The organism is Streptomyces sp. NPDC090442 (genome assembly GCF_044769405.1).
GTDB lineage: Bacteria > Actinomycetota > Actinomycetes > Streptomycetales > Streptomycetaceae > Streptomyces.
This window is the reverse complement of sequence record NZ_JBIVXW010000035.1, coordinates 1-56,034: the sequence shown is the minus strand read 5'-3', so window position 1 is coordinate 56,034 and position 56,034 is coordinate 1. Positions and strand designations below refer to the sequence as shown.

Here is a 56,034-nt window from a genome sequence, read left to right as displayed (position 1 = left end):
TCACCGGTGCGGGCCGTTGTGGTGTTCGGCCCGTACCGGGTGCTCCCCGGTGCGGGCCGTCGCGTTCCCGGTGGCCGGGCCGCGGGCGCGGTGCCCCGAAGACCCCGGTCGACGCGGACCGGACCCTTCGGCCGTCTTGACGACAGCACCTGCCGCGGGTACTCACTGAGGCAGGGCGTGGGGCCGGGAGGTGGCGTGTGATGACGACCGCGGTACGGCACGAGACCAGGGCGCTGTTGCGGGCCCATCTGTCGGCGGCGCTGCGCTACGGCTACCGCCACCGGACCCGGCAGTGCCCCGTGTGCCATCAACTGCTGCGGCTCGCCATGGAGCCGCACGGCGCCCGTTCCGGGCCTCCGGCGCCCTCGACCGCCCCGGAGCCCTCCCCGGCCGCCTGTGAGCCGTCGACGGAGGACGAAAGTCCCGCCGCCCGGTGACCAAGGGCGGCTGCGCCACCGGTCGTGCGGTGGAAGGCTGTTGAGAAGGGAACGGTGGAAAGGCGCTATACCTCAGCGCCGTTCACCCTTCAAGAACTCCGGGATGTGACGGGAGTCACCGAACAAGTTTCGCGGGATGGGGAACTTACTACCCGTCTACAACGGGTCAATTTAATATGTGCAATTGCACTACCTCTTGAGCGCCCCGAAACAAGACCGCCAGGTCTGGTCTGATGGACCCCATCAGGACCCTTGGAGGGGGCGTCACGCGCCTTTGGGCGTCGGCCGGCGCCGGGGCGACCCAAGCGCCGCGAGCGGCCGGCGAACGGCCGCACACAAAAAGAGATCGCGCCGGACCCGGCGGAGTCCAGCGCGATCGATGACGTACCCAAGTGAAGTGGGTGTGGGCCTGTTGGGGCAGGCACCGCGTCGTATGGAGCTGTGGTGGAGCAGGTGGTACGAAAGGGCGCTTCCGGGTTGGGGGGCCCGAAAACAGCCTGGTTATGCGGTTATTCAGGACTCGCTGCGCTGCTGCGGGATACCCGCGAGCAGTGCGCGGACCTCAGCCTCGCGGTAACGCCGGTGCCCTCCGAGCGTGCGGATGGACGTGAGCTTGCCTGCCTTGGCCCAGCGGGTCACCGTCTTCGGGTCCACGCGGAACATCGTGGCGACCTCGGCGGGGGTAAGCAGCGGCTCGGCGTCAGGGGTGCGAGCGGTCATGAGCGGCCTCCTCGGGAGAACCGAACCATCACGGTTCTTTCCTCTAAATTCTGCACCTTGACCCACGTTGCCCGAAATGGCGGACGCGGGCCGAGTCGGTTATAGGACGAACGGCTTGTCCTCGGCACTACAACTACACCATCTGTCCAGCCACGTCGGCCAAACCGATGGAATTGCCCTCTCAGGTGTTCAACCTTGGCGGATGCCGATGGACCGTGCCATAGCGGACAGTCACACCCCCGTGACGATCAGTCACAACATGACCAGCCGCCATGAGACCCCTCAAGGAGCGCAATACCGATCTATCCGCCCTTAGTTGGACGGAAGGAGCCCAAGTCAGGCTCCTTGTCCTATTTTGACACGAGGGTGCACCTTGGGAGCAAGACCCGAAGTCAGTGCTTTAGGTCACGCTTGGGGCAATAGCCCGGATCAGGACCTACGTCCCGTACGTCCCGTCAGCTGCGGCGCCGCACCCGGCAACTGGGCGCCGGCCCACCGGCGTTCAGCTGGAGAACTGACGTTCGCGCACCGCACGCCACCGCTGCGAGAGCCTCTCGTACGCGGCACCGGCCCGCTCGCCGTCCCCCTCGCGCAGCGCCGCCAGTCCCTCCGCCACCTCCGCGACGGAACGGTCCTCGGCGAGCCGCCCCTCGGGCACCGCGTGCACCAGCCCTCCGTAGTCCAGCTCCACGAGCGAGCGCGGGTGGAACTCCTCAAGCCAGCGCCCCACATCTACCAGGCCGTCGATCAACGGTCCCTCTTCCAGGGCATCCCGAAGCGTACGCAGTCCGCGCGCGACCCGTCGGCGCGCCTGCACCATCGGCGTCCGGTAGCGCAGCGCGGGGACCGGCTCACCCTTCGCGTACTCCCGCTCGTCGTCGTCGAAGAGGACGAACCAGCGCACCGGGATGTGCCAGGTGGACGCCCGGATCCAGGGCCGGGCGTCCGGATTGCGCTCGCGCCACCGCTCGTAGTCGGTGGTCGCCTGCCGGCGCACCACCGGGGGCAGCGCGGCGTCCAGTACGGACGCCGGCAGCAGCTCCTCCAGGGAGGCCAGCGCCTGCCAGCCGCGCAGCCGGGTCCGCCAGGGGCAGACGCAGGTGACGTCGTCCACGACGGCGACGAACGCGTCCCCGCTCTCGTGGACCGGGACCGGCACCGGCGGGGTCGGCAACAGATCGGCCAGCGCCCGGCGCTGCTCGTCCACGGCCGTGGGGGTGGCGTCGCGCTTGGCGTAACGCGCCCAGTAGGAGCGCTCCGGCTCGGGGAACGCTGCCAGCGGTTCGTAGACCCGTAGATACGCCACATACGGGACCCGTACCGACGACGCCAAGGCCACGCCCGCTCCTCCAAAGGAAAGCCCGCCGGCCGGAGTTGCCGGCCTCCGCCCGGTCCGGATACGGCAGATCGTCCCACGCCCGTCCCCCGGGAGAGGGTGATCCTCCGTACCTGGCCGATCAACCCGCCCTCCAGGTCTTACGCTCGTCCCAACCGGCCCTCCCCACCCATAGGAGGGCGTCCTTCGTGACTATGGGAGTCACCACAGTGACCGACGTACGTCCTGCCGCCTCCCCCGAGTTCTCCGCCCCGTTCGAGCCGGGGACGCCTCCCCCCGCTGCCCCCGGTGGCGCGTTGCAGACCCTGTTCCGCACGGAGCAGGGCGGCCACGAGCAAGTCGTCCTCTGCCAGGACCGCGCCAGCGGCCTGAAGGCCGTGATCGCCGTCCACAACACCGCCCTGGGCCCCGCCCTCGGCGGCACCCGTTTCCACGCCTACGCCTCCGAAGAGGAGGCCCTGCTGGACGCGCTGAACCTCTCGCGCGGCATGTCGTACAAGAACGCCCTGGCCGGGCTCGACCACGGCGGCGGCAAGGCGGTGATCATCGGCGACCCCGAACTGGTCAAGACCGACGAACTGCTGCTCGCCTACGGCCGGTTCGTGGCGTCCCTCGGGGGCCGCTACGTGACCGCCTGCGATGTCGGCACCTACGTCGCCGACATGGACGTGGTCGCCCGGGCCAACAAGTGGACCACCGGCCGCTCGCCGGAGAACGGCGGCGCCGGCGACTCCTCGGTGCTGACCGCCTACGGCGTCTTCCAGGGCATGCGGGCCTCGGCGCAGCACCTGTGGGGCGACCCCACGCTGCGCGACCGGAAGGTCGGCATCGCCGGCGTCGGCAAGGTGGGACACCACCTCGTCGAGCACCTGCTCAAGGACGGCGCCGAGGTCGTGGTCACCGACGTCCGTGCCGGGGCGGTGGACCGGATCCTCGACCGCCACCCCCGGGTGACCGCCGTCGCCGACACCGCCGCGCTGATCCGCACCGAGGGCCTCGACATCTACGCCCCCTGCGCGCTCGGCGGTGCGCTCAGCGACGAGACGGTGCCCGTGCTCACCGCGAAGGTGGTCTGCGGCGCCGCCAACAACCAACTCGCCCACCCCGGCGTGGAGAAGGACCTCTCGGACCGAGACATCCTCTACGCCCCCGACTACGTCGTGAACGCCGGCGGGGTCATCCAGGTCGCCGACGAGCTCCACGGCTTCGACTTCGACCGGTGCAAGGCGAAGGCCGCGAAGATCTTCGACACCACGCTGTCGATATTCGCTCGTGCGAAGGCGGACGGCATCCCGCCGGCCGCGGCGGCCGACCGGATCGCCGAGGCGCGGATGGCGGAGGGACGTCGCACCTGACCCGACCGGGCCCAAGTGGCCAGAAACACACCCTTGTGCGGCCCGTCGCGGGGGTCGGGGGAGACATCTCTCACCACCCGTCGGCGGGTCGCCGTACAGGACAGGTTAAAATCGCAGTTGACCAGCATGGACGGGGCGCCGTGCCGGTCGTACCGAGCGGTGGGTGATGCGGGCGACGTACCGTATGGCCGCGGAAGCAGGTACCGTTAAAGCCCTACAGGCCGGTCTCTCTGTCGAGAGCCCGCTCTGAATCATGAACGCGTGTCAAGACTCTGGGGCCAATGAGCCCCGTCACTGAGGGGGTCGACCCATGGGGCGCGGCCGGGCCAAGGCCAAGCAGACAAAGGTCGCCCGCCAGCTGAAGTACAGCAGCGGTGGGACGGATCTCTCACGACTGGCCGACGAGCTTGCATCGCAGTCGGACCAGCAGCCTCCGAACCGAGAGCCGTTCGAGGACGAGGACGACGACCCGTACGCGCGGTACGCAGAACGGTACAACACCGAGGACGACGAGGAAGAGGGCCACTCCTCGAACCAGCGTCGTCGCGCCTGATCGCGCTGCTGACCGCCGGTCCAGCAGCACCCAGGCGCCTTTACGCGTCGTGCGCTCACGGGACTCATAACACCATCACGGACCCGGTCCGGGGAATCCCCCAGGCCGGGTTCTGTGCTGCGCGCGGGACCACCGGACCGGCGGTCCCGCGTGCCTGCGGTGTCAGCTCGCGTAGTCACCGGTGAGGGTCACAGCCTCTGCGTGAGCGCCACGCTCGACGATCTCACCGCTGACCCAGGCGTCCACGCCGCGGTCGGCGAGGGTCGTCAGGGCGACGTCCGCGGACTCCTGGGGGACCACGGCGATCATGCCGACACCCATGTTCAGGGTCTTCTCCAGCTCCAGGCGCTCGACCGCGCCGGCGGTGCCGACGAGGTCGAAGACGGCGCCCGGCGCCCAGGCGGCGCGGTCCACCGTGGCGTGCAGGCCGTCCGGAATCACCCGGGCCAGGTTGTTGGCGAGGCCGCCGCCGGTGATGTGCGAGAAGGCGTGCACCTCGGTGGTGCGGGTCAGGGCCAGGCAGTCCAGCGAGTAGATCTTGGTGGGCTCCAGCAGCTCCTCGCCGAGGGTGCGGCCGAGCTCCGGAACCTCCTGGTCCAGGGAGAGGCCGGCCCGGTCGAAGAGGACGTGGCGGACCAGGGAGTACCCGTTCGAGTGAAGTCCGGAGGACGCCATGGAGATCACCACGTCGCCCTTACGGATGCGCTCGGCGCCCAGGACCCGGTCGGCCTCGACCACGCCCGTGCCGGCGCCGGCGACGTCGAACTCGTCCGCGCCCAGCAGGCCCGGGTGCTCGGCGGTCTCGCCGCCCACCAGCGCGCAGCCGGCCAGCACGCAGCCCTCGGCGATGCCCTTGACGATCGCGGCCACCCGCTCCGGGTGAACCTTGCCGACGCAGATGTAGTCCGTCATGAACAGCGGCTCGGCGCCACAGACGACCAGGTCGTCGACGACCATGGCGACCAGGTCGTGGCCGATGGTGTCGTAGACGCCCATCTTGCGGGCGACGTCGACCTTGGTGCCGACGCCGTCGGTGGCCGAGGCCAGCAGCGGACGCTCGTAGCGCTTGAGCGCGGAGGCGTCGAAGAGGCCGGCGAAGCCGCCCAGCCCGCCGACGACCTCGGGGCGGGTGGCCTTGGCGACCCACTTCTTCATGAGGTCCACGGCACGGTCGCCGGCCTCGATGTCGACGCCCGCGCTCGCGTAGCTGGCACCGGTTGATTCAGCGGACATGGCTGAGAACTTTCGTTTGGGTGGGTACGAGCTCTACGGGCGACGCAGCGCGTCGGCGCCGCCGACCCCGGCAGTGAGCGTGCGGACACCGTCCACGTCGGACGAGCCCGGGGCCTTGGTCTCGGACTCCAGGAGGTGCTTGCCCAGCAGCTCCGGGTCCGGCAGCTCCATCGGGTACTCGCCGTCGAAACAGGCGTGGCACAGCTTCGACTTGTCGATCGCGGTCGCCTCGATCATGCCGTCGATGGAGATGTACGCCAGCGAATCGGCGCCCAGCGACTTGCCGATCTCCTCGACGCTCAGCCCGTTGGCGATCAGCTCCGCGCGGGTGGCGAAGTCGATGCCGAAGAAGCACGGCCACTTGATCGGCGGGGACGAGATCCGGATGTGGACCTCGGCGGCGCCGGCCTCGCGCAGCATCCGGACCAGGGCCCGCTGGGTGTTGCCGCGGACGATCGAGTCGTCGACGACCACCAGGCGCTTGCCGCGGATGACTTCCTTGAGCGGGTTGAGCTTGAGGCGGATGCCGAGCTGACGGATGGTCTGCGAGGGCTGGATGAAGGTCCGGCCGACGTAGGAGTTCTTGACCAGGCCGGAGCCGTAGGGGATGCCGCTGGCCTCGGCGTACCCGACGGCGGCCGGGGTGCCGGACTCCGGGGTCGCTATCACCAGGTCCGCGTCGGCGGGCGCCTCGGCGGCCAGCTTGCGGCCCATCTCCACCCGGGAGAGGTAGACGTTCCGCCCGGCGATGTCGGTGTCGGGGCGGGCGAGGTAGACGTACTCGAAGACGCAGCCCTTGGGGCGGGCCTCGGCGAAGCGCGAGCTGCGCAGGCCGTTCTCGTCGACGGCGATCATCTCGCCGGGCTCGATCTCGCGGATGAAGCTGGCACCGACGATGTCCAGGGCGGCCGTTTCGGAGGCCACCACCCAGCCGCGTTCGAGGCGGCCGAGCACCAGCGGGCGGATGCCCTGCGGGTCGCGGGCGGCGTAGAGCGTGTGCTCGTCCATGAAGCAGAGCGAGAAGGCGCCCTTGACGTGCGGGAGGACGCGCGGTGCGGCCTCCTCGACGGTCAGCGGCTTGCCGTCGTCGTCGACCTGGCCGGCCAGCAGGGCGGTCACCAGGTCGGTGTCGTTGGTGGCCGCGACCTGGGTCGCCCGGCCACCGTCGCGGGGCAGCGCGGCGACCATCTCGGCCAGCTCGACGGTGTTGACCAGATTGCCGTTGTGGCCGAGCGCGATCGATCCGTGCGCGGTGGCGCGGAACGTCGGCTGGGCGTTCTCCCACACCGAGGCACCGGTGGTGGAGTAGCGGGCGTGGCCCACGGCGATGTGGCCCTGGAGGGAACTGAGGGAAGTCTCGTCGAAGACCTGGGACACCAGGCCCATGTCCTTGAAGACGAGGATCTGGGAGCCGTTGCTCACCGCGATGCCCGCGGACTCCTGTCCACGGTGCTGCAGCGCGTACAGCCCGAAGTAGGTGAGTTTGGCGACCTCTTCACCCGGAGCCCAGACACCGAAGACGCCACAGGCGTCTTGCGGGCCCTTCTCCCCGGGGAGCAGGTCGTGGTTGAGTCGTCCGTCACCACGTGGCACGCCCCAGAGTCTAGGGCAGGTCGCGCATTCATCCGAACCGGGGATGGTCGGCGGCCTGGAGGGATGCATGAACGGGACGTTGCGGATGGTTGACGTGCTCACGGCCACACGGCCAGGATTCCTGCCCATGCAGACCCCGCAGCCCTTGGCGCGCCTGGTGCGTCACCGGGTGCCCCGCCGCGCGCCGCGCCTCGTCCGGCGCCGCCACGTCGACCTCGGTCGGGTGGCCAGCGCCGGCTGTCGCCGCGGCTGACGACGGTGGTCGCGCGCCGCTGCTGAGACCGCGCCACCGCTTCTGAGCTGCACTTTCGCGTTCCTCGCCGCTGCCGAGGCAGGGTCTTTTCTGGCTGTTTGCGGCAGTTTTCCCGTGTTGTCCGTGCGCCACGACGGTGTGAGATGCGCGACGTCCCGCTGACCGCCCGCCTCCCCGCCGTCCCCGGGGGAGCGCGGCGCGTGCCCGTACGGCCCCGACGACTCCCAGGAGAGCCGACCGATGTCCTCCGTCGATCCCGCCCTTCCGTCCCCTGCCGACCGCTCCCCCGACCACCCGGCGCCGGGTCTCTCCCGACGCGCCTTCGGCGGGCTGGCCGGCGTCGGCGCCGCGACCGCCGTGGGCGGACTGGGCGCGCTCGCGGGCGCGCCCGCCGCCGCTGCCGCGCCACCGCAGAACGGCGAACGACCGTTCCGGGCCGCCCCCGGCCGGCGCTCACGGCGCCCCAACGTCCTGTTCGTCCTGGGCGACGACCTGGGGTGGGCGGACCTCTCCTGCTACGGGGCGGCCGGCATCCGCACGCCCCACCTGGACCGGCTGGCCCGACAGGGCGTCCGCTTCACCCAGGGGTACGCGGGGTCCGCGACCTGCTCGCCCACCCGCTTCTCGCTCTACACCGGTCGCTACCCGGGCCGTACGAAGGGCGGCCTGGCCGAGCCGATCGCGGACCGCGGCGTGGGGCTGGACCCCGGTCACCCCACGCTCGCCTCGCTGCTGCGGGACGCCGGCTACACCACCGCGCTGATCGGCAAGTGGCACTGCGGCTATCTGCCGGACTACAGCCCCACCAGGTCCGGTTGGGACACCTTCTTCGGCAACTTCGGCGGCGCGCTGGAGTATTACTCGAAGCTGGGGCTGGCCGGGGAGTACGACCTGTACGAGGGCGACGCCACCTACCGGGACCTGCGCTACTACACCCGGATCCTCACCGAGCGGGCGGTGGACCACGTCACCACGGCCGGGCGGGGCGGCCGGCCCTGGCTGCTGAACCTCAACTACACGACGCCGCACTGGCCGTGGATCGCGGAGGGCGACACCGAGGGGAGCGCCGAGATCGTCCGCCGGATCAGGGCGGGCGACCGGAAGGCGCTGTTCCACGAGGACGGCGGTTCGCTCGCGACGTATCGCGCGATGGTCGAGGACCTGGACCGCTCGATCGGTCGGGTGCTGGCCGCGCTCCGGCGCTCGGGCCAGGAGGAGGACACCCTCGTCTTCTTCGCCAGCGACAACGGCGGGGAGCGCTGGTCGTACAACTGGCCGCTGTCCGGGGAGAAGGCGTCGCTCCAGGAGGGCGGCATCCGGGTGCCGACGCTGGTGCGCTGGCCGGCCCGGATCGACGGCGGACAGGTCAGCCACGAGCCGGTGTGCACGCCCGACTGGACAGCCACCCTGCTGGAGCTCGGGGGCGCCCGCCCGGACCGCGCCCATCCCCTGGACGGGACGAGCCTGGCGGGCTATCTGCTGCGCGGGGAACGCCTCGCCGAGCGGGACCTGTTCTGGCGGGTGCGCGGCGAACGGGCGCTGCGCCGCGGCGACTGGAAGTACTACCGCGGCACGGGCGGCCGGGACCAGCTCTTCCACGTCACCGCCGACCCCCGGGAGCAGGCCGACCGGGCCGGGCACGAACGGGAGTTGCTGGCCCGGCTGCGGGCGTCCTGGGAGGCGGTGGACCGGACCCTGCTGCCGTATCCGCCGCAGTGAGCCGCGGCGCCGGGACCGGCCCGCCCAACTCAGCTCATCACGGGCAACAGGCCGCTGATATCGGCCCGTTCGCCGCTGGCGCTGACCTTCGCCGCGTCCAGCGCCGCGGCCCAGTCGGCGCGGCCGGTGGCCAGCCGTATCCAGGTCAGCGGGTCGGTCTCGACGACGTTGGGCGGGGTGCCGCGGGTGTGCCGGGGGCCCTCGACGCACTGCACGACGGCGAACGGCGGCACCCGGACCTCGACCGAGCCGCCGGGCGCCTTGGCGGCCAGCCCGTCGGCCAACAGCCGGGTGGTGGCCGCCAGCGCCTGCCGGTCGAAGGGGATCTCCGTGCCGAGGGCGTCGGCCAGATCGTCGGTGTGGACGACGAGTTCGACGCAGCGGGTGACCAGAAAGTCGCCGAGCAGCATCGCGCCGGGGCGGCACGGGACGACCCGGTCGTCCGGCTCGCCGGGCACCACCTGGGCGAACTCCTCGGCGGTGCGCTCCAGCAGCTCCACCGGGTCGTGCCCGGCCGCGAGTTCGCGGACGTGCTCGTCGACGCCGGTGGCGTACTGCGCGGTCGCGGACGGCCAGGCCAGGACGGTCACCTCCGGCTCGGGCGGGGCCGGCAGCCGCAGGGCGCGCACCACGGCGCCGACCGCCACGGACACATGGGCGGCCAGCTCCCGCACCGTCCAGTCGCCGAGCCGGGTGGGCGCCGCGAGCTGCTCGGGCGTGAGCGCGCCCACCACCCGCCGGACCTCGGCGTATTGGGCGGTGACGGCGGCGCGGGTCCTGGCCGGGTCGTACCGGCGGGGGCGCGGGGTGCGGGCGGCGGGAGACATGCGGCCAGCCTAGGCGGCACCACCGACAACGGACCGGTTCGCCCGGCCGCCGTCGCGGTGCCGCCCGCCGCCTCAAAGGGGTTTCCTCCCCCGCCCGTTGGAGGGCCGTCAAGGAGGCCGGAGGCGGTCAGCCGCTGCTGAGGCGGCGGCCCTGCCACGCGACGGCGCCGACGGTCAGCGACAGGCCCCAGGTCGCGCCGGCGAAGCGGGAGAGCGCGTCCACGTAGATCGTGTCGTCGGCCAGGTAGAGCTGCACCGCGTAGGCGAGCACCGCGGCGCCCAGCACGGCGAACGCCGCGGCGGCGGACCAGAGCAAACGGCTGTCGTTCTCGGACAAGTGGGCCTCCCCTAGGTGGGCCGGGCGTCGGAGCGCCCGGCGGCAATGAGCATCACCAGCAGCGGGACGACCCGCTCGACCGGTACCTCGTACCGGCCGCGGGTGGTCGTGCGCAGCCAGCCGGCAGCGGTCAACTGCCGTAGGTGGTGGTAGATCTGGCCGGTCGTGCCGGTGCCGTCGAGCTCGGTGAGCTCGGCGGCGGTGCAGCGGCCGCGGAGCACCTCGCGCAGCAGCCGCAGGCGCACCGGCTGGCCGAGCGCCGCGAACGCCTCGGCGGACGCGGCCCAGTCGCCGTCCATGACGGTGTCGGTGGGCAGCCCGTACTGCCACTCGTAGCGCAGCCCGGCCGGGGTCCGCACGGCGCCGGTGAACATCACGCCCCCGTTGACGGCGCCCAGGCCGGCGAGTTGCTCCTTGAAGCCGTTCAGGGCCCACAGCGCGTCGCCCGGATCCCGCTTGGGCGTGGCCGGTGGCGCGGCGGGCTCGGCGTCGGTCGCCCCGACCGCCTCCTCCAGCGCGGCCAGGCGGCGCTCCAACTCGGCCACCCGCTGTTCCAGATCCACTCCCTCAGATTACGTAGTTACGTAATTACGGGCAAGCCTGAAAGCGCGGCGCCCGGTGACCTGCACAAGGCCCGCACACACGCGGAACGGCCCGCCAGGCACTCCTGGCGGGCCGTTCCGGCACGAAAGGTCAACGGGGCGCGCACACCGCCCCGTTGGGCGGGACCTAGGCGACGATCCCCGGGAGGGTCGCCTCGTGGGCCGACCGCAGCTCGGTCAGCGGGATGGCGAACTGCCCCTGGACCGCGAGCTCTTCACCGTCCACCACGCCGATCCGGGTGGCCGGCAGCCCCCGCGCGCCGCACATGTCGGTGAAGCGGAGCTCCTCGCTGCGCGGCACCGCGACGACCGCCCGGCCCGCCGACTCCGAGAAGAGGAAGACGAACGGGTCCAGGTCGTCCGGCACGACCAGCCGGGCGCCCCTGCCGCCGCGCAGGCACGACTCCGCCAGCGCCTGGACCAGGCCGCCGTCGGAGAGGTCGTGCGCGGCGTCGACCATGCCGTCGCGGGACGCGGAGATCAGGATCTCCGCCAGCAGTCGCTCGCGCTCCAGGTCGACCTGCGGCGGCAGCCCGCCGAGGTGCTCGTGGATCACCTGCGACCAGGCCGAACCACCCAACTCGGCGCGGGTGTCGCCGAGCAGGTAGACCAACTGGCCCTCCTCCGCGAAGCCGACCGGGGTGCGGCGGGTGACGTCGTCGATGACGCCGAGCACCGCGACCACCGGGGTCGGGTGGATCGCCACCTCGCCCGTCTGGTTGTAGAGCGAGACGTTGCCGCCCGTGACCGGGGTGCCCAGCACCTGGCAGGCGTCGGCGAGCCCGCGGGTGGCCTCGGCGAACTGCCACATCACCGCCGGGTCCTCGGGCGAGCCGAAGTTCAGGCAGTCGGAGACCGCGAGCGGCTTGGCGCCGGTGGCGGCGACGTTGCGGTACGCCTCGGCGAGCGCCAACTGCGCGCCCGCGTACGGGTCCAGCTTGGCGTAACGGCCGTTGCCGTCGGTGGCCAGCGCGACGCCGAGGTTGGTCTCCTCGTCGATCCGGACCATGCCGGAGTCCTCGGGCTGCGCCAGCACCGTGTTGCCCTGCACGAAGCGGTCGTACTGGTCGGTGATCCACGCCTTGGACGCCTGGTTGGGCGAGCCGACCAGCTTCAGCACCTGGGCGCGCAGCTCGTCGCCGCCCGCCGGGCGGGGCAGCTTCCCCGCGTCGTCGGCCTGGAGGGCGTCCTGCCACTTTGGGCGGGCGTACGGGCGGTGGTAGGTCGGACCCTCGTGGGCGACCGAGCGCGGCGGGACGTCGACGATCTGCTCGCCGTGCCAGAAGATCTCCAGCCGCTCGCCGTCCGTCACCTCACCGATGACGGTGGCGATGACGTCCCACTTCTCGCAGATCGCGAGGAAGCGCTCGACCTTGTCCGGCTCGACGATCGCGCACATCCGCTCCTGCGACTCGCTCATGAGGATCTCCTCGGGCGAGAGCGAGGAGTCGCGCAGCGGAACGGTGTCCAGCTCGACCCGCATACCGCCGGAACCGGCGCTGGCCAACTCGCTGGTGGCGCAGGACAGTCCGGCGCCGCCGAGGTCCTGGATGCCGGCGACCAGCTTCTCCCGGAAGATCTCCAGGGTGCACTCGATGAGCAGCTTCTCCTGGAACGGGTCGCCGACCTGGACCGAGGGGCGCTTGGCCGGCTTGCCCTCGGAGTCGAAGGTCTCCGACGCCAGCACCGAGACGCCGCCGATGCCGTCGCCACCGGTGCGGGCGCCGTAGAGGATGACCTTGTTGCCGGACCCGGACGCCTTCGCCAGGTGGATGTCCTCGTGCTTCATCACGCCGACGCAGAGCGCGTTGACCAGCGGGTTGCCCTGGTAGCAGGGGTCGAAGACGACCTCGCCGCCGATGTTGGGCAGCCCCAGGCAGTTGCCGTAGCCGCCGATGCCGGCGACGACGCCGGGGAGCACCCGCTTGGTGTCGGGATGGTCGGCGGCGCCGAACCGCAGCGGGTCCATGACGGCGACCGGGCGGGCGCCCATCGCGAGGATGTCGCGGACGATGCCGCCGACGCCGGTGGCCGCGCCCTGGTAGGGCTCGATGTACGAGGGGTGGTTGTGCGACTCGACCTTGAAGGTGACCGCGTAGCCCTGGCCGACGTCCACCACGCCGGCGTTCTCGCCGATGCCGACGAGCATCGCGTCGTTCTCGGGGGCCTTCTCGCCGAACTGCTTCAGGTGGACCTTGCTGCTCTTGTAGGAGCAGTGCTCGGACCACATCACCGAGTACATGGCCAGTTCGGCGCCGGTCGGCCGCCGGCCGAGGATCTCCCGGATCCGCGCGTACTCGTCTTCCTTGAGGCCGAGTTCGGCCCAGGGCTGGTCGGCGTCGGGGGTCGTCGCCGCGTGCTTGACGGTGTCGAGGCTCATGCGTTGACCAGCTTCTTCAGGATCGAGGTGAAGAACCCGAGGCCGTCGGTGCGGCCGGTGCCGATCAGCGGCTCGACGGCGTGTTCGGGGTGCGGCATCAGGCCGACGACGTTGCCCGCCTCATTGGTGATGCCGGCGATGTCGCGGAGCGATCCGTTGGGGTTTCCGTACCCGTCGGCGGCCGGGCCGTCGGTGAGGTAGCGGAAGGCCACCCGGCCCTCGGCCTCCAGCATGTCCAGCGTCCGCTCGTCGGCGACATAACGGCCGTCGATGTTCTTCAGCGGAATGCTGATCTCCTGGCCCCGGTCGTAGTCGGCGGTCCAGGCGGTACCGGCGTTCTCCACCCGCAGCTTCTGGTCGCGGCAGATGAAGTGCAGGTGGTTGTTGCGCAGCATCGCGCCGGGCAGCAAATGCGTCTCGGTGAGGACCTGGAAACCGTTGCAGATGCCCAACACCGGCATGCCGGCCCGGGCTTGTTCGATCACGGTCTCCATCACCGGCGAGAACCGGGAGATCGCCCCCGCCCGCAGGTAGTCCCCGTACGAGAAGCCGCCGGGCAGGACCACGGCGTCGACCTGGTGCAGGTCCTTGTCGCGGTGCCACAGCGGCACCGCCTCCGCCCCGGCCGCTCGGACCGCGCGCTGGGTGTCGCGGTCGTCGAGCGTGCCGGGAAAGGTGACGACTCCGACCCGAGCACTCATGACTCGGCCCGCGCGGCTTCGTCGACCCGGACGGTGAAGTCCTCGATGACGGTGTTGGCGAGGAAGGTCTCGGCCATCTCGTGGATACGGGCGAGGGCGGCCTCGTCGAGGGGGCCCTCCACCTCAAGTTCGAAACGCTTGCCCTGACGGACGTCGGCGATCCCCTCGAAACCCAGGCGTGGCAGTGCGCGCTGCACCGCCTGCCCCTGCGGGTCGAGGATCTCCGGCTTGAGCGTGACGTCGACTACGACGCGTGCCACTGGCACTCCCGGTGGTGTGGTGCGTAAGGCGGTGTCCTCACAGTACCGTGTTCGAAAATCTACGCGCATAGATATGCGGCGTGCCCGATCCCGGGTCGGTTACCGGGAGCGTGCCCGCCAGGAAAAATCTGCGAAAAGAACGGGGGGCCGGATTGCGGCAGGACACGCTGACGAAATTAAATGGGCTTCACAATGCAATGCCCATCGCTGTACAAATGAAAAAGCATTGATCCCAATCAGCCGGATCTGGAGCATCACCCCACGTCAACAAGGGGTCGCTCCATGAAAGGACCGATATCCGTGGCGCAGCGCGTAGTAGTGACGCTCTCCGATGACATCGACGGAGGAGAAGCCGCAGAGACGGTCATCTTCGGTTTGGACGGGAAGTCGTACGAGATCGACCTCAATCCCACCAATGCGAAGAAACTGCGCGGCGCACTCGCCCCGTTCGTGGAGGCCGGCCGCAAGCGGGCCAAGTCCGGCAAGACCTTCCACCGGACCGCGGTGACCGCCGACCCGGCGGCCGTCCGCGCCTGGGCCCGCTCCCACCAGATGGACGTCCCGCCGCGCGGCCGCATCCCCAAGAAGGTCTACGAAGCCTTCAACGCGGCCAACCACTAACCGACTTGCCGACGTCCGCGGGCGCGCACACCGCCGACTTGCACAGCACCCCTACTGATCAGCTAGAGTCTGGAGCACGCCGAGGGGCGAGGCCGAAAGGCCGGGCCCCGAGGAGTCACGCGGGTGTAGCTCAGTAGTAGAGCGCCCCCTTTCCAAGGGGGAGGCGCAGTGTGCAATCCCTGTCACCCGCTCTGACAGTTCAACCGGTCCAAACGATCAGGTAGAGTAGCTGTCGCGCCACCGGTGAAAGCCGAGTGGATGCCTGCGGACGTAGCTCAGTTGGTAGAGCGCAACCTTGCCAAGGTTGAGGTCGCGAGTTCGAGCCTCGTCGTCCGCTCAGAGAAAAGGCCCCGGTCACTTAGACCGGGGCCTTTGTCGTATTCCCGAGCCCCCTAGTCCCCGAGTCGCCAAGTCCCCCACTGCCCAAGTTCCCGAGTTCCCGGGCGAAAAGGCGGGGCGGCTCCGGGATCTTGGCCGGCGTGCGCGACAGGGGCGGCCGGGCAGAGCGCCGCGTGCCTTATCGCGGGAAATCGCGGCACCGGGCGCGGTGTGGCGGTGAACACAGTGCGGGGCGGGCGCCGGGATGGCGGGCGGAAGCCGGGCGGCGGGGCGAACCGGGCCTAATGGCGTGGTGGCGGACGGGAGTTGGGGGCGCGCCCAGGAGCGGGCGGGGGCCGCCTCTGGGGTGCGGGTGGGAGGCGTGCGCGGGGCGGCCGCGGACGGAGGCGGTTCCGGGGCGTGCGTCGGGGGCCCGGAAGTTGGCTATAGTGGGGCTCGCACCGCGCAGCGGCGAACGGAAACGGAAGCCGGCGCACGGAGCATGCGGACGTAGCTCAGTTGGTAGAGCGCAACCTTGCCAAGGTTGAGGTCGCGAGTTCGAGCCTCGTCGTCCGCTCAGAGAAAAGGCCCCGGTCACTTGGACCGGGGCCTTTGTCGTGCGGGGTGTCAGGACCAGGTGTGGCCGGTCAGGCGCTCGTACGCCTCCAGGTACTTGGCGCGGGTGCGGTCGACGACCTCCTGCGGGAGGGCCGGCGGGGGCAGTTCGCCGGTGCGGTCCCAGGCCGCGGCGGGCGAGGTCAGCCAGTCGCGGACGAACTGCTTGTCGAAGGACGGCTGGGCGCGGCCCGGCTGCCACTGGTCGGCCGGCCAGAAGCGCGAGGAGTCGGGCGTGAGGACCTCGTCGGCCAGGGTGAGGCGGCCCTCGTGGAAGCCGAACTCGAACTTGGTGTCGGCGAGGATCAGGCCGCGCTCGCGGGCGATGTCGCGGGCCCGGCCGTAGACCGCGAGGGTCGCCTGGCGGAGCTGGGCGGCGGTCTCGGCGCCGACCTGGCGGGCGACCTCCTCGTAGGAGACGTTCTCGTCGTGGTCGCCGACGGCGGCCTTGGTGGCCGGGGTGAAGATCGGCGCGGGGAGCTCGGAGCCGTCGGTCAGGCCCTCGGGGAGCGTCAGCCCGCAGACCGTGCGGGACTCCCGGTACTCGGCGAGGCCGGAGCCGGTGAGGTAGCCGCGGGCGACGCACTCCACCGGAACCATGGCCAGGGAGCGGCACACCAGGGTGCGGCCGGCCCAGTCGGCGGGGGCGCCCTCGGGGACCTCGGTGGACAGGACCTGGTGCGGGACCAGGTCCGCGAACCGGTCGAACCACCAGAGCGAGAGCCGGGTCAACACCCGGCCCTTGTCGGGGATTTCGGTGGGGAGGACCCAGTCGTAGGCGGAGATGCGGTCGCTGGCGACCATGACCAGGTCGCCGGCGGCGTTCTGGTAGAGGTCGCGCACCTTGCCGGTGTGCAGGTGGGTGAGACCCGGGACCTGCACGGGCTCGGGCTTTTCTACGAATCCGGACACGCTGCCTCCGCGTAGGTTGATCCAGGAGTCCCGGTGATTCTCCCGTATGCGGAGCGGGGGCTCCGCCGCAGGGTCGCCGTCGGGGGAGCGGCGGCCCCGCGGCGGGCGGTCAAGCGGAGGACCGGGCTCCGGGGCGGGCCACGGCGGCGAGGGTGAGCAGCGCCAGGGCGGCGACGGCGGTCAGGATCGTCGCCGTGGAGAACGCGCCGCCGAGCAGGGTGACCGCGTACGGGGTGCAGAAGCCCAGGTAGCAGACGGCCCAGAAGCGGGCGGTGACGCAGGCCAGGTGGTGCGGGGGCGCCAGGGCGCCGACCTCGGTCAGGCCGTAGGCCACGCACAGGCCGTAGCCGGCGCCGATCAGCGCGGCGGCGAGCAGGGCCACCGCGGGCTGGGCGTGTGCCACGGCCAGGGCGCCGGTCAGCAGGCCGCCGGCGGTGACGAGCAGGCCGGCGACGGCGGTGGCGAGGCGGTGCCGGGCGCTCAGCCGGCGGGCGAGCGGGGCGACGAGCAGGCCGGCCCCGGGGGTGACGGCGGTGACGATCCCGGCGTAGACGGTCCCCCAGCCGCGCAGGCCGGCGTCGACCTGCGCGGGCAGGACGGCGAAGGCGATCGCGGGGGCGGCGAACACCCAGGGGGCGACCGGGAGGACGAGGCGGCGGAACGGGGTGCGGTAGGCGGGGGCGGCGCGCTCCCGGGCCGCGGTGGCCGAGGCCTTGGGCGGGACCGTCTCGGGGGCGCGGGCGGCGCTCAGCGCGGCGGCCGCGGACAGGGCCAGGTGCGGGACGTAGGCCAGGACCATCGGGTGCGGGGCCCACTGGGCTATCAGGGAGGCGGCCAGGCCACCGGTGGCGAAGCCCGCGGAGAGGAAGAGGCCGGAGCGGCGGGCGGCGGCGCCGGGGGTGGGGGCGGTGCCGTACGGCGCGGTGGAGAGCTCCTTGATCCAGACGCTGCCGGCGGTGAGCAGGGTGCCGGCGCCGACGCCGGTGAGGAAGCGGCCGGGCCACAGCAGGGCGGGCGCGACCGGGCCGCACATCAGCAGGCAGGTCGCCAGGGCCGAGACGGCCAGCGCGGTGAGGGCGACCCGGCGGCGGCCGTGCCGGTCGGCGAGCGGGCCGCCGAGGAGGAGGGCGGGGATCAGGCCGAGCACGTAGACGGCGAAGAGGGCGGTGGTGGTGGCGGCGGTCAGGCCGAGGTGGTCGCGGTAGGCGCCGAGGAGGGAGGAGTACTGGTTGGCGCTCCACCCGGAGGCCGTCATCAGCCAGCCGGCACGGAGCCAGTGGCGGGGGGCGGGGGCCGCGGTGGCGGCCGGGCCGACCGGGGCCGCCGGGGTGTGTGTCAGAGGCATGAGGGCTGTTGTACGGCGCGGGCGGGCCGGCGCGCCGCCCGCGTTCAGGAAACGTGAACGGCCCGGTGTGAGCGCGGTGGGCCCGGCCTATCGTGGCCGGTATGGATCTGCGCCGGCTCTCTTCGTTCCTGGCGGTGGTCGAGGAACAGCACTTCGGCCGGGCCGCGGCGCGGCTGTTCCTGTCGCCGGCGGCGGTGACCCAGCACGTGCAGCAGTTGGAGCGGGAGTTCGGGACCCGGCTGTTGGAGCGCGGCCGGGGCCCGGTGGTCCCGACGGTCGCCGGGCAGCGACTGGTCTCGCACGCCCGGACGCTGCTGGCCGCCGCGAACGCCGCGGTGGAGGACATGACCGAGGCCGTCCGGGACCGGCCGGCGGCGGAACGCGGGTTGCGGGTCGGGGTGATGGGCCACGGGTCGGCGGAGGTGACGCCGGCCGCGGTGAACGCCTTCCGCCGGGCCCGGCCCGATGTCCCGGTGTCGTTGGTGCAGTTGAACTTCACCGAGCACTGCTCCGCGCTGCGCGAGGACCGGGTGGACGTGGCGTTCGTCCGGCCGCTGGTGCGGGCCGAGGGCATCGAGGTGGACGTGCTGACGACCGAGCAGCGGATCGTGGCGGTCTCCGCCCGGTCGCCGCTGGCGGACGCGGCGCGCGAGGGGGTGCGGATCGCGGACGTCCTCGACCTGCCGTTCCTGCGGCTGCCGACGCGCACGCCGAGGCCGTTCGTCGACTACCTCTACTTCCAGGAGGGCGAACGGCGGGCGCCGGACTGCGCGTTGAACCCGCACGACGTGCTGACGAGCGTGGCGGCGGGGCGTGGTGCGGGGTCCGGACTGAAGTCCTTCGCCCGGTACTACCCCTGGCCGGGGACGGTGTTCGTGCCGGTGCTGGACGCGCCGAGCGCGCAGAGCGTGCTGGCGACGCGGGTCGGTGACCCCAATCCGGAGGTGCGGATCTTCCGGGCGCTGACGGTGGCACTGGCACGGGAGTTGGGGGAGTACGCGGCCCGTTAGCGCGGCGGCCGGCCGCTTCAGTCGCGCTTGCAGATGCGGTCGAGGAGGTTGGCCGTGGCGCGCTGGACGCGCTGGTCGATGTGGCCGGGGCGGTCGAGCGCGGGCGACCAGGCGAAGGTGCCGGAGGAGAAGACCAGGGCGCCGCTGGGCGCGCGGTACAGGGAGGTCTCCTGGTGGCGGCGGACGCCCTCGCCGTCGCGGTACGGGGAGTGCGCGAGCAGGATGCGGCGGGTGTGCTCGGGGAGACTGGTGCGCGGGAAGTAGCGGTCGGCCTCGCCGGCGACCAGACCGGCGAGCTCGTCGCCCTCGTGGGCGCCGGTGGCCTCCCACAGCCAGTGCTCGGCGTTGCGGACCACCAGGGGGACGGGCTCGGGGACCCGGCCGGCGTACTGGATGCCCATCAACCGCTGTTCCGGATTGCCCAGTTCGCGCCAGAGGGCGGGGCGGCCGGGGCCCTGGCGCTTGCGGCAGTTGAGCAGGGAGTCCGGGCCGGCCGGCGACGGGGCGAGCTCCACCTGCCAGTACAGGGTGTTGGCGGAGAGGAAGACCAGGGAGGTGCCGGCGTCCCGGGCGGCCTCGACGGTGCGGCGCATCGGGACCGACCAGTACTCGTCGTGGCCGGGGAAGACCAGGCCGCGGTAGCGGGTGGGGTCGACGCGGCCGGCGTGCAGGTCGCGGGCGTCGGCGTAGGCGAGGTCGTAGCCGTAGCGCTCGGCCCAGCGGATGAAGTCGTAGGCGTGGCCGACGTGGAGGGGGAGACCGGCGCCGGCGTAGGGGCGGTCGAAGGAGACGGTGGTGGCGGCGTCCCGCTCGCCGAGGAGGGCGCCCTTCTCGTCCCAGGCGTGGTAGAGGCTGGCGCCGGTCCGACCGTCCTCGGGGTAGAGGTTGTACGCCTGCCACGTGATGTCGGGGAGCAGCAGCAACAGGTCGGCGGGCTCGGCGTCGCGGACGGTGAAGGGGACGTGCGAGCGGTAGCGGCCGTCGACGGTGGTCAACACGGCGACGTAGGCGCCCAGTTGCCAGTACGTGGGGACCTGGAGGCGCCAGGAGAGCCACCAGTGGTGGCAGGAGACGGTGCGGTCGACGAGCAGCGGGGCCGGCTGGACGATGCCGGCGAGACGGGGACTGGTGGTGATCTTGGCGGCGCCGGCGCCGGCGTAGTGGCCGATGCGGTAGACGTCGATACTGAAGGGTTGCGGCGGATCCACCGAGACCCGGAAGTCGATGGCGTCGCCGGGGGCCACCGCGCCGGGGACGGCGAAGCCCTTGATCTGGCGGTGGACGTCGTCGGCGGTGCGGGGGCCGTTGTGTTTTCGCGGTGCGGGCACCCGTAGGTCGCCGCGGGCGACGGCCGGGTCGACGTACCAGGGGATGATGCGGCCCGAGTCGAAGTAGGTCTCGCTGCCGCGGAGCCAGGGCAACGGCCCCTGTCCGAACGGGTCCGTGACCGCGTGGGCGAGGGCACCCGACTCCCAGCGCCTGATCTGTTCCGTCGCCACCCTGTACTCCCCTCCCGCGTCTCCCACGGCCGCGGCCCACCGGGCCTACCCACCCCCCAGCACATCACATTACGCACTCACTTCGTCACCCTTCGTCGTGAATTTAGGTGCCCTTGCCCCGAAGCGCGAACTGGAAGGGAACATTCAGCCGGTGCGGCGGCGCCGCACCGGGCTCAGCCCAGCCGGACCGGCTTCTCCGGGCGGACGCCGACGCGGTGCAGCCAGCCGCGGAGCGGTTCGGCGTCGCCCTCGTCGACCAGGCTGAGGACCGGGCGGCCCAGGTCGGCGCGGCGGGCGCCGTCCACCAGGAGGGCCGGGCCGTCGAGCCAGTCCAGACCGGGGGCGGCGCCGGCGGTGTCCACGGCGGCGCAGCAGACCATGGCGGTGACGTGATCGGCGAGCAACTCGCGGCCGGTGCGCGGCGGTTGGAGGGGGAAGAGCGGGAGGGCACCGTCGCTCGTGCCGTCGCTCCAGGAGGCGCCGGGCGGCGGGGCGCCGTGGGCGGCCTGGCGGTCGGCCTTCTCGCGCTCCTCGCGGGCGACCTCGGCGCCCAGCCGGGCGGCGAGCAGATCGCCGGCGCGGGTGTCGCGGGCCAGGCGGTCGATGACCCGGGCCAGGGTCGGGCCGGGGGCGGCGCCGGCCCGCTCGGGGTCGAGGGCGGGCGACAGTCCCCCGGGGTGGTGCGCGGCGGGCGTACGGGCGCGGGCCCCGGCGTAGGTGAGGCGCGGGGCCGGGGTGGGCCGGGGGGCGGCGTCGGGGGCGTCCGCGGGGACGGCGGGGCGGTCCGGCGTACGGGACGGCTCCGGGTGGTCGGGATCCGGGCCGGCGGCCGGGAGTTCGTCGAGGACCCGGTGCAGGCGGGCGGCCTCCAGGCGCCACTTGCGGTCCACGATCTCCTGCGGGTACTGCTGCCAGCCGACCGGCGACCAGTCCGGGCCGGGCTCGGGCGGGCCGCCGTGGAAGAGCCGGGCGGCCAGCAGGGAGGCGGCCCGGTCGATGGTGCCGGGCTCCTCCAGGAGGTCGCACGCGGGCCGCTCGCCGAGCCGGGAGGCGAAGCCCTCGGCCAGGCGGTCGCGGCGGGAGAGCTCGGTGAGCGCGGAGACCACGCCGGCGTCCAGGCGGGAGGGCCAACGTCCCATCCGCCAGGCGGGCAGCGCGACCCGGGTCAGCAGCCGGTCCCAGCCGGCGTACGCCAGGCCGACCTGCTCCTGGGCGACCAGTCGCAGGCCGTAGTCGACGCTCTGGGCGCGCTCGGAGGCGGCGGCCGCGACCCCGCGCTCCATGAGCGTGGCGTGCTCGCGGGCGGCGCGCAGCAGCAGCCGGGCCACCCGGCCGACGAAGCGGAACGGGAGGGCGCACAGCGGACCGCGGGCGCGGCCGGCGACCGCGACGGCCGCGTCCAGGCCGCGGATGAAGCGGCGGGCGGCGGCTATGTCCGGGTGCGCCGACGGGCCGGTGCCGGCGACGACGGGGGCCAGCAGGGCGCGCAGCTCGGCGACCCGCATCCACCACAGGAACGGCGAGCCGATCACCAGGACCGGGGCCTCGGGCAGCCGGCGGCCGCCCCGCCGGGCCGGGCGCGGCGGGCCGTGGGCGCGGTGGGTGCGGTCCTCCAGCCAACTGTCGCAGTCCGGGGTGAGGGCTATCGACGAGGGGGCGGGGACGTCGAGGCGGTCGGCGAGGTCGCGGACCAGGCGGTAGAGGTCGGGGGCGGCCTCCTCGGCGATCGGCACCGAGGGGCTGAGCGCGGGCCGGGCGCGGGCGATGACTGCGGAGACGAAGGCCGTCAGCAGCAGGCTCAGCGCCGTGAGACCGCCGGCGGTCCAACGGGCGACGGCCCAGCCGCCCTCGGTGCCGAGCCGGCCGGTGGCGCCGCCGACGAGGAGCACCACGGCAACGGCGGCCGGCAGCAGGGCGAGGGCCAGCGCCGCACCGCGGACGCGGAGCACCGCGAGGGCGCGGGCACGCGCCACCAGGACGCCTGTTTCCGGACTTGCCACGAGCCTGTACACCCCCAGCGGTCCTAGTGGACGGGACGGACGACGGTCGTGCGATGTGCGGGCGAGCGAGCGACCCACTCCCCCACTGTGGCACCGGCCACTGACATCGCAATGCCGGTGGGCCAGTTGCCGGACGCCGTCGGGGCAACGCCCGGTGCACGCACCGTTCCCCGCGCTCGCGCGTCCACACGAGAAAGGGAGGCCCCGATGACCGGAGCGGCCGACCCCGCACCCCCCGTTGTCGGCACGACGACCACAGGAGGCTTGCGCGGCACCCTAGTTGGGGCTGCGGAGTTCGTCAGCCAGATACCCACGCGGTCACTCGATGGAATGGCTTTGGGTAAAGCCGCGGGCCCGAGAACGGCGTTTCTGGGCCGCTTCCCCGCGGACGGCACGGTCCTGCAACGCACCGAGGCATATGTCAGAGAAATGACATATGCCTCGGTTGCCGTGCAGGCGGGGAAGTGGTCGCCGCCCGCGGTGCGTTACGCCCCCGTCGCCGCCTTCGCGGCGATGTCGGTGCGGTGGTGCGAGCCGTCCAACGAGATCCTGTCGACGGCGCGGTAGGCGCGTTCCCGGGCGGTGGTCAGGTCGGCGCCGGTGGCCGTGACGGACAGCACCCGGCCGCCGGCACTCAGTACCGCGCCGGAGGCGTCGCGCGCGGTGCCGGCGTGCAGCACGTAGGCGTCGGGGGCGTCCTGCTCGGCGACCTCGGCCAGGCCCTCGATCGGGTCGCCGGTGCGCGGGGCGCCCGGGTAGTTGTGGGAGGCGATGACGACGGTGACCGCCGCTCCGTCGCTCCAGCGCAGCGGCGGGAGGGCGGCCAGTGTGCCGGTGGCGGCGGCGTGCAGCAGGCCGGCCAACGGGGTCTTCAGACGGGCCAGTACGACCTGGGTCTCCGGGTCGCCGAACCGCGCGTTGAACTCGATCACGCGGACCCCGCGGGAGGTGATCGCCAGGCCGGCGTAGAGCAGCCCGGAGAACGGGGTGCCGCGGCGCCGCAGTTCGTCGACGGTGGGCTGGAGGACGGTCCGCAGCACCTCGTCGACCAGCTTGGGGTCGGCCCACGGCAGCGGGCTGTAGGCGCCCATGCCACCGGTGTTGGGGCCCTGGTCGTCGTCGTGGGCGCGCTTGAAGTCCTGGGCCGGCTGGAGCGGGACGACGGTCTCGCCGTCGGTCACCGCGAAGAGCGAGACCTCGGGGCCGTCGAGGAACTCCTCGATGACGACGCGGTCGCAGGTGCCCGCGTGCGCGCGGGCCTCCTCGACGTCGTCGGTGACCACCACGCCCTTGCCGGCCGCCAGCCCGTCGTCCTTGACGACGTAGGGAGCGCCGAAGGCGTCCAGCGCGGTGTCGATCTCGTCGGGGGTGGTGCAGACGTAGCTGCGGGCGGTGGGCACGCCCGCGGCGGCCATCACGTCCTTGGCGAACGCCTTGGAGCCCTCCAACCGGGCGGCCTGTGCCGAGGGGCCGAAGGCCGGGATGCCGCGCGCCCGGACCGCGTCCGCGACGCCGGCCACCAACGGGGCCTCGGGGCCGACGACGACGAGGTCGGCCTCCAGGTCGGCGGCGAGGTCGGCCACCGCCCGGCCGTCGAGGGCGTCGACCCCGTGCAGTTCGGCCACCCCGGCGATGCCGGCGTTGCCGGGGGCGCAGTGCAGCGCGGTGACGTCGGGGTCGAGGGACAGAGAGCGGCACAGGGCGTGTTCGCGGGCGCCGCCGCCGATGACGAGGACCTTCACGGTGTGCAGCCTAGACGAATGCACCAACCGGCCGACCGCCGGGCGTGCCCCGATCGCACAAGGGCGGGCCCCGGCCGGAAATCACCGGCTCCACCGGCGTCCACCCGCACGGCGAGAACTCTTTCGAGTGAGATCCGCGAGCGTCCTATACCGGATCCCGCACCACTTCCGGGCGGAAACCGGGTGATCTTGGGACAGAGCCCAACCGTTCGGCGGTAGGAAGGGGGACGATGCGCGGCCCTCCCGTAGGCCGTGCGCGCACCGCACGGATCCGCGTACGAGGGAGAGCCACGGGTGAGTCAGCCGGAGATGCAGCCCGAGGGGCCCCCTCGGGGCGAGGGCGGGCCCGACCGGGGCCGCGGGCGGTCCCCGGACCGCGACCGGAACGAGGGCCGGCCGCAGCGCCGCCCCGCCGGGCTGCGCGGCCGCGGCGACCTCGTGGGGCGGGCGTTCCCGCACGGCGACTGGGGCGAGCCGGACAACCGGCTGGACGCGCTGTACCTCTGGAGCGAGGAGGGCGCGCTGCGCACCGCCGACTGGTACCTGCGCGACCGGCTGGCCAAGCGCCGGGGGGCGCGGGTGCTGCGGGTGGGGGCCGCGGCCGGGGTGACCGCGGGCGGGGCGCTGCCGCTGCTCGACCTCGCCGGGGTCTGGGAACACGGGGCGCCGTGGGGCGCGCTGACGCTGCTGCTGGCGGCGGTGTGCGTGGGCTGCGACCGGTACTTCGGGGTGACCGCGGGCTGGATGCGGGACCTGGCCACCGCGCAGGCGATCCACCGGCGGGTGGAGGCGCTGCAGTTCGACTGGGCGGCCGAGAGCGTGCGGGAGGTGCTCGGCCCCACGGAGGGCACCGCGAGCGAGGCGGCGGAGCGCTGCCTGAGCGTGCTGCGGCGGTTCAACGAGGACATCGGGGAGCTGGTGCGCGCGGAGACGGCGGACTGGATGGTGGAGTTCCGGTCCGGCCCGGTGCCGCAGGCCACGCACGCGGTGCTGCCGTGGGCGGCGCCGCGGCAGGACGGCCACGGGCACCTGGGGCGCTACCCGTTGCCGCCCGGTACGCGGCCGAACATGCCGCGGCAGCGGCCGCCGGAGGCCCCCCGCTGAGCGCGGACCGGCCGGGAGCCCCGCGGGGCCTTCGACGGCGCTCCCCGCTGGTCCGGCCCGCTCAGCTGAAGACGATCATGGAGCCCTGGCCGAGGCTGCGGGTGGCGGCCGCGTGCAGCCCGAGCCAGACGTGCCGTTCCCGGGCGAACGGGCCGTCGTCCAGGGGGACCGCGGTGGCCCGCTCCTCCAGGGAGGTGGGGCCGGCCGGCGGCGCGGGCGCGGCCGGCGGGTTGGCCGGATCGATACCCAGGGCCGGGGCGACCAGTTCGAGGTCCCGCAGCAGACCGTGGGAGGAGCCCAACGGGCCGCCGCCGGCGAGGAGTTCCTCGGTGGCCAGCGGGTGCGGGAAGTCCACCGGGACGTACGCGCCCGCGTGGTCGTAGTGCCAGACCAGGTGGGACTGTTGCGCGGTGGCCTCGAACATCTCCAGCAACTGCTCGTAGTCGCCGCCGAGTTCGTCGACCGGGGTCACCTCCAGGCCGCACAGCCGCAACAGGTAGGCGCGGCGCAGGAAGTGCAGCGCGTCGTAGTCGAAGCCGGCGACCGGCGCCACGTCACCGGAGAGGCCCGGCATGTAGCTGAAGACCGGGATCTCGGGCAGGCCCGCGCCCACCAGGGCGTCGTTGTAGGCGGCGATCTCTTCGGAGAAGGGGTTGTCGGGGCTGTGGCACAGCACATCGACGAGGGGTACCAGCCACAGGTCACATGCCACGGGTAGGGGCTCGCTTCCGGTCGGGGACGAGGGGCACCGGCGCTCGTAGAGCCACGGGTACGGCCCATGACGGCCGATGGTCGGGACAGCGTAGTGCTACCCGGGCGTTCCGACGAGAGCGAGGGAGTGCGCGTTGTAGTCGGCGATCAGCCGCTGGGCGGCGGGCAGGTCGTGCCGCAGCAGGGCGTCGGCCAGTTCGCCGTGGCCGTGCCACAGCAGCCCCTTGAGGTGCGGCTCCCGGCGCAGCAGCGGCACCGCGAACATCCAGGTCTGGACGCGGATCCGGTCCAGAAAGTCGCTGATGTAGGGGTTCTTGACGACGCTGCTCAACTCGCGCCAGAACCGCAGGTCGTAGCCGATGAGGACGTCCAGGTCGCCGGCCCGGGCGGCGCGTTCGGCCTCCTCGGCACGGCGGCGGATGGAGATCAGCACCTCCTCGGGGGTGGTCCGCAGCGCCCGTTCGGCGTTGCTGCGGAAGATCCCCTCGATGAGAAGGGTGCGGGCCTCGACCATGGCGCGGAAGTCGTCGGCGGTGAAGGCGTGCACCTTGAAGCCGCGGTGCTGCTCGACGTCGAGCAGCCCCTGGGCGCACAGGTCGAGCAGCGCCTCGCGCACCGGCGTCGCCGAGACGCCGTACTGGTCGGCGATCTCCTTGACGGTGAAGGGGTGGCCGGACGACAGCCGGCCCGCCAGGATCTCGTCGCGCAGCGCGTCGGCGATCTGCTCGCGCAGCGTGCTGCGCCGTATCACTGAGCTGTCCGGGCCCGGGGCCATGCGGTGCGTCTCCTTCGACGTCCATGACCGCAGGTCCCAGCGGCCGTCGCCCACGATAGGCGAGGCGGCGGGAGGGGTTTCACGAAAAGCCGCGCGGCCCGGGGGCCCCCGCCGCGCGGGGCGGGAGCCACCGGGCCGCGTTCTACGGCGGTCAGGCCGTGTGCGCGTCCGCGGCCGCCAGGGCCTCGTCGAGGGCGGCCAGGCCCTCCTTGGCCTCGGCCTCGGTGATGGTGCACGGCGGGACGACGTGGGTGCGGTTCATGTTCACGAACGGCCACAGGCCGCCGCGCTTGCAGGCGGCGGCGAACGCGGCCATCGGGGCGTTGTCGGCACCGGCCGCGTTGTACGGCACCAGCGGCTCGCGGGTCTGCTTGTTCCGCACCAGGTCGAGCGCCCAGAAGACGCCCATGCCGCGGACCTCGCCGACCGACGGGTGCCGCTCGGCCATCTCGCGCAGCGCCGGGCCGATGACCTGCTCGCCGATCTCCGCGGCGTGTTCCACGATCCGCTCCTCGGCCATCGCGTTGAGCGTGGCGACGGCGGAGGCGCAGGCCAGCGGGTGGCCGGAGTAGGTCAGGCCGCCGGGGTAGGGGCGCTGCTCGAAGGTGGCGGCGATCTCGGCGTTGATCGCCACGCCGCCGAGCGGGACGTAGCCGGAGTTGACGCCCTTGGCGAAGGTCAGCAGGTCGGGGGTGACGCCGAAGTGGTCGGCGGCGAACCAGCGGCCGGTGCGGCCGAAGCCGGCCATCACCTCGTCGAGGATGAAGACGATGCCGTGGCGGTCGCAGATCTCGCGGACGCCGGCGAGGTAGCCGGGCGGCGGGACCATGATGCCGGCGGTGCCGGGCACGGTCTCCAGGATGATCGCGGCGATCGTCTGGGGGCCCTCGAAGGCGAGGGTCTGTTCCAGGTGGGCCAGGGCACGCTCGCACTCCTGGGCCTCGTTCTCGGCGTGGAACGGCGAGCGGTAGAGGAACGGGCCCCAGAAGTGGACGACGCCGGCCGCACCGGTGTCGGAGGGCCAACGGCGCGGGTCGCCGGTGAGGTTGATCGCGGCGGCGGTGGCGCCGTGGTACGAGCGGTACGTGGAGAGCACCTTGGGGCGGCCGGTGTGCAGCCGGGCCATCCGGACGGCGTTCTCCACCGCCTCGGCGCCGCCGTTGGTGAAGAAGATCTTGTCCAGGTCGCCGGGGGTGCGCTCGGCGACCAGCCGGGCGGCCTCGGAGCGGACGTCCACCGCGAAGCCGGGGGCGAGGGTGCACAGCTTGCCGGCCTGCTCCTGGATCGCCGCGACGACCTTGGGGTGCTGGTGGCCGATGTTGGTGTTGACGAGCTGGGAGGAGAAGTCGAGGTAGCGGTTGCCGTCGTAGTCCCAGAAGTACGCGCCCTCGGCGCCGGCGACCGGGAGCGGATCGATCAGGCCCTGGGCGGACCAGGAGTGGAAGACGTGCGCGCGGTCGGCCGCCTTCACTGCGGCGCCGGTTGCGGGATCGGGGTGCGGCGTGGTCACGGTCAGTACCTCGGATCGGGTCGCTCGGTTCCGCCGCCGGACAGAGCGGCGAACGGCCCCAGCCTAGGGATCACCGTCCGTCTGCCGATACCGACACTGTGTATGGCGCTCACCACGAGCGCGGACAGAATGTCTACGGTCCTGGAGGAAACTCCAGGGATGCCCGGGGGTGGGGTGCTTGCCCCCGGGCACCGTCAAGAGCCGCGGCGCTCAGGGCATGCCGCCCCGCGCACCGCTTCAGGCCGCCGCGGCGGTGGGGAACGCGGTCCGCACCGGGCCGCGCCAGTGGTTGGCGTAGAGGTGCGGGCGGAGCGCCGACAGCCCGCCGCAGTACTTGGTGAAGTCGGCGGCCGGGACGCCGTACCCGGCCAGCAGCCGGTCGGCCTCGGTGAGTCGGCCGCAGGTCTTGGTCTCGACGACGACCAGGCCGCCGTCGGCCCGTACGGTGCGGCCGGTCTCCAGGTCGCGGCAGACGAGGGCGGCGTCGCAGGTGACCCGTTGGCCGTCGGCGACGAAGGTGGCCCGCTGGTAGTCGGTCTCGATGGAGCGGCCCAGTTCGGTGGGGGCCTGGATGCCGTAGGAGCGGTCGAGCACGGTGGCGAGGAAGTCGCGCGGGGCCGGGCCGAGCGCCGGGTCGCCGGGCATCAGCGGCCGCCGGTGCTTGACCGTCCGGCCGTGCTCCTCCTTGAGCTTGACCTCGAACTGCCGCTCCCCGGTGTCCGCGTAGAGCCGCTCGCGGATCTTGAAGCGGAGCACGTTGCGCTGCCGGTGGTCGTGGAAGGAACGCAGGTCGGGGGTGTCGTAGTAGACGGACTGGTAGCGGAACCAGCGGCGGCCGTTGATGCACAGCGCCGCGAACGGGCCACCGGGGCGGGCGCGGTCGGTGAGTTCGGCCGCGAAGGCGGCGAAGACCTCGACCGGGACGAGGTAGGTGGTGCTGTAACGGGCGAGGAGTTCGGCGCGGGCCTGGACCTCGGCCAGGGGGACGGGGCGGGCGGCCATGGTGGCGCGCGCGATGGCTCGTACGGCGGGTATCACACGGTCTCCTTGGGATTGGGGGACGGGGGATCGTGCGGGTCCTGTCGTCGCTCTCTGCGGTTTTTCTCCTTTCTTTACGATCGATAACCCCGGAAAGTTCCGCGCCGCGGAATCGGCCATCCACTGTCCAGCTCCCGCCCGGCGCAGCATTTCTGACGCTACGTCACTTCTCTGCTGACGCCGTGCCGCTTCTCCTGCCGTTACGGACGGCGCGCGAACCCCCGTGCCGGGCAGGGGGAAACGACCGGCCTCCTCAACGGGCGCGCTTCTTGGCCGAATACCGCCCCCGCGACCGCCCGCGCGGCCTCGGTATCCTCACCGCGGACGAGCAACGGCCGCTCCCACAGGGCGAAACGGGGAGAGCCGGACAAAGGGGCGGCGAATCATGGAACAGTCGGGGCGGACGGGGCAGCAGCGACGGGCGGGACGGGCCGGGGGGCTGACACCGCTCGGCGCGCACGACCCCCAGCAGATCGGCGACTACCGCCTGCTCGGCCGGCTCGGCGAGGGCGGCATGGGGCGGGTCTTCCTGGCCCGTTCGGACCGCGGCCGGACCGTCGCGGTCAAACTGGTGCGCACGGAACTGGCCCACCAGGAGGAGTTCCGGGACCGCTTCCGCCGCGAGGTGCGGGCCGCCCGGACCGTGGGCGGCCAGTGGACCGCGCCCGTCCTGGACGCGGACACCGAGGCCGAGACCCCCTGGGTGGCCACCGGGTACATCGCCGGCCCCTCCCTCCAACAGGTCGTCGCCCGCTGCGGCCCGCTCCCGGAGCGCACGGTGCGGATCCTGGCCGCCGGACTGGCCCGCGCGCTGCGCTCCATCCACGCCGCCGGCATCATCCACCGCGACCTCAAGCCGTCCAACGTCCTGCTGACCATCGACGGCCCCCGGGTCATCGACTTCGGCATCGCGCGGGCCCTGGAGGGCGTCACCACGAGCGTGGCCACGCAGACCGGCTCGGCCGTCGGCTCCCCCGGCTTCATGGCGCCCGAGCAGGTCCGCGGCACGCCGCTCACCCCGGCCTGCGACGTCTTCTGCCTCGGCTCCGTCCTGGTCTACGCGGCCACCGGGCACCAGCCGTTCGGCTCCGCGACGACCCTGCCGCACGCGATGATGTACCGCATCGCCGAGGAGGAGCCGGACCTGACCGCGCTCCCCGAGGGACTGCGCCCGCTGGTCGTGGACTGCCTGGCCAAGGACCCCGCCGGGCGCCCGACGCCCGAGGAACTGGTGACGCGGGCGGAGGGCGCCCCGGACACCACCGGGGCGGACGACGAACCGTGGCTCCCGGGGACGCTGGTGGCCCATCTGGGGCGGCACGCCGTGGAGTTGCTGGAGGCGGAGGATCCGCGGGACGGCGCGGAGCCGACCGCCGTCCCGGGGACGGCCGACGCCCCGCCGGCCACCGTGGCACCCTCGCCCCGCCCGGCCCCGGCGCACCGCCGCACCCGCCGGACGCTGCTGGCCGCGGCCGCGCTGGTGCTGGCCGGTGCGGGCGCCGCCACCGGGTACGCGCTGCTGGGCGGCTCGGACGGCAGCGCCGCCGCCACCGAGAAGTCCGCCCCGGCGGCGAACGGCGCGATCCCGGCCGCGTATCTGGGCATCTGGTCGACGACGGTCGGCGACTCCAACCTGGACGTCCGCCGCTTCACCCTCGTCCAGGGCAAGCCGGGCGAGGTCGTGCTGCGGATGGAGGCCACCGGCCCCACCTACGAGTGCCGCTTCACGGCCGCCCTGAAGAGCGCCGGCCCGCCGGTCCGCCTCGGCCCGTCCAAGGTGGTCTCCGGCACCCCCGACACCTGCCGCCCCGGCACCGGCTCCACCCTGGAGCTGATGGCCGGCCAACTGCGGCGCACCTTCGACGACGCGGGCGGCAAGGCGCCGTTGCTGTACACGAAGACGGGGTGACGGCGGGAGGCGCGCCGCCTCCCGCCGTCACCCCGGACAGCGGTTGTCCCCGAGGGGACCGGCCGGCCGTCACAGACCGGCCGCCGCGAAGTGCCTTACGACAGGAACGAGTTGATCTCGATCGTCTCGTCCCGGCCCGGGCCGACGCCGATCGCGGAGATCGGGGCGCCCGACATCTCCTCCAGCGCCTTGACGTACGCCTGGGCGTTCTTCGGCAGCTCGGCGAAGGTCTTGGCCTTGGTGATGTCCTCGGACCAGCCCGGCAGCATCTCGTAGACCGGCTTCGCGTGGTGGAAGTCGGTCTGGCTGTAGGGCAGTTCCTCGACCCGCTTGCCGTCGATCTCGTAGGCCACGCAGACCGGGATCTGCTCCCAGCCGGTGAGGACGTCGAGCTTGGTGAGGAAGAAGTCCGTCAGGCCGTTGACCCGGGTCGCGTAGCGGGCGATCACCGCGTCGAACCAGCCGCAGCGGCGGTCCCGGCCGGTGGTGACGCCGCGCTCGCCACCGATGGTGCGCAGCGCCTCGCCGTCCTTGTCGAACAGCTCCGTCGGGAACGGCCCGGCGCCCACGCGGGTGGTGTACGCCTTGAGGATGCCGATGACCCGGCTGATCTTCGTCGGGCCGACGCCGGCGCCGGTGCAGGCGCCGCCGGCGGTCGGGTTCGAGGAGGTGACGAAGGGGTACGTGCCGTGGTCGATGTCGAGCAGGGTGCCCTGCCCGCCCTCGAAGAGCACGACCTTGTCGTCGTCCAGGGCCTTGTTGAGGATCAGGGTGGTGTCGGCGACGTAGCCCTTGATCTTGTCGGCGTAGCCCAGCAGCTCCTCGACGACCTGACCGGCCTCGATGGCACGGCGGTTGTAGAGCTTGGTCAGCAGCTGGTTCTTGACGTCGAGGGCCGCCTCGACCTTCTGGGTCAGGATCGACTCGTCGTAGAGGTCCTGGACCCGGATGCCGGTGCGGTTGATCTTGTCGGCGTAGGTCGGGCCGATGCCGCGGCCGGTGGTGCCGATCTTCCGCTTGCCGAGGAAGCGTTCGGTCACCTTGTCGACGGTGATGTTGTACGGCGTGATCAGGTGCGCGTTACCGCTGAGCAGCAGCTTGGACGTGTCGACGCCGCGCTCGTTGAGTCCGCTCAGCTCGGAGAGCAGGACCGCCGGGTCGACGACGACACCGTTGCCGATGACCGGGGTGCACCCCGGCGAGAGGATTCCGGAAGGGAGGAGGTGCAGTGCGTACTTCTGGTCGCCGACGACGACCGTGTGGCCGGCGTTGTTGCCGCCCTGGTAGCGCACCACATAGTCCACGGACCCACCGAGCAGATCGGTGGCCTTTCCCTTGCCTTCATCACCCCACTGAGCACCGAGCAGCACAAGTGCGGGCACAGGCGTACACCCCTTCCGGGCGGGGCATGTCCAACGTGCGTGGATGGCGCGGCGCTACGCGTGTGCTCGCGTGGCGTCCGCCAGAGCCGTCGGACCGGTGCCCCGGAATAGACGAAGCCCCTGGCGCAATAGCGCAAGGGGCTCTTGCACCGAGATGCTACCTGAGGAAGGACCGAGGTGTCGGCGCAGTCTTCTGGGCACTCTCCCGCGGACCCCGTTCGGGGGTGCCCCCTGCTTGTGGTCATCGACCCGGTCGCCCGCCGGGCGGACGGCGAATCCGTGCGGATCGCCAAGGACGTCCTGTGCGCCGGCGCGGGGGCGAAGATCTGCCTTCCGGAAGGGCCGGCGGAGTTCGCCCAGGCACTGTCCCGGCGCGGCCGGCGCCGCCCGGTGGTGATCGGCGACGACCGGGCGCTGCTGCGGGCGGTGGGCCTGCTCCACAAGGAGCGGGAGCTGGCCGGGGTGCCGCTGTCGATGGTGCCGGTGGGCCCGCCGGAGACGGTCGCGCTGAGCCGGACGCTGGGCGTCCCCACGGACGCGGTGGCCGCCGCGCGGGCCGTCCTGGACGGCGGGGAGCGGCCGATGGACCTGCTCACCGACGACAGCGACGGCATCGTGCTGGGCGGCCTGCGGATCCCGTGCGGCGATCCGGCCGGGCCGCTGGCGGAGTACCGGGCGGCCCACGGCGCGTGCCGGGAGCCCGCGGAGCACGCCGACGACGGGGCTGCGGAGGCGGACCCACCGGCGGAGCGGGCCGCGGCCCTCGGGGACGGCGGGTTCTCCGGTGGCGCGCGCCCGGGGGAGGGCATCGCCCCGGTGGACCCGGCCGGCGGGCACCGGCCCTGGTGGGCGCCGGCCGCCCGCACCGCCCGTACGGCGCTGTCGCTGCTCGCCGCGCCCGGAACGGGACGGTGGGGCGCCGCCCGCCCCGGCGCGACGGGCCCCGGCGGGGGCCGGCGGGCGCGGGTGCCCGCGCAGCGGCTGCGGCTGCGGATCGAGGCCGACGGGGCGCTGCTGGCGGATCTGGACCGGCCGGTGCGCGGGGTGTCGGTGGTACCGGGCGCCGGGGACGACGGGCGGCCGGGCGGGCTGGCCGAGGTGATCGTGCACTGGCCGGGCGAGGAGCACCCGGTGCGGGTCGCCGCGCGGGCGGTGACGGTGTCCGGGCCGGACTTCCACTACCGGGCGGACGCGCTGGTCGGCGGGCCCGTGCGGACCCGGACCTGGACGGTGCAGCAGGGGGCCTGGCGGCTGCAGCTGCCGCGGCAGAGGTGAGTCGGGGCGCGGGGCCAGCGGGCTACTGCGCGCGGAGCTCTTCGAGGTGGTCGCGCCAGCGCTCCAGCATGCCGGCGAGCTCGTGCTGCATGAACTCCGTGAAGGCCAGCGTCTCGCCGATCCGGCGGCCGGCGGCGCTCTCCTTGCCGAGGCTCTCGACGCCCTCGCGCAGGGTGTTCTCCCAGCGGGTGAGGACGCTGTCCCGGCGGGTCAGGGCCTCGTACCACTGGTCGCTGTGGACGCGGTAGCGGTCGCGGCGGGAGCCGGGCTCGCGCTCGCGGCTGACCATGCCCACCTGGGAGAGGTAGCGGATCGCGCCGGAGACGGCCGCCGGGCTGACCTGGAGCCGCTCGCCCAGCTCGGCGGAGGTCAGCACGCCGGAGTCGGACGCCAGCAGGCAGGCGAAGACCCGGGCCGGCATCCGCTGCATCCCGGCGTCGACCATCTGCGCCGCGAACCGCTCGACGAAGGTCAGCACCGCCGCGTCGTCACGGTCGGCCGCCCGGCCGGCTGCCCGCTCTCGCTCGTCGCTCATGTCCGCATCATCTCCCCTGATCAGAGCCGGTCCCTCAACTTTATACACTTTCTTAGCTTCACAATTTTGTGAAGCTCACGTATCTTCGAAACCATGACGCAGGCGCTCCCGCCCTCCCCCGCGCTGCGGGTGGCCGGGCTCCACAAGTCCTTCGGCGCGACCCACGCGCTGGCCGGCCTCGACCTCACCGTCGAGGCCGGCGAGGTACACGGCTTCCTCGGGCCCAACGGCGCGGGGAAGTCCACCACCCTGCGCGTCCTGCTCGGCCTGCTCCGCGCCGACCGCGGCACCGCGCAGGTCCTGGGCCGGGACCCCTGGCGGGACGCCGTCGAGATCCACCGCCGCGTCGGCTACGTCCCCGGCGACGTGACCCTGTGGCGCAACCTCTCCGGCGGCGAGGTCATCGACCTCTACGGCCGGCTGCGCGGCGGACTGGACACCGGCCGCCGGGACGAGCTGCTGGAACGCTTCGAGCTCGACCCCACGAAGAAGGGCCGCACCTACTCCAAGGGCAACCGCCAGAAGGTCGCCCTGGTCGCCGCGTTCGCCTCCGACGTCGATCTGCTGATCCTCGACGAGCCGACCTCCGGGCTGGACCCGCTGATGGAGGAGGTCTTCCAGAGCTGCGTGGCCGAGGAGCGCGACCGCGGCCGCACGATCCTGCTCTCCAGCCATCTGCTCTCCGAGGTCGAGGCGCTGTGCGACCGGGTCAGCATCATCCGCAAGGGCCGCACCGTCGAGTCCGGCTCCCTGGGGGAGCTGCGCCATCTGACCCGGACGACCGTCGTCGCCGAGCTGGCCGGCCCGCCGACCGGGCTCGACGGCCTGCCCGGCGTCCACGACCTCTCCGTCCAGCCGGTCCACGGCGGCCCCGGCTGCCGCGTCCGGCTCCAGGTGGACACCGAGCGGCTGGGCGCGGTGCTCGGCCCGCTCGGCGCGGCCGGGCTGCGCAGCCTCACCAGCACCCCGCCCACCCTGGAGGAGCTGTTCCTGCGCCACTACCAGGACGACCTCCTCCGCGACGGCCGGCCGGGCCGCTGGTCGGGCGCCCGGGCCGACGGGGCGGTGGCCCGATGAGCGCCCTGACCGCGCCGGCCGTCGCGCGCCCCCGCAGCGGGCGCCAACTGGCGGGCACCGGCACCCTGTTGCGCCTGGCCCTGCGCCGCGACCGGCTGCTGCTCCCGGCCTGGGTGCTGCTGCTCGGCCTGACCGTGGTCGCCACCGGCTCCTCCTTCGCGGCGCTCTACGACACCGCCGCCCAGCGCGCCCAGCTCGCCGCGTCGATGAACGCCAACGGCTCGCTGCGCGCGCTGTACGGACCGGTCTTCGACGACTCCCTGGGCGGCCTGGTCGCCTGGCGGATGGCCGGGTTCGGCGCGGTGCTGGCGGCCGTGATGAGCCTGCTGATCGTCGTCCGGCACACCCGCGAGGAAGAGGAGACCGGCCGTCAGGAGCTGCTGTCCGCCGCGATGGTGGGGCGGCGGGCGCCGCTGACCGCCGCGCTGCTGGCGGCGGCGATCGCCGATGCGGGGGTGGCCGCGCTGACCGCCGCCGGGCTCGCCGCCTCCGGGCTGCCGGTGGCCGGGTCGCTCGCCCTGGGCCTCGCGATCGGCGGCACGGGGCTGTTCTTCGCCGCGCTGGCCGCGATAGCCGCCCAGTTCACCGAGAGCGCCCGGCTGGCCAAGGGGCTGACCGGCGCGGCCCTCGGCGCCGCCTTCGCGCTGCGCGCCGCCGGGGACGCCTCCGCCGGCAGCGGCTCCCCGGGGAGCGGCGCCGACTCCCCGCTCACCTGGCTCTCCCCCGTCGGCTGGGCGCAGCACGTCCGCGCGTTCGCCGGCGAGCGCTGGTGGGTGGTGCTGCTCCTCGCCGCCGCGACGGCGCTGGCCACCGCGGCCGGCTACGCCCTGACCGCCCGTCGGGACGTGGGCATGAGCTTCCTGCCGGCGCGGCCGGGACCGGCCCGCGCGCCCCGTTCGCTCGGCGGCCCCACCGGCCTGGCCTGGCGGTTGCAGCGGACCGCCCTGGCCGGCTGGACGGCCGGCTTCGCGCTCGCCGGGGCGGTGTTCGGCGGGGTCGCCAAGGGCGCGGTGGACATGGTCGGCGGCAATGCGCAGACCCGGGAGATCGTCCAACGGCTCGGCGGGGAGCGATCGTTGACGGACGCCTTCCTCGCCTCGATGACCGGCATGCTCGGCATGGTCGCGGCGCTCTACGCCGTGGGCGCGGTGCTCCGGATGCGGGCCGAGGAGACCGGCGGCCGGGCCGAGCCGGTCCTGGCGGGCGCGGTGGGCCGCCTGCGCTGGGCGGCCGGCCACCTGGCCGTCGCGCTGGCGGGCACCGCGGTGCTGCTGGCCGCCGGCGGGCTGGCCCTGGGGCTCACCTACGGCGCCTCGGCCGGCGATGTCGCCGGCGGCACCGGCCGGGTGCTGGCCGCCGCGCTCGCCCAGGTCCCGGCGGTGTGGACGCTGGCCGCGGTGGCGATGTGCGTGCTCGGCCTGCTGCCGGCCGCCAGCGGCGCGGTCTGGGCGCTGACCGGCGGCTGCCTCGCCCTCGGCTGGCTCGGCCCGGTGCTGCGGCTCCCCCAGTGGGCGCTGGACCTCTCGCCGTACGGTCACCTGCCGAAGCTGCCCGGCGGTGCGGTGACGGCCGCGCCGTTCCTCTGGCTCACGGCCCTCTCGGCGGTGCTGATATCCGTCGGTCTCGCCGGCCTCCGCCGCCGCGACATCGGCTGAGGCCGCCCCACAGGCGTGCGCCGCCGGAGCTGTGGCGGACCCCGGCGGCGCACTCGCCCCGCGGCACCCGCCCGTCCACAGGGTGTGGACGACCGGGGCTGCACCGGCAACCGTCGCCCGCCCTCAGCCGCCCGGCGTGACCAGCCGCGCCTCGTAGGCGAAGACCGCCGCCTGGGTGCGGTCGCGCAGCCCCAGCTTCACCAGGATCCGGCTGACGTGCGTCTTCACCGTCGACTCGGCGACGACGAGATGCGCGGCGATCTCACCGTTGGACAGGCCCTGGGCCACCAGCACCAGGACCTCCGTCTCCCGCTCCGTCAGGTCCCCGATGCGCTCCTGGGCCGGGGCGCGCGGCGACCCCAGCCGGGAGAACTCGTTGATCAGCCGCTTGGTGACGGTCGGGGCGAGCAGCGCCTCGCCGTCGGCGACGATCCGCACGCCCTCGGCGAGTTGCCCGGCCGAGGCGTCCTTGAGCAGGAAGCCGCTGGCCCCGGACCGCAGCGCCTGGTAGACGTACTCGTCCAGGTCGAAGGTGGTCAGCACCAGCACCTTGGCGTCCGCGTCGGCGGCGACGATCTCGCGGGTCGCCTCCAGTCCGTTCATCTCCGGCATCCGGATGTCCATCAGGACCACGTCCGGCTTGAGCAGCGCCACCTTCTGCACCGCCTGCCGGCCGTCCACCGCCTCGCCGACGACCTCGATGTCCGGCATGGCGTTGAGCAGGACGGAGAAGCCCTCGCGGACCATCACCTGGTCGTCCACGATCAGCACCCGGATCATGCGGCGCCCCCGCCCGTCGCGTTGGCCACCGGCAGGAACGCCGCCACCTCGAAACCACCCTCCGCTGTCGGCTCGGCCGTCATCTCACCGCCGAGCATCTGCACCCGCTCCCGCATGCCGAGCAGCCCGTGGCCGGCGCCCGGCGACGGCTTGGCCAGCCGGCTCGGGGCACCGTTGACGATCCGCAGCCCGATCCCGCCCAGGACGTAGGAGACCTCCACCCGCGCCGGGGCGCCCGGCGAGTGCCGCAGCGCGTTGCTCAGCGCCTCCTGCACGATCCGGTACGCGGACAGCTCGACGCCCTGCGGCAGCGGCCGGGCCGCGCCCGTGATCACCGCCTCGACGGTCAGCCCGGCGCCCCGGACGCTCTCCAGCAGCGAGTCCAGGCTGGCCAGGGTCGGCTGCGGGGCCTCCGGGTCGCGTTCGGCGAAGGCGTCCGGATCCTCGGAGCGGACGACGCCGAGGATGCGACGGAGCTCGGTCAGCGCGGCGACGGCGTTCTCCCGGATGGTGGCGAAGGACTTGGCGAGCTCGGGCGGCGGATCGGCGACGCGGTACGGCGCCGCCTCGGCCTGGATGGCGATCACCGACATATGGTGCGCCACCACGTCGTGCAGCTCCCGGGCGATCAGCGCCCGCTCCTCCAACAGCGTCCGGCGGGACCGCTCCTCGGCGGTGACGCTCTGGGTCTCGACGACCTGCCGGCGCTCCTCCCGCCAGGCCCGGACCGCCGCGGCGGAGACCAGCACGACCCCGGAGAAGAACGCCACCGGCGGCATGTCGCCCAGCGCACCGCCCCGCGCCACCAACGCCAGCAGCGTCCCCGCGCCGAAGGTGATCCCCCACATCTCGACCGCCAACCGCGGCCGGGTCCGCAGCACCACCAGCGTCATCACCACGAGGTGGACGGCGAAGGAGCCGCTCCAGACGCCGGCGTACGGCGAGAGGAAGCGGGCGCCGATCCACTCCACGCCGAACGCCCCCAGCGACAGCCAGAAGGCGCCCACCGGCCGCGACAGGACCAGCAGCGGCGGCACCGCCAGCGCCAGCGCCAGCGCCACGTCGATCACGCCGCGCACCGGGCTGCCGTCGTAGCCGGGGGTCGCGGACCCCAGGAAGATGGTGACCGCGAGCAGCGCCACGGCGCTGTGCGGGAGCCAGCTGGCCCAGCGCCGGGCCCGGCTGGGCAGCCACGGCAGCCATCGGGCCAGCTTGGCGTCGTCCAGCGGCGGCAGCGGTCGGAAGGCGAAGGCATCGACGAAGAGGTCCTGGCGCACGGTGTGCAGCGCGCCATGGGCCATGCGCGCCTCCGAGCGCAGGGGGCCCTGCGTCTGGGTCGTCTCGTTCACGCACACCACGGTAAGCAGCGACGACCCGCCCGGGCGTCCCCACCGAAGCGGATCTGCCGGGATCCGTCTCAAGTACTACGCGGTGCGGTCGGGCCGCCACCGAGCGGTTCCCCGGGCGCCGGCCCGGTGTCGAACGCCTCGCCGCGCAGCAGCGCGAGCAGCGTCCGGAAGGGCCCGGTGCCCGGCGTCAGCGCGGCGAAGTGGCCGGTGCCGGGCAGCTCGCGCAGCGCGGTGGCGGCCGGGTGGGCGGCCGCGTAGCGGCGCGAGAGGTCCACGGGGACGTCCGGGTCGTCGGTGCCGTGCAGCAGCGTGACCGGGACGCCGGCCGGCGGGTGGCGGACCGGGTCGGCGGCGGCCAGCCGGCCGGCGAAGCCGGGGCCGGTGCCGAGCAGCCCGGCGACCGCGCCGTCGCTGAGGCCCAGCTCGTGGGCGCGCGCCAGATCGGCGACCGGCGCCACGGCGATGACCTCGGTCACCGGCGTACCGGGGCGGGCGGCGGCGAGCAGCGCGAGGTGGCCGCCGGCGGAGTGCCCGACGAGCACCACCTCCCGGGGGCCGGCCCCGGGCACCGCCCCGGCGTCGGCCGCGGCCGCGACGGCCGCCGGCACGTCCTGGAACGTCTGCGGCGCGCCCCCGCCCGCCCCCACCCTGCGGTACTCGGCGAGCGCGACCGGCAACCCGTGCCGGGCCAACTCCGCCGCGCACGGCGAGAGATGGTGCCGGTCGTACGCGGCCCGCCAGAACCCGCCGTGCAGCAGGACGACGAGGGGCCCGGACCCCGGCCAGCGCCCGTACAGGTCCACGACCTGGTCCGGGTGCGGGCCGTAGGACACCGTGCGGTCCGGCGCCACCGGGGCGAGCCCCAGCAGCGCCGCCTCCTCGTCCGCCGCGCTCACCCGGCGTCGCCGTCCGCCGCGGGCCCCTCGTCGGGCGCCGCCGCCGGCTCCCCGTCGGCCCGCTCCCGCAGGATCTCGCCGAGCACCCGCGCCGCCCGCTCCGCGTCGGCGAAGGTGGTGTAGAGCGGGGTGAAGCCGAAGCGCAGCAGGTCCGGAGGGCGGTAGTCGCCGACCACCCCGCGCCGGATCAGCTCCGCCATCACCTCACCGGCCACGGAGGCGCCGTCCGGCCCCGGCGCGCAGGCGAGCGACACCTGGCTGCCGCGCCGCCGGTGTTCGGTCGGGGTGGCCGAGCGGACCCGCCCGGGCGGCGCGTACGCGGCCACGCACTCCAGGAAGAAGTCCGTCAGCGCCAGGCTCTTGGTCCGCACCTCCTCGATCGAGACGCCCTCCCACGCCTCCAGCGCCGCCTCCAGGGCCAGCATCGAGAGGATGTCGGGGGTGCCGACACGGCCGCGCAGGGCCCCCTCGGCCGGGGCGTAGTGGGGCTCCATCCCGAACGGGTCGGCGTGCGAGTTCCAGCCCGGCAGCGGCGACTCGAACCGCTCCTGGAGGCTCTCGCGGAGGTAGAGGTACGCGGGCGAACCCGGGCCGCCGTTGAGGTACTTGTACGTGCAGCCCACCGCGAGGTCCACCCCGCAGGCGTCCAGCGCGACCGGCAGCGCGCCGGCGCTGTGGCACAGGTCCCACACCGCCAGCGCGCCCGCGGAGTGCAGCGCGGAGGTGATCTGGGCCATGTCGTTGAGCTCGCCGGTGCGGTAGTCGACGTGGTTGACCAGCGCCAGCGCGGTGCGCTCGGTGACCTCGTCGGCGATCCGCGCGGGCTCCACCGGGCGCACCGCGAGGCCGGCCATCCGGGCCGCGGAACGGGCGACATAGCCGTCGGTGGGGAAGGTCGTGGCGTCGACCAGGATCTCCGTGCAGCCCTTCCCGGCCATCCGGATGCCGCCGGTCACCGCCTTGAAGACGTTGATGCTGGTGGAGTCGCCGACCACCACTTGGCCCGGCGCGGCCCCGATCAGCGGGGCGATCTTCTCGCCGATCCGCTCGGGCGCGGTCCACCAACCGGCCTCGGTCCAGGACCGGATGCGCAGCTCGCCCCACTCCCGGCCGATCACCTCGGCCATCCGGCCGGGCACCGAACGGGGCAGCGCGCCCAGCGAGTTGCCGTCGAGGTAGACGGTGTCGTCGAGGACGAAGCGGTCGCGGGTGGCCGTCAGCGGCCCGGCCGCGTCCAGCTCCGCGGCGCGGTCCGCCAGCGCGGGTGCCCCGGCGCCCAACGGGCCGGGGCGCTGCGGGGTGGGTGGCCCCTGCGGGGTCTCGTGGCTCTCAGACATGGCTTCGCGCCGTCCACAGCTCGGGGAAGACGTTCTTGCGGGCCCGCTTCTCCAACCAGGCGACGCCCGCGGACCCGCCGGTACCCATTTTCGCTCCCATCGCCCGCCGGGTCGCCACGAGATGGTCGTTGCGCCAGCGCCAGACCAGCTCCGCGACATCGGTCAACAGCTCGGCCAGCCGCACCAGTTCACCGTCCTGCGGCCCGTCGAGGATCCGCGCCCAGACCTCCTCGACGGCCTCGTCCGACTCGTACCGCCCGGCCGGGTCGCGCCGCAGGACGGCCTCCGGGACGGGGTGGCCGCGGCGCGCCAGCAGCCGCAGCACCTCGTCGTACAGGCTCGGTTCGTGCAGCGCCTTCTCCAGCGCGGCGTGGTCCTCCGGGGAGCCGCGGTGCGGCACCAGCATCGCCGCGGACTTCTCGCCGAGCAGGAACTCCAGCCGCCGGTACATCGTGGACTGGAAGCCGCTGCCCTCGCCGAGCGCGCCGCGGTAGGCGTTGAACTGCGCCGGCGTCAGCCGGGCCAGCGGCTTCCAGGCGGCGTTCAGCGCCTCCAGCTCCCACGTGGAGCGGCGCAGCGCGTCCACCGCCACCGGCAGGTCGTCCCGGCGCAGCGCCTCGGTGGCGGTGTGCCACTCGTGGACGATCACGGTGAACCACAGCTCCATCACCTGGGTCGTGACCAGGAAGACCATCTCGCCCGGGTCGTCGGACTGGAGCTGCTGGAGGTGGGTGAGGACGCCCGCGCGGACGTAGTCCTCGTACGGGGTGGTGGCGCTGGCGCCGATGCTCAGATCGGGACCGAACGGGGGCTCCGCCTCGGTGGCCGCGGCGTCCGACGCCGGGGCGCCGTGCGCGGGATGGGTGGGAGACGGCTTCGACATGAGGGACTCCTCAGGTGCGAACTACCGGGTAGCGGTCCGCTCCTTCCTCGTCGGCTCGGGAGCCCCGGTCCCCTCGGGCCGGGGATGCCCCGACCCACTGAAATCATCGGTGCTGCACCACCACCGCGCAAGGGCCGGCCGCGATCGCGCGGCCGGCCCCTGCGGACCGCCCCGGAAGGCCGGGGCGGGGTGGTTCACGGTGGTTCGCGGCGACCTATCGCGGCGACTTGAGGAGGGGCGGCGACGTCAGGAGAGGGTGTCGGCCGCGGTCGGCGAGGAGTCGCGGAGGAAGGTCGAGCAGCGCTCGTACTCCTCCTGCTCGCCGATCGCCTGGGCGGCGCGGGCGAGGGCGTGCAGCGCGCGCAGGAAGCCGCGGTTGGGCTCGTGCTCGAACGGCACCGGGCCGTGGCCCTTCCAGCCGGCCCGGCGCAGCGCGTCCAGGCCGCGGTGGTAGCCGGTGCGGGCGTAGGCGTACGACTCGACGACCCGGCCGCCCTCGAAGGCGTCGTCCGCGAGCTGCGCCCAGACCAGCGAGGAGGCCGGGTACTTCGCGGCCACGTCGGCCGGTGCGGCGCCCGAGGCGAGCAGCTCGCGGGGCTCGGGGTCGTCGGGCAGGTGGGTCGGGGGCGGTCCCCCGAGGAGGTTTTCGTGAATGGGCATGCTGCCAGTTTGCCCCGTGGGGGCGGCCCACGTTGTCGGCTTTCCCGCCGTGGGGACGCTGAGCGCGCCTGCGGCCCGGGGCGGACGGGCCGGTGTCCGCTGCGCGGGGCTTTCGGGGTGCGGTGACGGGCCTCCGGGGCGGGGGTGGTGGGAACGGTGCGTGGAGGCTCGCGTCGGTGGGTTGGTGCGGGTTGTCAGGTGGATTCCTCGGGTCCGTCGCCTCCCGTGGAGAGGTGGGGGGTGGTGTCGCCGGGGTCCAGGGGTGGGGCGGTCATGCCGCAGTGGTAAGTGCACTCGGCGTGGGACGGCTCCTCGGGGGGTTGGGGGGCCGTGCGGCGGACGGTCAGCCAGGCGATCAGGGCGCCTACGAGGAGGACCAGGGCGCACAGGGGCATGGCGCGGCGGAAGGCGGCGTCGAAGGCGGGGGGTGAGCGGTAGGCCTCCGGGCTCATGCCGGCCAGGAGCGGGAGGGCGGCGACGGCCATCAGCCCGGCGGCGCGGGCCGCGGCGTTGTTGATGCCGCTGGCCAGGCCCGCCCGGTCGACGTCCACCGAGGCCAGCACGGTGGCGGTGAGCGGGGCGACCAGGGTCACCATGCCGGCGCCCAGCACCACGAGGGCCGGCAGGACGTCGGTGACGTAGGTCGCGCCCGGGCCGACCCGGGTCATCAGGAGCATGCCGGCGGCGCAGAGCAGCGGGCCGACGGTGAGCGGGATGCGCGGACCGATGCGCTGTCCCAGTTCGCCGGAGCGGGCCGACAGCAACAGCATCAGCACGGTGGTGGGCAGCAGCGCGGTGCCGGCCTGGAGGGCCGAGTAGCCCGCGACGACCTGGAGCTGGAGCACGGAGAGGAAGAAGAAGCCGCTGAACGCGGCGTAGACGCAGACCGTCACCGCGTTCACGGCGCTGAACTGCCGGATGGCGAAGATCTGCGGCGGCAGCATCGGGTCGGCCCGCCGCCGCTCGACGCGCAGGAAGACCGCGCCGAGCAGCAGCCCGAGCAGCGCGGGCACCAGCACGCCGGGGGAGACGCCCCGGCCCGGCGCCGCGATCAGGGCGTAGCTGACGCCGGCCAGGGCCAGCGCGCCCAGGACCGCGCCCAGCACGTCGAAGCCGCGCGCCCCGGCCGCGCCCCGCTCGCGGGTCTCCGGGACGTGCCGCAGCGCGATCGGCACACAGGCCACCGCCAGCGGCACGTTGAGGAAGAACACCCAGCGCCACCCGACGCCGTCCACCAGCCAGCCGCCGACGAACGGGCCGATCGCGGCGGCCACCCCGCCCAGGCCGGACCAGGCGCCGACCGCCCGCGCCCGGTCGTCGGGGTGGAAGACGGCCTGGATGAGGGCGAGCGAGCCGGGGGTGAGCAGGGCGCCGCCGATGCCCTGGAGCGCGCGGGAGGCGACCAGCACCCCGGCGTTCGGCGCCAGTCCGCACAGCAGCGAGGCCACCGCGAACCAGACGACGCCGATGACGAAGACCCGGCGCCGGCCGTACCGGTCGCCGAGCGAACCGCCCAGCAGGATCAGGGAGGAGAGGGTGAGCATGTAGGCGGTGACGGTCCACTGGAGGACCGCCAGGTCCGTGTTGAGGTCCGCGCCGATCCTCGGCAGCGCGACATTGACGACCGTGCTGTCGAGCATCGCCATCCCCGAGCCGAGGACGGTCGTGGTCAGCACCCGGCGGCCCTGCGGCGAGGCCAACCGGATCCCGCCCGGCGCGCGGCTCGGCTCGCTCCTCGCCGGCTCATCCATACGGTGAGCATGCCCCGATCCGGGGCCGTCCGCCCGTCCGGCCGGTCGGGAACGCGAAGGGCCCCGCAACCGGTGCCGGTCGCGGGGCCCTTCGAAGCCGCTTGAGCAGCGCCTACTTCAGCTTGGTGCCGGTGGAGCGCAGGTTGCCGCACGCCTCGGTGACGCGCTTGGCCATGCCGGCCTCGGCCGCCTTGCCCCAGGTGCGCGGGTCGTAGGTCTTCTTGTTGCCGACCTCGCCGTCGACCTTCAGCACGCCGTCGTAGTTGCGGAACATGTGGTCCGCGACGGGGCGGGTGAAGGCGTACTGGGTGTCGGTGTCGAGGTTCATCTTGACCACGCCGTTCTCCAGCGCGTTGGCGATCTCCTCCTCGGTGGAGCCGGAGCCGCCGTGGAAGACGAAGTCGAACGGCGCGGTCTTGCCGTACTTGGCGCCGACGCCCTGCTGGAGGTCCTTCAGCAGCTCGGGGCGGAGCACGACGTTGCCCGGCTTGTAGACGCCGTGGACGTTGCCGAAGGAGGCGGCGAGCAGGTAGCGGCCCTTCTCGCCCAGGCCCAGCGCCTCGGCGGTGCGCAGCGCGTCGTCGACCGTGGTGTAGAGCTCGTCGTTGATCTCGTGGGTGACGCCGTCCTCCTCGCCACCGGTCGGGGTGATCTCGACCTCAAGGATGATCTTGGCGGCGGCGGCGCGGGGCAGCAGCTCCTGCGCGAGGGCCAGGTTGTCCGCGAGGGTCTCGGCGGAGCCGTCCCACATGTGCGACTGGAAGAGCGGGTTGCGGCCGGCCTTGACGCGCTCCTCGGAGATCGCGATCAGCGGGCGGACGTAGCCGTCCAGCTTGTCCTTGGGGCAGTGGTCGGTGTGCAGCGCGATGTTGACGTCGTACTTCTCGGCGACCACGTGCGCGAACTCGGCGAGCGCCACCGCGCCGGTGACCATGTCCTTGTTGTACTGACCGCCCAGGAACTCCGCACCACCGGTGGAGATCTGGATGATGCCGTCGCTCTCGGCCTCCGCGAAACCGCGCAGCGCAGCGTGCAGGGTCTGCGAGGAGGTCACGTTGATGGCCGGGTAGGCGAACTTGCCTGCCTTCGCCCGGTCCAGCATCTCGTTGTAGACCTCAGGGGTTGCGATGGGCATCTGTCCGCTCCTTGTGTGTGCGGGGTGTGCGTTCTTGGCCCTGACCAGGGGGCGACGGCTTCGCCGTGGCACATCTTCCCAGACTCACCGGATTGCTCCACATCGCCCATGGGGCGGCCGGCGTCCGAAGCCGAGGGGTTCGGCGTCGAACGGCAACCGGTGTTTCACGTGAAACCTGCCCGTGGCTTCCCGCGAAACACCGGTCCTACGACGAATCCGCAGGTCAGCGAAGACGACCCGATCGGGTTGTCAGCTCAGGCCGAGGTCGCCGAGCCGGTAGCCGGTGAGGTAGGGGAGCCCGGCGCCGTCGATGGCCGAAGCGGCACCCCGGTCGACGATCGTTGCCACCGCAACCACCTCGGCGCCGGCCTCGCGCGCCGCCTCGACGGCGGTCAGCGGCGAGCCGCCGGTGGTGGAGGTGTCCTCGACGACCAGGACCCGGCGGCCCTTGATGTCCGGGCCCTCGATGCGGCGCTGCATCCCGTGGGCCTTCTGCGCCTTGCGGACGACGAAGGCGTCCAGCCGGCGGCCGCGGGCGGCGGCGGCGTGCAGCATCGACGTCGCCACCGGGTCGGCGCCGAGCGTCAGCCCGCCGACCGCGTCGAAGTCGAGCTCGGCGGTGAGGTCGAGCATCACCTGACCGACCAGCGGCGCCGCCTCGCTGTCGAGGGTGATCCGGCGCAGGTCGATGTAGTAGTCGGCCTCCTTGCCGGAGGAGAGCGTCACCTTGCCGTGCACCACGGCCTTGTCCTTGATCTGCTGCAGCAGCGCGCCGCGCACGTCGTCAGTCATGCGCACGAGCTTAGGACAGCGCCCTCACCTCGACGCCCGCCGGCTACAGCGCGCGCCAGCGCCAGGTCGTCGAGACCTCCAGCGGGTCGATCGGGGTGACCAGTCGCGGGGCGGTGTTCAGGCCGTTCGGCGGGCCGGACTGCGGCTCCACGCAGACCGCGGCCTCCTGCTCGTCGTAGACCACGACCCACTCGGCGCGGCTGGAGACCGTCAGTTCCAGCCGGCCCGGCCAGGTGAGCGTGACGTCGACGCCGCGCGGCATCCCGAAGCAGTCGTCCCACGGCCCGGGCTTCGGCGTGATCCGGCGGCCGGTCGGGAGGTGGTCCGCCCCGCGCTCCTCCTGCCACTCGGGGGCGAAGTCGACGCGGACGTCGTCGCCCCCGTCGAGGTTCCGCAGGAACCACGGGTGCCAACCGGCCTGCGCCGGGAAGGAGTCGCCGGTCGCCTCGACGCCCATGCTGAGCGTGAGCGAACCGCCGTCCTCGGCCAGCTCGACGACCTGGGTGACGGTCCCCGGATACGGCCAGGGGGCCGCGGGGTCGGCCAGGTCGTAGGTGAAGGCGGCCCCGGTGTCGTCGACGCGCGCCGTGCGCCAGCGGAGGTCGCGGCCGGTGCCGTGGATGGCGTGCGGCGGGGAGTTGACCGGCATCTGGTGCAGCTCGCCGCCGTTGCGGAACCGTCCCTGGTCGGTCCGGCCGCACCACGGGACCATCGGGAAGCAGCCGTACTTGTCGCCCTGCCGCAGCAGTTCGGTGCCGCCGATGCGCAGGCTGCCGAGGCGGCAGCCGTTGTCCGGGTGCACGGTCAGTTCGGCGTCCCCGGCGGACAGCAGCACGCCGTCCGCGTCCCGCTCCTGCATGGTGTTCTCGGTGCTCACGGAAGCGACCCTAACGGTGCGCCCGCCCGCGGCCGGGCATCCGGGCCGCGCCGCCGGCGGCGGCCCACCCCGGCGCACCAGGCCCCCGCCCCCGCCGGTCGTCCGGTCACCGGCGCCGCCGCAGCACCCGCCCGACCACCACCGCCGACGCCAGCACCACCGCGGCGGCGGGCGCGGCCCAGCGCAGCGGCACCGCGCTGCCGCCGGGCTCCGGCGCGGGCACCGGCGCGTAACGGCCGCGCGGCGGGGCGTGGTCGACCTCCTCCGCGCTGCGACCGATCATCGTCCGGCGGGCGTGCGCGGCCTCCGCGGGCGCGGCCGCGGTCAGGTCCTCCGGGTCGTCGGGGGCGCCGGGGCCGTCCGCGGTGTCGAGGTCGTCGGAGTCGTCGAACGCGGGGGCGCTCTCGTCGGGGGCCGCCACCGCCTCGGGCTCGGCCGGGTCCTCGGGGTCGGCGACCACGCTGACGTCGTCCTCGGCGTCGCTGAGCGGGTCGAGCGACGGCGGCGGCACCTCGGTGTCGAAGATGCTCTGCGACACCGCCCCGGAGTCCTCGGGCGGTGCGGCCGGCGGACGGTCCGTCAGGTCCGCCGCGAGGTTCTCCGCGAAGCGGTCCAGCAGCCGGCGCCCGGCGGTCCCCGCCAACTGGCCCTCGGCGGCGGCCAGTCGGCCGCCGAGGGTGACCGCGCCGGTGCACACCAGCGTCGTCCCGGGGCCGGGCTCGGTGGCCGGGGCCAGCCGCACGGACAGCGTCACCGCCACCGCACCGTCGCCCCGGGTCTCGGTGCCGGACATCTCGACGGTCACCGGGGCGACCGGGCCGTCGGCGCCGGGGGAGGCGTCGGCCGGGCCGCCGTCGACGGTCAGGGTGCCGCGGTAGGTGATGGTGGAGCCGCCGACCCGCAGCCGCAGCCGGCCCTGGGGGCGGTGCGCGGCGGCGTCGGCGTCGAGTTGGACTCCTGGGACGCAGCGCGCCACGCGCTCCGGTTCGGTGAGCGCCCGTCGCACGGTCCGGACGGGAAACGGAACGTACACCTCATGCTCCATGGCATGGGAGCCTAATTCCTCTGCCCGTGCCAGGGGCACCCCTCGGTGCGGTGTCCGTGCCGCTCATTGCCCGTACCGCGGGTGCATCAGCGTCGAGGGCGGCAGCCCGGGGATGCGCTCCTGGGCCTCGCCCCGCCAGCCGGCCCGCAGGTCGCGCAGCGGAGCGGCGGTGGACGGGGCGTCCGGCGCCGCGACGAGCCGGGGCGGCCGCCGCGCGGCCAGCACGAAGCCCCAGTACCGCGTCGCGGACGGCGGACCGCCCCGCGCACCGGGCCCGGCCGGCGGGGGGAGCGGGACGACCGAGCGGTCCGGGTCGCCCGAGAAGTCGGGCCGCCGGCCGGCGGCGCGGTACGGCATCGTGACGAGACCCACCGAGCGCAGCGTCGCCTCCACCGTCCAGTACACCCGGGCCCGGGCGAGCGGCGGCCCGGCGTGCACCGCCAGCCGCCCGCCGGGGGCGAGCGTCCGCAGGGCGAGGCCGTAGAACTCCTGGGAGTAGAGCTTGGTGCTGGCGGTGATGCCGGGGTCGGGGAGGTCGGAGACCACCACGTCGTACTGCCCGGCCCGGCCGCGGCGCGAACGGGCCTGCTGCCGCAGCCAGTTGAAGGAGTCGGCGGTGACCACCCGGACCCGGGGGTCGTCGAGCGCGTGCCGGTTCAGGGCGGACAACCCCGGGTCGGTGCGCGCCAGTCGGACCACCTCCGGGTCGATCTCCACGACCGTCACCGAGCGGACCGCGCGGTAGCGCAGCAGCTCGCGCGCGGCCAGTCCGTCGCCGCCGCCGAGGACCAGGGCCCGGGCGTGCCGGCCGCCGGCCATCGCCGGGCCCACCAGCGCCTGGTGGTAGGCCCGTTCGCTGTCGGAGCTGACCTTCAGCCGGCCGTCGAGATAGAGCTCCAGCGGTCTGCCGGAACCTTTCCTCCCGCGCCCCGCGTCGTCGTCCTGCGGGACGTCCGTGCCGCCGGTCAGCACCACCTCCTGCACGCCGGTCTGCTCCGCCACCCGGGCCGCCGTCCCGTACACCGCCCGGCGCGCGGCCTGCTCGAACGGGCCGGCCAGCGCCATCCCCGCGCCGAGCAGCGCGAGCGCCAACGCGTTGGCGGCGAGCAGCACCCAGCGCGCGCGGGGGGTCAGGTCGCGGCCGAAGAGCCACAGCACCAGCACCGCGCCGGCGAGCTGGTTGACCGCGCCGGTGACCAGTGTGCCCGTCAACTGCCCCAGGCAGGGCAGCAGGAGGAAGGGGAAGGCCAGCCCGCCGACCAGCGCGCCGACGTAGTCCGCGGCGAACAGGTCGGCTACCGCGCCGCCGGCGTCCTGCCGGCGCACCCGCTGGATCAGCGTCATCAGCAGTGGTATCTCGGCGCCGATCAGCACCCCGATGCCGAGCGAGAAGCCGACCAGCGCGGTGCGGGACTGGCCCAGCCAGGCGAAGCAGGCGTAGAGCGCCATCGCGGAGCTGCCGCCGACCAGCGCCAGCACCGTCTCGACCGCGCCGAAACCGACCGCGGCCCGGCAGCGCAACCGTTTGGCCAGCAGCGCCCCGACGCCCATCGCGAACACCATGAAGGACAGCACGACCGATGCCTGGGTGACCGAGTCGCCGGTCAAGTAGCTTGCCATGGCGACCAGTTCGAGCTCGTAGACCAGACCGCAGGCCGCGCAGACGAAGACCACGGTGAGCACCAGCAGCCGACCGAGCCCACACGGCACCGGCAGGCGGGCCGGCGTCAGGACCTCCGGTGGCCTGAGCGCTCCGACGACGAGGGGCTCTGGCGGGTCGATCATGACATGAACGCTACGTGACGAGAACGCGGCACTACGTCACCCACAGGAGTGCACTCTAGGTGCTGCACACACCAGTTGAAGCATCCACGGAAGCGGCACACCGCATCCCTCGGTCGACGCCGCGGGGATCCGCCAGAGGCGTCCTAGGCCGCGACCACCGCCCGCACCCCGACCCGCGTCCGGGTGGCCACCAGCCGCCCCTCCTGCGGGTAGGCGTGCCAGGTGCGCCAGCGCACCTGGCCCTGCTGGCGCCGCGCCAGCATGGCGGTGAAGGCGTGCGGGGAGCCGGGGAACGTGCCGGCGAGGCCGTTGGGGTGCTCGGCGACCAGCGCGAGCAACTCCTGTGCCCGGCCGGCGAACGAGCCGCGCGAGAGCGTCTCGACGTGCGCCGCGAACTCGTACTCCCAGTCACCCAACCGCTTGGCCACGCCCAGCGGCAGCGGCGTGCTGCTGCCCGGCATGCAGGCGACGGTCTCGGAACACGTGCCGCGCTCCTCTTCGAGCAGCACCTGATGAGAGGCCCCGAGCAGCCTCAACTGCACCTGCGCCTCGTCGAGTTGGAGATCCAGTACGGCCAGCGCCGGCAGGGGTTCCCTGCCCAACGCCCAGGCCAGGTCGGATGCTCGGGTATCGGTGTAGGCCGTCTTCAGGGTCGTGAGCATGGGGCGGCTCCGCAAGCACGCAGTGGTTGGTGGGTCGGCCCATCCGAGAAGCGGATCAGGGAGCAGTGACTGCCTGCCGGCTCGTGCCCACACGAGGTCCGAGAACTGGGGGATTCCCAAGGGAGAGGGAATCACGGATCGGGTGATGCTCACAGCGTTTTTACCCATCTTCGCCCTGGTTTCCATCCCCTAGAGGGCCCCGCAGCTCACCTGTTCAACACCCCATCACACAAGGGACGTTGGGCCATTTCACGCCACTCGCCGGGCGCATATGCGAGGCCGCATGAGCTGGCCGCATGTGTGTCGACGAGGGGGCCGGAGAAGCCCCATATAGACGGTTCTGGACGCCCCGGAAAAGGGCGGTGCCCATGACCGCGGACGGACGCGTTCCGCAGTCATGGGCACATACGTACGAGCGCCTCTCGGAGGCTTCAGCGGCCCCCGGCGCCCCTGTCAGGAGCCGCCACCACAGCCACCCCCGCCACCGCAGGAGGAGCCCCCGCCACAGGAGTGCCCGCCGTGGTGGCCGCCGCCCCCACCGCACGAGGAGTGGTGAGAGTGGTGCCCGCCACCGCCCCCGTCGGATCCCCCGTCGCTCCCGGCCACCCACCAACTGCCGCCGCCACCAGCGCTGCTGGCGCTGCCGGCCCCCGCGTACCTGCCGTCACGGCCCCGCTTACGGGAGCCGCCCCGCGCGGCCAGGCCCACCGCCACCAGCACGAGGACCACCAGCACCGCGAACACCACGAATCCCAGCATCACTGCCTCACACCCCTTCCGTTCCCCCGAAGCGTGGGGCACCTCCCGCGCCTTCAGGCGAGGGGAGGGCATCGCTCCGTCGGCGCCGGTACGCCGCTGCCGCAACCGTCCCGCGCCACCGGCCGCCCGGTCGGGCCGCCGTCGTCTTCCATGGTCAGGTGGCTTGTGCCCGGCGCGCGGCGACTCAAAAGCGCAGTTGAGGAACTCCAGAGGTTGGGCGGAGGATGGCGCCCATGGACCGACCGCTGCTCAACCGCCGCCTCGCCGCCTTCGGCACCACGATCTTCGCCGAGATGTCGGCGCTCGCCCAACGCACCGGCTCCATCAACCTCGGCCAGGGCTTCCCCGACGCCGACGGCCCGGAGGAGGTCCGGGAGGCAGCGGTGCGCGCCCTCCGCGACGGTCGCGGCAACCAGTACCCGCCGGGCCCCGGCGTCCCCGAACTCCGCGCCGCCGTCGCCGCCCACCAACAGCGCTTCTACGGACACCGCGGCCTGTCCTACGACCCCGACACCGAGGTCCTGGTCACCGCCGGCGCCACCGAGGCCATCGCCGCCGCGCTGCTCGCCCTGGTCGAGCCGGGCGACGAGGTCATCGCCCTGGAGCCCTACTACGACTCCTACGCCGCCTGCATCGCGATGGCCGGCGGCCACCGCGTCCCGGTGACCCTGCGCCCCTCCGCGGAGACCGGCCGGTACCACCTCGACCTCGACGAGCTCCGCGACGCCCTCACCGACGACACCCGCCTGCTCCTCCTCAACACCCCCCACAACCCCACCGGCACCGTCCTGAGCTCCGAAGAGCTCGCCGTCATCGCCGAACTCGCCGTCGAGCGCGACCTGTTGGTCATCACCGACGAGGTCTACGAACACCTGGTCTTCGAGGGCGAGCACCTGCCGCTCGCCTCGTTCCCCGGCATGCGCGAGCGCACCGTCACCATCGGCTCGGCCGGCAAGACCTTCTCGTTCACCGGCTGGAAGGTCGGCTGGGTGACCGCCGCCCCCGCGCTGATCACCGCGGTCCGCTCCGCCAAGCAGTTCCTCACCTACGTCTCGGCCGGCCCCTTCCAGTACGCCGTGGCCGAGGCGCTGGCCCTGCCCGACTCCTACTTCACCGGGCTCCGCGACGATCTGCGCGCCAAGCGCGACATCCTCGCCACCGGCCTGGCCGACGCCGGCTTCCGGGTCTTCCGACCGGCCGGCACGTACTTCATCACCACCGACATCCGCCCGCTCGGCGAGAGCGACGGCTTCGCCTTCTGCCGCTCGCTGCCCGAGCGCGCCGGCGTCGTCGCCATCCCCAACGCCGTCTTCTACGACCACCAGGACCAGGGCGCGCCCTTCGTCCGCTTCGCGTTCTGCAAGAGCGTCGAGGTGCTCCGGGAGGCGGCCGACCGCCTGAAGCGGCTGTAGCCGGGCGCCACCCGATCCGACCACCCCGCTCGCACGCCCCGGCACGGGCACCGAGAGTCGGGGGTGCGACGACGGGTGAGCGGAGGTGGGCGGTGGTCGCCGAGACGTTGGGGGGCGGCGGGGAGCCGGCAGCGGCCGGACGGGAACGGGTGGCGGCCGCGGCGCGGCGGGCGCGGCCGGCGCTGCTGCTGTTCGCCGGGATCCGGGGCATCGGGGTGCTGTGCGTGGCGGGCTGGGCCCGGCACACCGGACGGCATCCGTGGACGCTGCTGGGCGCGTCCTGGGACTCCCAGTGGTACCTGAGCATCGCGCAGCACGGCTACGCTTCGCCGGCCGTGGCCCGGTCCTGGCCCCAACTGCCGGTGGCCGACCTGGCGTTCTTCCCAATGTACCCGTGGCTGGTGCGGGCCCTGCGGGCGGCGGCGCCGCTCGGTGCGGCCTCCGCGGGGCTGCTGGTCGCCTGGGCCGCGGCGCTGGCGGCGGCCTGGGGGATCTTCGCGGTGGGCGAGCGCCTGCACGGGCGGCGCACCGGCGTCCTGCTCGTCGCCCTGTGGGCGCTGCTGCCGCACGCCGTCGTCGAGTCGATGGCGTACACCGAGCCGCTGCTGACCGCGCTGTCCGCCTGGTCGCTGTACGCACTGCTGACCCGGCGCCCGGTGTGGGCCGGCGCGCTGGCCGCGCTGGCGGGGCTGGCCCGGCCCAGCGCGCTGGCGACCGTCGCCGCGGTGGAGCTGGCGGTGGTGGCCGTGGCCTGGCGGCAGCGCCGACCGGACGGCCGGGGCGGCGGGCGGGTGCCACCCGGGCGGCTGTGGGCGGCCGCGCTGCTCGCGCCGACCGGGTGGCTGGCGTACGTGCTGTGGGTGGGGTGGCACACCGGCCACGGACCGCTGGGCTACCTCGACGTGCAGGCGCTGTGGGGCTCGCGCTTCGACCTCGGCCGGGACACCCTGCGCGCGGTCCGGCGCCTGGTGCTCACCGGGGCGCCGCCGGCGTACTGCCTGGCGCTCGCCGTGGTCGCGGTGGCGCTGCTGCTGTACGCCCTGCTGGTGGCGGACCGGCCGCCGGCCGCGGTGCTCGGCTACGTCACCGTGCTGGTCGTCCTCGCCCTGGGCGGCACCCACTACTTCGCGTCGAAACCGCGCTTCCTGCTGCCGGCCTTCCCGCTGCTGCTGCCGGCGGCCCGGGCACTGGCCGGGGCCCACCGGCGCACCACCGCCCTGCTGTGCTCCGCGCTGGCCACGTTCTCCTTCGGGTACGGGACGTACCTGCTGACCGTCGCCGCGATACCGCTGTGAGGCGGCCGGGCGCGGGCCCGGGAACGACCGCGGGCCCCGGAGGCCGACGGAGTCGGTTCCGGGGCCCGGGCAGCCGGGACGCGAGGGGCTCTCAGCCCTCGTCGTCGCCCGGCTTCTCGTCGGAGTCGCCTTCGAGCTCGGCCTCCAGGCCGAGCTGCTCGACGATCCACTTGTCGAATTCGATCGAGGCACGCACCCAGCTCACCGTGCTCGACACGAAGTGTTCGAGCGAGACGCCGGTGCCGACCAGCATCGATGCCTCACCGATGAGACGGACGCTGCCGTCGTCGTGGGTGTGGGTGTACACCTTGGGCCAGAGCGTCCGACGGTTCCAGTCGTCGATCGCCTCCAGCAGCTTCAGCTTCTCGTCGATGTCGTGGGCGCGGTCGTAGAACGTGCGGACGGAGAAGATCTCCTGCTCCGCCTCACCGCGGAACATGAAGTACGTGCGGAACTGCTCCCACGGGGCGGCGAGGTCACCCTCCTCGTCGACGACGTACTTCAGCTCCATCTGGTCGAGCAACTGCTTGACCAGGTCCTGGTCGGGGACGACGGGCCCCTCAGGCCCCGACGGCTGCGGTTCGGGCTGGCCCCCGAAATTCGGAATCGAGGACGGGTCGATGCTCACCGTGGAATTCCCTTCGTATGGTCTCTGCCATCCTCCCCCATACGCTCCCGGTCCTGGCAACCCCGGGGCGGCGGACCGGCGCGTATGGGGGCGACGGCGCGGCCGCGGGGCGCCCGCCGCCGTCAGGCCGCGGGGCGCACCGCGGCCACCGACAGGCGCTCGCCGTCGGTGTCGACGTCCACCCGGACCGTGTCCCCGTCGAGCACGTCGCCGGCCAGGATGGCGCGCGCCAGCTGATCGCCGATGGCCGTCTGGACCAGGCGGCGCAGCGGGCGGGCTCCGTAGGAGAGGTCCGGGGCCGGAGCGTCGACGACCGGCTCCTGGCCGAGCCAGGCGAGCCAGGTCAGCGCGCGGTCGGTGACGTCCAGGGTGAGCCGGCGGTCGCCCAGGCGGCGCTGGAGGTGGTCCAGCTGGATCCGCGCGATCCGCTGGAGCTGGTCGGTGCCCAGCGGGTGGAAGACCACCAGGTCGTCGAGCCGGTTGAGGAACTCCGGACGGAAGGCGGCACGGACGGCCTCCAGTACCTTCTCCTTCTTCTGCTCCTCCTTGAGCAACGGATCCATCAGGAAGGTGGAGCCCAGGTTGGAGGTCAGGATCAAGAGGGTGTTGCGGAAGTCGACCGTGCGGCCCTGGCCGTCGGTGAGCCGAC

At 73.5% G+C, this 56,034-nt stretch carries 51 protein-coding genes and 3 tRNA genes; 17 read left to right on the top strand and 37 right to left on the bottom strand.

Going from position 1 to position 56,034, the window contains the following annotated elements; all coding sequences use genetic code 11:
- The first annotated feature begins 200 nt into the window (after window positions 1–200).
- Complete coding sequence (locus tag ACIQU6_RS24360; RefSeq protein ID WP_403483788.1) at window positions 201–437, top strand: DUF6274 family protein; 237 nt, start codon at window positions 201–203, stop codon at window positions 435–437.
- 513 nt (window positions 438–950) lie between these two features.
- Here the strand turns inward: ACIQU6_RS24360 and bldC are convergent.
- A complete protein-coding gene (gene bldC / locus ACIQU6_RS24355) occupies window positions 951–1,157 on the bottom strand; it encodes a developmental transcriptional regulator BldC (protein WP_003980577.1) in 207 nt (68 codons plus the stop codon).
- A 502-nt stretch (window positions 1,158–1,659) separates the two neighbouring features.
- Complete coding sequence (locus ACIQU6_RS24350) at window positions 1,660–2,496, bottom strand: hypothetical protein (RefSeq protein WP_403483787.1); 837 nt, start codon at window positions 2,494–2,496, stop codon at window positions 1,660–1,662.
- A gap of 191 nt (window positions 2,497–2,687) precedes the next feature.
- Here ACIQU6_RS24350 and ACIQU6_RS24345 point away from each other — a divergent pair, with 191 nt between their 5' ends.
- Window positions 2,688–3,848 (top strand): Leu/Phe/Val dehydrogenase, encoded by a 1,161-nt coding sequence (locus tag ACIQU6_RS24345; protein WP_403483822.1) that lies wholly within the window; start codon window positions 2,688–2,690, stop codon window positions 3,846–3,848.
- 310 nt (window positions 3,849–4,158) lie between these two features.
- Window positions 4,159–4,401 carry a DUF3073 domain-containing protein gene (locus ACIQU6_RS24340; RefSeq protein WP_403483786.1) on the top strand — a complete coding sequence of 81 codons (243 nt, stop codon included), beginning with the start codon at window positions 4,159–4,161 and terminating at the stop codon, window positions 4,399–4,401.
- Between the two features lie 162 nt (window positions 4,402–4,563).
- Here ACIQU6_RS24340 and purM read toward each other — a convergent pair whose 3' ends face one another.
- Window positions 4,564–5,634: a phosphoribosylformylglycinamidine cyclo-ligase gene (gene purM, locus ACIQU6_RS24335; RefSeq protein ID WP_403483785.1), complete on the bottom strand. Its 1,071-nt coding sequence runs from the start codon at window positions 5,632–5,634 to the stop codon at window positions 4,564–4,566.
- 33 nt (window positions 5,635–5,667) lie between these two features.
- Entirely contained in the window at window positions 5,668–7,227 is a 1,560-nt protein-coding gene (gene purF, locus ACIQU6_RS24330) for an amidophosphoribosyltransferase (RefSeq protein WP_403483784.1), read from the bottom strand.
- Window positions 7,228–7,354: 127 nt separating this feature from the next.
- On the opposite strand from purF, the gene ACIQU6_RS24325 reads away from it, so the two are divergent.
- Window positions 7,355–7,480 (top strand): putative leader peptide, encoded by a 126-nt coding sequence (locus tag ACIQU6_RS24325; RefSeq protein WP_403483783.1) that lies wholly within the window; start codon window positions 7,355–7,357, stop codon window positions 7,478–7,480.
- 240 nt (window positions 7,481–7,720) lie between these two features.
- Window positions 7,721–9,199: a sulfatase gene (locus tag ACIQU6_RS24320; RefSeq protein ID WP_403483782.1), complete on the top strand. Its 1,479-nt coding sequence runs from the start codon at window positions 7,721–7,723 to the stop codon at window positions 9,197–9,199.
- Window positions 9,200–9,228: 29 nt separating this feature from the next.
- On the opposite strand, the gene ACIQU6_RS24315 is transcribed toward ACIQU6_RS24320, so the two are convergent.
- From ACIQU6_RS24315 to purS, 6 genes are all read right to left on the bottom strand, one after another.
- Window positions 9,229–10,026, bottom strand: coding sequence for a sterol carrier family protein (locus ACIQU6_RS24315; RefSeq protein ID WP_403483781.1), 798 nt, complete (start codon window positions 10,024–10,026; stop codon window positions 9,229–9,231).
- Window positions 10,027–10,153: 127 nt separating this feature from the next.
- Complete coding sequence (locus ACIQU6_RS24310; protein WP_403483780.1) at window positions 10,154–10,363, bottom strand: hypothetical protein; 210 nt, start codon at window positions 10,361–10,363, stop codon at window positions 10,154–10,156.
- Between the two features lie 11 nt (window positions 10,364–10,374).
- Window positions 10,375–10,926 carry an ArsR family transcriptional regulator gene (locus tag ACIQU6_RS24305; RefSeq protein ID WP_403483779.1) on the bottom strand — a complete coding sequence of 184 codons (552 nt, stop codon included), beginning with the start codon at window positions 10,924–10,926 and terminating at the stop codon, window positions 10,375–10,377.
- Between the two features lie 166 nt (window positions 10,927–11,092).
- Window positions 11,093–13,345: a phosphoribosylformylglycinamidine synthase subunit PurL gene (gene purL, locus ACIQU6_RS24300; protein WP_403483778.1), complete on the bottom strand. Its 2,253-nt coding sequence runs from the start codon at window positions 13,343–13,345 to the stop codon at window positions 11,093–11,095.
- Window positions 13,342–14,046 carry a phosphoribosylformylglycinamidine synthase subunit PurQ gene (gene purQ / locus ACIQU6_RS24295; protein WP_403483777.1) on the bottom strand — a complete coding sequence of 235 codons (705 nt, stop codon included), beginning with the start codon at window positions 14,044–14,046 and terminating at the stop codon, window positions 13,342–13,344. The genes purL and purQ overlap by 4 nt, the downstream gene beginning before the upstream one ends.
- Window positions 14,043–14,306: a phosphoribosylformylglycinamidine synthase subunit PurS gene (gene purS, locus ACIQU6_RS24290; RefSeq protein ID WP_403483776.1), complete on the bottom strand. Its 264-nt coding sequence runs from the start codon at window positions 14,304–14,306 to the stop codon at window positions 14,043–14,045. Before purS ends, purQ begins: the two co-directional genes overlap by 4 nt.
- Window positions 14,307–14,606: 300 nt before the next feature.
- Between purS and ACIQU6_RS24285 the strand changes: the two genes are divergently transcribed.
- From ACIQU6_RS24285 to ACIQU6_RS24270, 4 genes are all read left to right on the top strand, one after another.
- The gene (locus ACIQU6_RS24285; RefSeq protein WP_274919159.1) at window positions 14,607–14,927 is read left to right on the top strand and encodes an Lsr2 family protein; all 321 of its coding nucleotides are present in this window, start codon (window positions 14,607–14,609) and stop codon (window positions 14,925–14,927) included.
- 119 nt (window positions 14,928–15,046) lie between these two features.
- Window positions 15,047–15,118, top strand: a tRNA-Gly gene (locus ACIQU6_RS24280).
- Window positions 15,119–15,191: 73 nt separating this feature from the next.
- Window positions 15,192–15,264 (top strand) — tRNA-Gly (locus ACIQU6_RS24275).
- Between the two features lie 485 nt (window positions 15,265–15,749).
- Window positions 15,750–15,822: transfer RNA gene (locus tag ACIQU6_RS24270), tRNA-Gly, on the top strand.
- Between the two features lie 50 nt (window positions 15,823–15,872).
- On the opposite strand, the gene ACIQU6_RS24265 is transcribed toward ACIQU6_RS24270, so the two are convergent.
- Both ACIQU6_RS24265 and ACIQU6_RS24260 read right to left on the bottom strand, forming a co-directional pair.
- Window positions 15,873–16,772: a phosphoribosylaminoimidazolesuccinocarboxamide synthase gene (locus tag ACIQU6_RS24265; RefSeq protein ID WP_403483775.1), complete on the bottom strand. Its 900-nt coding sequence runs from the start codon at window positions 16,770–16,772 to the stop codon at window positions 15,873–15,875.
- Window positions 16,773–16,881: 109 nt separating this feature from the next.
- Window positions 16,882–18,117, bottom strand: coding sequence for an MFS transporter (locus ACIQU6_RS24260; protein WP_403483774.1), 1,236 nt, complete (start codon window positions 18,115–18,117; stop codon window positions 16,882–16,884).
- 101 nt (window positions 18,118–18,218) lie between these two features.
- On the opposite strand from ACIQU6_RS24260, the gene ACIQU6_RS24255 reads away from it, so the two are divergent.
- Complete coding sequence (locus tag ACIQU6_RS24255; RefSeq protein ID WP_403483773.1) at window positions 18,219–19,127, top strand: LysR substrate-binding domain-containing protein; 909 nt, start codon at window positions 18,219–18,221, stop codon at window positions 19,125–19,127.
- A gap of 17 nt (window positions 19,128–19,144) precedes the next feature.
- Here the strand turns inward: ACIQU6_RS24255 and ACIQU6_RS24250 are convergent, their stop codons facing one another.
- From ACIQU6_RS24250 to purD, 3 genes are all read right to left on the bottom strand, one after another.
- Window positions 19,145–20,626, bottom strand: coding sequence for a N,N-dimethylformamidase beta subunit family domain-containing protein (locus ACIQU6_RS24250; protein ID WP_403483772.1), 1,482 nt, complete (start codon window positions 20,624–20,626; stop codon window positions 19,145–19,147).
- Between the two features lie 173 nt (window positions 20,627–20,799).
- Complete coding sequence (locus tag ACIQU6_RS24245) at window positions 20,800–22,626, bottom strand: hypothetical protein (protein ID WP_403483771.1); 1,827 nt, start codon at window positions 22,624–22,626, stop codon at window positions 20,800–20,802.
- A gap of 485 nt (window positions 22,627–23,111) precedes the next feature.
- On the bottom strand, window positions 23,112–24,368 hold the full coding sequence (gene purD, locus ACIQU6_RS24240; protein WP_403483770.1) for a phosphoribosylamine--glycine ligase: 1,257 nt from the start codon (window positions 24,366–24,368) through the stop codon (window positions 23,112–23,114).
- 294 nt (window positions 24,369–24,662) lie between these two features.
- Between purD and ACIQU6_RS24235 the strand changes: the two genes are divergently transcribed.
- A complete protein-coding gene (locus tag ACIQU6_RS24235; RefSeq protein WP_403483769.1) occupies window positions 24,663–25,472 on the top strand; it encodes an SLATT domain-containing protein in 810 nt (269 codons plus the stop codon).
- A 61-nt stretch (window positions 25,473–25,533) separates the two neighbouring features.
- On the opposite strand, the gene ACIQU6_RS24230 is transcribed toward ACIQU6_RS24235, so the two are convergent.
- The 4 genes from ACIQU6_RS24230 to ACIQU6_RS24215 form a co-directional block, all read right to left on the bottom strand.
- A complete protein-coding gene (locus tag ACIQU6_RS24230; RefSeq protein WP_403483768.1) occupies window positions 25,534–26,184 on the bottom strand; it encodes a hypothetical protein in 651 nt (216 codons plus the stop codon).
- 96 nt (window positions 26,185–26,280) lie between these two features.
- Window positions 26,281–26,958, bottom strand: coding sequence for a GntR family transcriptional regulator (locus ACIQU6_RS24225; protein ID WP_403483767.1), 678 nt, complete (start codon window positions 26,956–26,958; stop codon window positions 26,281–26,283).
- Window positions 26,959–27,109: 151 nt separating this feature from the next.
- Window positions 27,110–28,468 carry an aspartate aminotransferase family protein gene (locus ACIQU6_RS24220; RefSeq protein ID WP_403483766.1) on the bottom strand — a complete coding sequence of 453 codons (1,359 nt, stop codon included), beginning with the start codon at window positions 28,466–28,468 and terminating at the stop codon, window positions 27,110–27,112.
- 237 nt (window positions 28,469–28,705) lie between these two features.
- Window positions 28,706–29,506: a polyphosphate polymerase domain-containing protein gene (locus ACIQU6_RS24215; RefSeq protein WP_403483765.1), complete on the bottom strand. Its 801-nt coding sequence runs from the start codon at window positions 29,504–29,506 to the stop codon at window positions 28,706–28,708.
- Between the two features lie 385 nt (window positions 29,507–29,891).
- Here ACIQU6_RS24215 and ACIQU6_RS24210 point away from each other — a divergent pair, with 385 nt between their 5' ends.
- Window positions 29,892–31,415, top strand: a complete 1,524-nt coding sequence (locus tag ACIQU6_RS24210; RefSeq protein WP_403483764.1) for a serine/threonine-protein kinase — start codon at window positions 29,892–29,894, stop codon at window positions 31,413–31,415.
- A gap of 95 nt (window positions 31,416–31,510) precedes the next feature.
- Here ACIQU6_RS24210 and ACIQU6_RS24205 read toward each other — a convergent pair whose 3' ends face one another.
- Window positions 31,511–32,797, bottom strand: a complete 1,287-nt coding sequence (locus ACIQU6_RS24205) for an adenylosuccinate synthase (RefSeq protein WP_403483763.1) — start codon at window positions 32,795–32,797, stop codon at window positions 31,511–31,513.
- 237 nt (window positions 32,798–33,034) lie between these two features.
- Here ACIQU6_RS24205 and ACIQU6_RS24200 point away from each other — a divergent pair, with 237 nt between their 5' ends.
- Window positions 33,035–34,072 carry a hypothetical protein gene (locus ACIQU6_RS24200; RefSeq protein WP_403483762.1) on the top strand — a complete coding sequence of 346 codons (1,038 nt, stop codon included), beginning with the start codon at window positions 33,035–33,037 and terminating at the stop codon, window positions 34,070–34,072.
- 22 nt (window positions 34,073–34,094) lie between these two features.
- On the opposite strand, the gene ACIQU6_RS24195 is transcribed toward ACIQU6_RS24200, so the two are convergent.
- Window positions 34,095–34,607: a GbsR/MarR family transcriptional regulator gene (locus tag ACIQU6_RS24195; RefSeq protein ID WP_403483761.1), complete on the bottom strand. Its 513-nt coding sequence runs from the start codon at window positions 34,605–34,607 to the stop codon at window positions 34,095–34,097.
- Window positions 34,608–34,700: 93 nt separating this feature from the next.
- On the opposite strand from ACIQU6_RS24195, the gene ACIQU6_RS24190 reads away from it, so the two are divergent.
- Both ACIQU6_RS24190 and ACIQU6_RS24185 read left to right on the top strand, forming a co-directional pair.
- A complete protein-coding gene (locus ACIQU6_RS24190) occupies window positions 34,701–35,684 on the top strand; it encodes an ATP-binding cassette domain-containing protein (protein ID WP_403483760.1) in 984 nt (327 codons plus the stop codon).
- Window positions 35,681–37,339 carry an ABC transporter permease gene (locus ACIQU6_RS24185; RefSeq protein WP_403483759.1) on the top strand — a complete coding sequence of 553 codons (1,659 nt, stop codon included), beginning with the start codon at window positions 35,681–35,683 and terminating at the stop codon, window positions 37,337–37,339. Before ACIQU6_RS24190 ends, ACIQU6_RS24185 begins: the two co-directional genes overlap by 4 nt.
- Before the next feature lie 123 nt (window positions 37,340–37,462).
- Here ACIQU6_RS24185 and ACIQU6_RS24180 read toward each other — a convergent pair whose 3' ends face one another.
- The 14 genes from ACIQU6_RS24180 to ACIQU6_RS24115 all read right to left on the bottom strand — a co-directional run bounded on the left by ACIQU6_RS24180 (window position 37,463) and on the right by ACIQU6_RS24115 (window position 52,053).
- A complete protein-coding gene (locus ACIQU6_RS24180) occupies window positions 37,463–38,119 on the bottom strand; it encodes a response regulator transcription factor (RefSeq protein ID WP_274914862.1) in 657 nt (218 codons plus the stop codon).
- The gene (locus ACIQU6_RS24175; protein WP_403483821.1) at window positions 38,116–39,420 is read right to left on the bottom strand and encodes a histidine kinase; all 1,305 of its coding nucleotides are present in this window, start codon (window positions 39,418–39,420) and stop codon (window positions 38,116–38,118) included. Before ACIQU6_RS24175 ends, ACIQU6_RS24180 begins: the two co-directional genes overlap by 4 nt.
- Before the next feature lie 116 nt (window positions 39,421–39,536).
- Complete coding sequence (locus ACIQU6_RS24170) at window positions 39,537–40,364, bottom strand: alpha/beta hydrolase family protein (RefSeq protein WP_403483758.1); 828 nt, start codon at window positions 40,362–40,364, stop codon at window positions 39,537–39,539.
- Window positions 40,361–41,701, bottom strand: a complete 1,341-nt coding sequence (gene kynU / locus ACIQU6_RS24165) for a kynureninase (RefSeq protein ID WP_403483757.1) — start codon at window positions 41,699–41,701, stop codon at window positions 40,361–40,363. The genes ACIQU6_RS24170 and kynU overlap by 4 nt, the downstream gene beginning before the upstream one ends.
- Window positions 41,694–42,584, bottom strand: a complete 891-nt coding sequence (locus tag ACIQU6_RS24160) for a tryptophan 2,3-dioxygenase family protein (RefSeq protein WP_403483756.1) — start codon at window positions 42,582–42,584, stop codon at window positions 41,694–41,696. The genes kynU and ACIQU6_RS24160 overlap by 8 nt, the downstream gene beginning before the upstream one ends.
- Window positions 42,585–42,830: 246 nt before the next feature.
- Window positions 42,831–43,244 (bottom strand): DUF3151 domain-containing protein, encoded by a 414-nt coding sequence (locus tag ACIQU6_RS24155; RefSeq protein WP_403483755.1) that lies wholly within the window; start codon window positions 43,242–43,244, stop codon window positions 42,831–42,833.
- A 194-nt stretch (window positions 43,245–43,438) separates the two neighbouring features.
- Window positions 43,439–44,995, bottom strand: a complete 1,557-nt coding sequence (locus tag ACIQU6_RS24150; RefSeq protein WP_403483754.1) for an MFS transporter — start codon at window positions 44,993–44,995, stop codon at window positions 43,439–43,441.
- A gap of 112 nt (window positions 44,996–45,107) precedes the next feature.
- The gene (gene fbaA / locus ACIQU6_RS24145; RefSeq protein WP_403483753.1) at window positions 45,108–46,130 is read right to left on the bottom strand and encodes a class II fructose-bisphosphate aldolase; all 1,023 of its coding nucleotides are present in this window, start codon (window positions 46,128–46,130) and stop codon (window positions 45,108–45,110) included.
- A 249-nt stretch (window positions 46,131–46,379) separates the two neighbouring features.
- Window positions 46,380–46,922 (bottom strand): orotate phosphoribosyltransferase, encoded by a 543-nt coding sequence (pyrE, locus tag ACIQU6_RS24140; RefSeq protein WP_403483752.1) that lies wholly within the window; start codon window positions 46,920–46,922, stop codon window positions 46,380–46,382.
- Between the two features lie 43 nt (window positions 46,923–46,965).
- Window positions 46,966–47,781: an aldose 1-epimerase gene (locus tag ACIQU6_RS24135; RefSeq protein WP_403483820.1), complete on the bottom strand. Its 816-nt coding sequence runs from the start codon at window positions 47,779–47,781 to the stop codon at window positions 46,966–46,968.
- A 124-nt stretch (window positions 47,782–47,905) separates the two neighbouring features.
- Entirely contained in the window at window positions 47,906–48,844 is a 939-nt protein-coding gene (locus ACIQU6_RS24130) for an SRPBCC domain-containing protein (protein WP_403483751.1), read from the bottom strand.
- 63 nt (window positions 48,845–48,907) lie between these two features.
- Window positions 48,908–50,629, bottom strand: a complete 1,722-nt coding sequence (locus ACIQU6_RS24125; protein WP_403483750.1) for a polyamine aminopropyltransferase — start codon at window positions 50,627–50,629, stop codon at window positions 48,908–48,910.
- A 143-nt stretch (window positions 50,630–50,772) separates the two neighbouring features.
- Window positions 50,773–51,291 carry a DUF2617 family protein gene (locus tag ACIQU6_RS24120; protein WP_403483749.1) on the bottom strand — a complete coding sequence of 173 codons (519 nt, stop codon included), beginning with the start codon at window positions 51,289–51,291 and terminating at the stop codon, window positions 50,773–50,775.
- A 453-nt stretch (window positions 51,292–51,744) separates the two neighbouring features.
- A complete protein-coding gene (locus ACIQU6_RS24115; RefSeq protein ID WP_403483748.1) occupies window positions 51,745–52,053 on the bottom strand; it encodes a hypothetical protein in 309 nt (102 codons plus the stop codon).
- A gap of 230 nt (window positions 52,054–52,283) precedes the next feature.
- Here ACIQU6_RS24115 and ACIQU6_RS24110 point away from each other — a divergent pair, with 230 nt between their 5' ends.
- Together ACIQU6_RS24110 and ACIQU6_RS24105 are read left to right on the top strand one after the other, a co-directional pair.
- The gene (locus ACIQU6_RS24110) at window positions 52,284–53,462 is read left to right on the top strand and encodes a pyridoxal phosphate-dependent aminotransferase (protein ID WP_403483747.1); all 1,179 of its coding nucleotides are present in this window, start codon (window positions 52,284–52,286) and stop codon (window positions 53,460–53,462) included.
- 92 nt (window positions 53,463–53,554) lie between these two features.
- Window positions 53,555–54,757, top strand: a complete 1,203-nt coding sequence (locus ACIQU6_RS24105; protein ID WP_403483746.1) for a hypothetical protein — start codon at window positions 53,555–53,557, stop codon at window positions 54,755–54,757.
- A gap of 91 nt (window positions 54,758–54,848) precedes the next feature.
- Here ACIQU6_RS24105 and ACIQU6_RS24100 read toward each other — a convergent pair whose 3' ends face one another.
- Together ACIQU6_RS24100 and ACIQU6_RS24095 are read right to left on the bottom strand one after the other, a co-directional pair.
- On the bottom strand, window positions 54,849–55,385 hold the full coding sequence (locus tag ACIQU6_RS24100; protein WP_403483745.1) for a YbjN domain-containing protein: 537 nt from the start codon (window positions 55,383–55,385) through the stop codon (window positions 54,849–54,851).
- A gap of 122 nt (window positions 55,386–55,507) precedes the next feature.
- Window positions 55,508–56,034: AAA family ATPase (locus ACIQU6_RS24095; RefSeq protein ID WP_403483744.1), on the bottom strand; the 527-nt coding region annotated here is incomplete at its 5' end.

What these genes read in the sequence shown, in the direction of transcription:
- ACIQU6_RS24360 (WP_403483788.1), top strand. Translation starts at nt 201, where the DNA reads ATGACGACCGCGGTACGGCACGAGACCAGGGCGCTGTTGCGGGCCCAT.
- bldC (WP_003980577.1), bottom strand. Translation starts at nt 1,157, where the DNA reads ATGACCGCTCGCACCCCTGACGCCGAGCCGCTGCTTACCCCCGCCGAG.
- ACIQU6_RS24345 (WP_403483822.1), top strand. Translation starts at nt 2,688, where the DNA reads ATGGGAGTCACCACAGTGACCGACGTACGTCCTGCCGCCTCCCCCGAG.
- ACIQU6_RS24340 (WP_403483786.1), top strand. Translation starts at nt 4,159, where the DNA reads ATGGGGCGCGGCCGGGCCAAGGCCAAGCAGACAAAGGTCGCCCGCCAG.
- purM (WP_403483785.1), bottom strand. Translation starts at nt 5,634, where the DNA reads ATGTCCGCTGAATCAACCGGTGCCAGCTACGCGAGCGCGGGCGTCGAC.
- ACIQU6_RS24325 (WP_403483783.1), top strand. Translation starts at nt 7,355, where the DNA reads ATGCAGACCCCGCAGCCCTTGGCGCGCCTGGTGCGTCACCGGGTGCCC.
- ACIQU6_RS24320 (WP_403483782.1), top strand. Translation starts at nt 7,721, where the DNA reads ATGTCCTCCGTCGATCCCGCCCTTCCGTCCCCTGCCGACCGCTCCCCC.
- ACIQU6_RS24315 (WP_403483781.1), bottom strand. Translation starts at nt 10,026, where the DNA reads ATGTCTCCCGCCGCCCGCACCCCGCGCCCCCGCCGGTACGACCCGGCC.
- purL (WP_403483778.1), bottom strand. Translation starts at nt 13,345, where the DNA reads ATGAGCCTCGACACCGTCAAGCACGCGGCGACGACCCCCGACGCCGAC.
- purQ (WP_403483777.1), bottom strand. Translation starts at nt 14,046, where the DNA reads ATGAGTGCTCGGGTCGGAGTCGTCACCTTTCCCGGCACGCTCGACGAC.
- ACIQU6_RS24260 (WP_403483774.1), bottom strand. Translation starts at nt 18,117, where the DNA reads ATGCCTCTGACACACACCCCGGCGGCCCCGGTCGGCCCGGCCGCCACC.
- ACIQU6_RS24255 (WP_403483773.1), top strand. Translation starts at nt 18,219, where the DNA reads ATGGATCTGCGCCGGCTCTCTTCGTTCCTGGCGGTGGTCGAGGAACAG.
- ACIQU6_RS24225 (WP_403483767.1), bottom strand. Translation starts at nt 26,958, where the DNA reads ATGGCCCCGGGCCCGGACAGCTCAGTGATACGGCGCAGCACGCTGCGC.
- ACIQU6_RS24210 (WP_403483764.1), top strand. Translation starts at nt 29,892, where the DNA reads ATGGAACAGTCGGGGCGGACGGGGCAGCAGCGACGGGCGGGACGGGCC.
- ACIQU6_RS24195 (WP_403483761.1), bottom strand. Translation starts at nt 34,607, where the DNA reads ATGAGCGACGAGCGAGAGCGGGCAGCCGGCCGGGCGGCCGACCGTGAC.
- ACIQU6_RS24190 (WP_403483760.1), top strand. Translation starts at nt 34,701, where the DNA reads ATGACGCAGGCGCTCCCGCCCTCCCCCGCGCTGCGGGTGGCCGGGCTC.
- ACIQU6_RS24185 (WP_403483759.1), top strand. Translation starts at nt 35,681, where the DNA reads ATGAGCGCCCTGACCGCGCCGGCCGTCGCGCGCCCCCGCAGCGGGCGC.
- ACIQU6_RS24180 (WP_274914862.1), bottom strand. Translation starts at nt 38,119, where the DNA reads ATGATCCGGGTGCTGATCGTGGACGACCAGGTGATGGTCCGCGAGGGC.
- ACIQU6_RS24175 (WP_403483821.1), bottom strand. Translation starts at nt 39,420, where the DNA reads ATGGCCCATGGCGCGCTGCACACCGTGCGCCAGGACCTCTTCGTCGAT.
- kynU (WP_403483757.1), bottom strand. Translation starts at nt 41,701, where the DNA reads ATGTCTGAGAGCCACGAGACCCCGCAGGGGCCACCCACCCCGCAGCGC.
- ACIQU6_RS24160 (WP_403483756.1), bottom strand. Translation starts at nt 42,584, where the DNA reads ATGTCGAAGCCGTCTCCCACCCATCCCGCGCACGGCGCCCCGGCGTCG.
- ACIQU6_RS24155 (WP_403483755.1), bottom strand. Translation starts at nt 43,244, where the DNA reads ATGCCCATTCACGAAAACCTCCTCGGGGGACCGCCCCCGACCCACCTG.
- ACIQU6_RS24150 (WP_403483754.1), bottom strand. Translation starts at nt 44,995, where the DNA reads ATGGATGAGCCGGCGAGGAGCGAGCCGAGCCGCGCGCCGGGCGGGATC.
- fbaA (WP_403483753.1), bottom strand. Translation starts at nt 46,130, where the DNA reads ATGCCCATCGCAACCCCTGAGGTCTACAACGAGATGCTGGACCGGGCG.
- pyrE (WP_403483752.1), bottom strand. Translation starts at nt 46,922, where the DNA reads ATGACTGACGACGTGCGCGGCGCGCTGCTGCAGCAGATCAAGGACAAG.
- ACIQU6_RS24135 (WP_403483820.1), bottom strand. Translation starts at nt 47,781, where the DNA reads ATGCAGGAGCGGGACGCGGACGGCGTGCTGCTGTCCGCCGGGGACGCC.
- ACIQU6_RS24130 (WP_403483751.1), bottom strand. Translation starts at nt 48,844, where the DNA reads ATGGAGCATGAGGTGTACGTTCCGTTTCCCGTCCGGACCGTGCGACGG.
- ACIQU6_RS24125 (WP_403483750.1), bottom strand. Translation starts at nt 50,629, where the DNA reads ATGATCGACCCGCCAGAGCCCCTCGTCGTCGGAGCGCTCAGGCCACCG.
- ACIQU6_RS24120 (WP_403483749.1), bottom strand. Translation starts at nt 51,291, where the DNA reads ATGCTCACGACCCTGAAGACGGCCTACACCGATACCCGAGCATCCGAC.
- ACIQU6_RS24110 (WP_403483747.1), top strand. Translation starts at nt 52,284, where the DNA reads ATGGACCGACCGCTGCTCAACCGCCGCCTCGCCGCCTTCGGCACCACG.